44 protein-coding genes and 6 pseudogenes (1 of these 50 running past the window's edge) are annotated in these 49488 nt (G+C 43.8%); 26 read left to right on the top strand and 24 right to left on the bottom strand.

From position 1 onward, the window contains the following. Positions 1 to 290: 290 nt before the first annotated feature. The 4 genes and pseudogenes from B5D54_RS11060 to B5D54_RS11045 all read left to right on the top strand — a co-directional run. On the top strand, positions 291 to 1313 hold the full coding sequence (locus B5D54_RS11060) for a DUF4238 domain-containing protein (RefSeq protein WP_078926607.1): 1023 nt from the start codon (positions 291 to 293) through the stop codon (positions 1311 to 1313). Between the two features lie 205 nt (positions 1314 to 1518). Continuing rightward, positions 1519 to 1992, top strand: a complete 474-nt coding sequence (gene radC, locus B5D54_RS11055) for a RadC family protein (RefSeq protein WP_031852557.1) — start codon at positions 1519 to 1521, stop codon at positions 1990 to 1992. After that, on the top strand, positions 1989 to 2426 hold the full coding sequence (locus B5D54_RS11050) for a DUF2787 domain-containing protein (RefSeq protein WP_078926606.1): 438 nt from the start codon (positions 1989 to 1991) through the stop codon (positions 2424 to 2426). Before radC ends, B5D54_RS11050 begins: the two co-directional genes overlap by 4 nt. A 50-nt stretch (positions 2427 to 2476) precedes the next feature. After that, positions 2477 to 2710: pseudogene (locus tag B5D54_RS11045) on the top strand (DUF2787 family protein); the annotation flags it as partial. A gap of 41 nt (positions 2711 to 2751) precedes the next feature. Here the strand turns inward: B5D54_RS11045 and B5D54_RS11040 are convergent. Both B5D54_RS11040 and dsdC read right to left on the bottom strand, forming a co-directional pair. Next, positions 2752 to 3033 (bottom strand): annotated as a pseudogene (locus B5D54_RS11040) (recombinase family protein); the annotation flags it as partial. A gap of 365 nt (positions 3034 to 3398) precedes the next feature. Continuing rightward, positions 3399 to 4334: a DNA-binding transcriptional regulator DsdC gene (gene dsdC, locus B5D54_RS11035; RefSeq protein ID WP_078926604.1), complete on the bottom strand. Its 936-nt coding sequence runs from the start codon at positions 4332 to 4334 to the stop codon at positions 3399 to 3401. A 221-nt stretch (positions 4335 to 4555) separates the two neighbouring features. Here dsdC and dsdX point away from each other — a divergent pair, with 221 nt between their 5' ends. The 3 genes from dsdX (at position 4556) to B5D54_RS11020 (ending at position 7685) form a co-directional block, all read left to right on the top strand. Then, the gene (dsdX, locus tag B5D54_RS11030) at positions 4556 to 5893 is read left to right on the top strand and encodes a D-serine transporter DsdX (RefSeq protein ID WP_078926603.1); all 1338 of its coding nucleotides are present in this window, start codon (positions 4556 to 4558) and stop codon (positions 5891 to 5893) included. A 12-nt stretch (positions 5894 to 5905) separates the two neighbouring features. After that, the gene (gene dsdA / locus B5D54_RS11025; protein WP_078926602.1) at positions 5906 to 7237 is read left to right on the top strand and encodes a D-serine ammonia-lyase; all 1332 of its coding nucleotides are present in this window, start codon (positions 5906 to 5908) and stop codon (positions 7235 to 7237) included. A 61-nt stretch (positions 7238 to 7298) separates the two neighbouring features. Beyond that, positions 7299 to 7685 carry a RidA family protein gene (locus B5D54_RS11020; protein WP_078926601.1) on the top strand — a complete coding sequence of 129 codons (387 nt, stop codon included), beginning with the start codon at positions 7299 to 7301 and terminating at the stop codon, positions 7683 to 7685. Between the two features lie 238 nt (positions 7686 to 7923). Here B5D54_RS11020 and B5D54_RS11015 read toward each other — a convergent pair whose 3' ends face one another. After that, on the bottom strand, positions 7924 to 8817 hold the full coding sequence (locus B5D54_RS11015) for a LysR family transcriptional regulator (RefSeq protein ID WP_078926600.1): 894 nt from the start codon (positions 8815 to 8817) through the stop codon (positions 7924 to 7926). A gap of 149 nt (positions 8818 to 8966) precedes the next feature. On the opposite strand from B5D54_RS11015, the gene B5D54_RS11010 reads away from it, so the two are divergent. Both B5D54_RS11010 and B5D54_RS11005 read left to right on the top strand, forming a co-directional pair. Next, positions 8967 to 9272 (top strand): monooxygenase, encoded by a 306-nt coding sequence (locus B5D54_RS11010; RefSeq protein ID WP_078926599.1) that lies wholly within the window; start codon positions 8967 to 8969, stop codon positions 9270 to 9272. Between the two features lie 359 nt (positions 9273 to 9631). Beyond that, positions 9632 to 11155, top strand: a complete 1524-nt coding sequence (locus tag B5D54_RS11005; protein WP_078926598.1) for an ISNCY family transposase — start codon at positions 9632 to 9634, stop codon at positions 11153 to 11155. Between the two features lie 368 nt (positions 11156 to 11523). Here the strand turns inward: B5D54_RS11005 and B5D54_RS11000 are convergent, their stop codons facing one another. The 4 genes from B5D54_RS11000 to B5D54_RS10985 form a co-directional block, all read right to left on the bottom strand. Further along, entirely contained in the window at positions 11524 to 14625 is a 3102-nt protein-coding gene (locus tag B5D54_RS11000; protein ID WP_078926597.1) for an efflux RND transporter permease subunit, read from the bottom strand. After that, on the bottom strand, positions 14622 to 15938 hold the full coding sequence (locus B5D54_RS10995; RefSeq protein ID WP_078926596.1) for an efflux RND transporter periplasmic adaptor subunit: 1317 nt from the start codon (positions 15936 to 15938) through the stop codon (positions 14622 to 14624). Before B5D54_RS10995 ends, B5D54_RS11000 begins: the two co-directional genes overlap by 4 nt. Beyond that, positions 15935 to 16594 (bottom strand): TetR/AcrR family transcriptional regulator, encoded by a 660-nt coding sequence (locus tag B5D54_RS10990; RefSeq protein ID WP_078926595.1) that lies wholly within the window; start codon positions 16592 to 16594, stop codon positions 15935 to 15937. The genes B5D54_RS10995 and B5D54_RS10990 overlap by 4 nt, the downstream gene beginning before the upstream one ends. Before the next feature lie 504 nt (positions 16595 to 17098). Next, positions 17099 to 17734 carry a recombinase family protein gene (locus B5D54_RS10985; RefSeq protein ID WP_078926594.1) on the bottom strand — a complete coding sequence of 212 codons (636 nt, stop codon included), beginning with the start codon at positions 17732 to 17734 and terminating at the stop codon, positions 17099 to 17101. Between the two features lie 195 nt (positions 17735 to 17929). Between B5D54_RS10985 and B5D54_RS10980 the strand changes: the two genes are divergently transcribed. The 8 genes and pseudogenes from B5D54_RS10980 to B5D54_RS10950 all read left to right on the top strand — a co-directional run bounded on the left by B5D54_RS10980 (position 17930) and on the right by B5D54_RS10950 (position 23528). Continuing rightward, complete coding sequence (locus B5D54_RS10980) at positions 17930 to 18172, top strand: type II toxin-antitoxin system ParD family antitoxin (RefSeq protein WP_016151373.1); 243 nt, start codon at positions 17930 to 17932, stop codon at positions 18170 to 18172. Further along, positions 18165 to 18464 carry a type II toxin-antitoxin system RelE/ParE family toxin gene (locus B5D54_RS10975; protein WP_016151372.1) on the top strand — a complete coding sequence of 100 codons (300 nt, stop codon included), beginning with the start codon at positions 18165 to 18167 and terminating at the stop codon, positions 18462 to 18464. The genes B5D54_RS10980 and B5D54_RS10975 overlap by 8 nt, the downstream gene beginning before the upstream one ends. Positions 18465 to 18547: 83 nt before the next feature. Further along, positions 18548 to 21553, top strand: a complete 3006-nt coding sequence (locus tag B5D54_RS10970; RefSeq protein WP_078926593.1) for a Tn3 family transposase — start codon at positions 18548 to 18550, stop codon at positions 21551 to 21553. Between the two features lie 27 nt (positions 21554 to 21580). Next, positions 21581 to 21802: pseudogene (locus B5D54_RS10965) on the top strand (DUF2787 family protein); the annotation flags it as partial. Between the two features lie 3 nt (positions 21803 to 21805). Then, complete coding sequence (locus B5D54_RS16920) at positions 21806 to 21982, top strand: hypothetical protein (protein WP_115174025.1); 177 nt, start codon at positions 21806 to 21808, stop codon at positions 21980 to 21982. 138 nt (positions 21983 to 22120) lie between these two features. Further along, on the top strand, positions 22121 to 22855 hold the full coding sequence (locus B5D54_RS10960) for a transcriptional regulator (RefSeq protein ID WP_078926592.1): 735 nt from the start codon (positions 22121 to 22123) through the stop codon (positions 22853 to 22855). A gap of 29 nt (positions 22856 to 22884) precedes the next feature. Beyond that, positions 22885 to 23253, top strand: coding sequence for a hypothetical protein (locus B5D54_RS10955; protein WP_078926591.1), 369 nt, complete (start codon positions 22885 to 22887; stop codon positions 23251 to 23253). Between the two features lie 47 nt (positions 23254 to 23300). Beyond that, the gene (locus B5D54_RS10950) at positions 23301 to 23528 is read left to right on the top strand and encodes a hypothetical protein (RefSeq protein ID WP_078926590.1); all 228 of its coding nucleotides are present in this window, start codon (positions 23301 to 23303) and stop codon (positions 23526 to 23528) included. Between the two features lie 161 nt (positions 23529 to 23689). On the opposite strand, the gene B5D54_RS10945 is transcribed toward B5D54_RS10950, so the two are convergent. The 5 genes and pseudogenes from B5D54_RS10945 to B5D54_RS10925 form a co-directional block, all read right to left on the bottom strand. Beyond that, positions 23690 to 23911, bottom strand: a complete 222-nt coding sequence (locus B5D54_RS10945; RefSeq protein WP_000273139.1) for a DUF7683 domain-containing protein — start codon at positions 23909 to 23911, stop codon at positions 23690 to 23692. A 2-nt stretch (positions 23912 to 23913) separates the two neighbouring features. After that, positions 23914 to 24546, bottom strand: a pseudogene (locus B5D54_RS17225) (colicin E3/pyocin S6 family cytotoxin); the annotation flags it as partial. A gap of 149 nt (positions 24547 to 24695) precedes the next feature. Next, entirely contained in the window at positions 24696 to 25838 is a 1143-nt protein-coding gene (locus B5D54_RS10935) for a glycerate kinase (protein ID WP_078926589.1), read from the bottom strand. A 217-nt stretch (positions 25839 to 26055) separates the two neighbouring features. Continuing rightward, the gene (locus B5D54_RS10930; protein WP_078926588.1) at positions 26056 to 27381 is read right to left on the bottom strand and encodes a 6-phospho-alpha-glucosidase; all 1326 of its coding nucleotides are present in this window, start codon (positions 27379 to 27381) and stop codon (positions 26056 to 26058) included. Between the two features lie 65 nt (positions 27382 to 27446). Beyond that, positions 27447 to 29033: a PTS transporter subunit EIIC gene (locus B5D54_RS10925; protein ID WP_078926587.1), complete on the bottom strand. Its 1587-nt coding sequence runs from the start codon at positions 29031 to 29033 to the stop codon at positions 27447 to 27449. 234 nt (positions 29034 to 29267) lie between these two features. Here B5D54_RS10925 and B5D54_RS10920 point away from each other — a divergent pair, with 234 nt between their 5' ends. Together B5D54_RS10920 and B5D54_RS10915 are read left to right on the top strand one after the other, a co-directional pair. Next, positions 29268 to 30002 (top strand): GntR family transcriptional regulator, encoded by a 735-nt coding sequence (locus B5D54_RS10920; RefSeq protein ID WP_078926586.1) that lies wholly within the window; start codon positions 29268 to 29270, stop codon positions 30000 to 30002. Between the two features lie 71 nt (positions 30003 to 30073). Then, positions 30074 to 30870 (top strand): IS5 family transposase gene (locus B5D54_RS10915; protein WP_115174026.1). Its coding sequence is split into 2 segments (ribosomal slippage): positions 30074 to 30412 and positions 30415 to 30870, totalling 795 coding nucleotides; the frame shifts between segments, so codons are not numbered across the junction. Between the two features lie 312 nt (positions 30871 to 31182). Here B5D54_RS10915 and B5D54_RS10910 read toward each other — a convergent pair. The 5 genes from B5D54_RS10910 to B5D54_RS10890 all read right to left on the bottom strand — a co-directional run bounded on the left by B5D54_RS10910 (position 31183) and on the right by B5D54_RS10890 (position 33985). Next, the gene (locus B5D54_RS10910) at positions 31183 to 31629 is read right to left on the bottom strand and encodes a ribonuclease HI (protein WP_078926585.1); all 447 of its coding nucleotides are present in this window, start codon (positions 31627 to 31629) and stop codon (positions 31183 to 31185) included. A 66-nt stretch (positions 31630 to 31695) separates the two neighbouring features. Beyond that, positions 31696 to 31896: an AlpA family transcriptional regulator gene (locus B5D54_RS10905; RefSeq protein WP_078926584.1), complete on the bottom strand. Its 201-nt coding sequence runs from the start codon at positions 31894 to 31896 to the stop codon at positions 31696 to 31698. Between the two features lie 64 nt (positions 31897 to 31960). Then, positions 31961 to 32557, bottom strand: a complete 597-nt coding sequence (locus B5D54_RS10900; RefSeq protein ID WP_078926583.1) for a YagK/YfjJ domain-containing protein — start codon at positions 32555 to 32557, stop codon at positions 31961 to 31963. 59 nt (positions 32558 to 32616) lie between these two features. Then, positions 32617 to 33285, bottom strand: coding sequence for an inovirus Gp2 family protein (locus B5D54_RS10895; protein ID WP_078926582.1), 669 nt, complete (start codon positions 33283 to 33285; stop codon positions 32617 to 32619). A gap of 64 nt (positions 33286 to 33349) precedes the next feature. Then, positions 33350 to 33985 (bottom strand): inovirus Gp2 family protein, encoded by a 636-nt coding sequence (locus B5D54_RS10890; protein ID WP_078926581.1) that lies wholly within the window; start codon positions 33983 to 33985, stop codon positions 33350 to 33352. Between the two features lie 508 nt (positions 33986 to 34493). Between B5D54_RS10890 and B5D54_RS10885 the strand changes: the two genes are divergently transcribed. From B5D54_RS10885 to B5D54_RS10875, 3 genes and pseudogenes are all read left to right on the top strand, one after another. After that, on the top strand, positions 34494 to 35747 hold the full coding sequence (locus tag B5D54_RS10885) for a hypothetical protein (protein ID WP_078926580.1): 1254 nt from the start codon (positions 34494 to 34496) through the stop codon (positions 35745 to 35747). A 558-nt stretch (positions 35748 to 36305) separates the two neighbouring features. After that, positions 36306 to 36630 (top strand): annotated as a pseudogene (locus tag B5D54_RS10880) (helix-turn-helix domain-containing protein). After that, positions 36623 to 36868: pseudogene (locus B5D54_RS10875) on the top strand (HipA N-terminal domain-containing protein); the annotation flags it as partial. The pseudogenes B5D54_RS10880 and B5D54_RS10875, both read left to right, overlap by 8 nt. A 19-nt stretch (positions 36869 to 36887) precedes the next feature. Here the strand turns inward: B5D54_RS10875 and B5D54_RS10870 are convergent. Beyond that, positions 36888 to 37757, bottom strand: coding sequence for an AraC family transcriptional regulator (locus tag B5D54_RS10870; protein ID WP_078926578.1), 870 nt, complete (start codon positions 37755 to 37757; stop codon positions 36888 to 36890). Positions 37758 to 37863: 106 nt separating this feature from the next. Between B5D54_RS10870 and B5D54_RS10865 the strand changes: the two genes are divergently transcribed. The 3 genes from B5D54_RS10865 to B5D54_RS10855 all read left to right on the top strand — a co-directional run bounded on the left by B5D54_RS10865 (position 37864) and on the right by B5D54_RS10855 (position 42040). Further along, positions 37864 to 39012 (top strand): aminotransferase-like domain-containing protein, encoded by a 1149-nt coding sequence (locus B5D54_RS10865; RefSeq protein WP_078926576.1) that lies wholly within the window; start codon positions 37864 to 37866, stop codon positions 39010 to 39012. A gap of 520 nt (positions 39013 to 39532) precedes the next feature. Further along, positions 39533 to 40174, top strand: coding sequence for a leucine efflux protein LeuE (gene leuE / locus B5D54_RS10860; protein WP_078926574.1), 642 nt, complete (start codon positions 39533 to 39535; stop codon positions 40172 to 40174). A 96-nt stretch (positions 40175 to 40270) separates the two neighbouring features. Then, positions 40271 to 42040, top strand: coding sequence for a bifunctional lysophospholipid acyltransferase family protein/GNAT family N-acetyltransferase (locus B5D54_RS10855; protein ID WP_078926572.1), 1770 nt, complete (start codon positions 40271 to 40273; stop codon positions 42038 to 42040). Here B5D54_RS10855 and B5D54_RS10850 read toward each other — a convergent pair. The 6 genes from B5D54_RS10850 to B5D54_RS10825 all read right to left on the bottom strand — a co-directional run bounded on the left by B5D54_RS10850 (position 42013) and on the right by B5D54_RS10825 (position 48552). Beyond that, a complete protein-coding gene (locus B5D54_RS10850) occupies positions 42013 to 42603 on the bottom strand; it encodes a molecular chaperone TorD family protein (RefSeq protein WP_078926570.1) in 591 nt (196 codons plus the stop codon). The genes B5D54_RS10855 and B5D54_RS10850 overlap by 28 nt on opposite strands. 129 nt (positions 42604 to 42732) lie before the next feature. Next, the gene (locus tag B5D54_RS10845) at positions 42733 to 43545 is read right to left on the bottom strand and encodes a dimethyl sulfoxide reductase anchor subunit family protein (protein WP_078926569.1); all 813 of its coding nucleotides are present in this window, start codon (positions 43543 to 43545) and stop codon (positions 42733 to 42735) included. A 3-nt stretch (positions 43546 to 43548) separates the two neighbouring features. Next, positions 43549 to 44166, bottom strand: coding sequence for a DMSO/selenate family reductase complex B subunit (locus B5D54_RS10840; protein ID WP_078926568.1), 618 nt, complete (start codon positions 44164 to 44166; stop codon positions 43549 to 43551). Between the two features lie 10 nt (positions 44167 to 44176). Then, a complete protein-coding gene (locus tag B5D54_RS10835) occupies positions 44177 to 46612 on the bottom strand; it encodes a DMSO/selenate family reductase complex A subunit (RefSeq protein ID WP_078926567.1) in 2436 nt (811 codons plus the stop codon). Positions 46613 to 46754: 142 nt separating this feature from the next. Continuing rightward, a complete protein-coding gene (locus B5D54_RS10830) occupies positions 46755 to 47267 on the bottom strand; it encodes a 4Fe-4S binding protein (protein WP_078926566.1) in 513 nt (170 codons plus the stop codon). 190 nt (positions 47268 to 47457) lie between these two features. After that, a complete protein-coding gene (locus B5D54_RS10825) occupies positions 47458 to 48552 on the bottom strand; it encodes an NADH:flavin oxidoreductase/NADH oxidase (protein WP_078926565.1) in 1095 nt (364 codons plus the stop codon). A gap of 108 nt (positions 48553 to 48660) precedes the next feature. Between B5D54_RS10825 and B5D54_RS10820 the strand changes: the two genes are divergently transcribed. Beyond that, positions 48661 to 49488: the 5' portion of a LysR family transcriptional regulator gene (locus tag B5D54_RS10820; protein ID WP_078926564.1), read on the top strand. The gene runs 105 nt beyond the window's last position; 828 of the gene's 933 nt are visible here — the first part of the coding sequence; the start codon lies at positions 48661 to 48663; its stop codon lies beyond the right edge, outside the window.

Here is a 49488-nt window from a genome sequence, read left to right as displayed (position 1 = left end):
GTGTTTTAACAAATTGAAAGGGGTTTTATAACTGACTTATAGCTGAAAGCTTTACGGAACCCCCAGCCTAGCTGGGGGTTTTCTCTATACAAAAAGAGAGGCGAATTGATCGCCTCTCAATCTAGATGGTATTTTTTTACCGTAATCAGCCAAGTAGTTAATACGTGTCGTCAAAAACAAGTGCTGTAACAAACCTTTGTACGGAGCTCATACATTAAAAGTTAAAATGAAGTAAAATACACCATGCATCTAAACCACAAGATGGAAACTGATAAATAAGGTAGAGAAAGTTGCAAGTAAGTTTACCTAAGCACCTACAAATCAAGAAAGAACATCACTATGTTTGGGCTCATTACCTTAGGAACTGGTCAAACTCCAAAAAAGTATGGTTTGTTACTGCAAAAGGCAAAGTTATACATGAAAGCACCAAATTGGTCGCAAAAGAGAAATTCTTTTACAAAGTCCAGCATTTGACCAACGACCATATAGCTTGTCTTAAAGCTGTAGCGGCTCTTAGCTCACCAGAAACAGAACAAGAACACCTGCGATTGCTGCAGGAGTTCCTAACTCTTCAGCGTCTTGAACAATTTGTCGAAGAGTACGGTAAAACTTCAATTGAAGTTCAACAGGAGATAAAGGCTGCCAAAGAAAATTGGCTAGAGAATAAGTATACCGCACTCGAGGAACGAGCTAAGCCTGTAATATCAAAACTAGCTAAAGGTCGATTATCAGTATTAGACAATGAAAATCACTTTATCCATTTTTGTCATTTTCTTGGACATCAATTCGCTAGAACCAAATCATTCAGATCCACCGCTAATGTAATAACTAACCGCCTCCCAAAGAAGCACGACAACCAACAGTATTTAGCAAAAATCTCAACGGAATGTAGATGGTTCAGTAACTACCTAATTGGTGAGAATTTTGGTGCATCCCTTTACCAAAGCAATCATTTTGACAACTACTGCATGTTAACTAACCATACTGAAGAACCATTTATCACCAGTGATCAACCAGTTATAAACGTGCATGAATCACTTACTGATGAAATAAAACAAGTTTCAATTAATGAGTGTGACCTTTATTACCCATTATCACCTAAATATGCATTGATAATCAGCAGCTCGAACAAATACCCAAATGGAACACTTAAAGTGAACTTAACAATGGTACAAAAACTAAATACTAAGTTGGCTAAGAAGGCACATATCCATATTTTCAGTTCTCAAGAGTCTGTTGTTAAGAGATACGCTAAGTTTGTTGGGGAAAGAGACCAACAGTCACAAAATCAAGAACTTCCTGACTTTGGCTAACAATAAAAACTAACAAACATTCGGACTGTAGTTATGTCAGCAATAGCTGTTCCAGAATTGCAACAAATGTGTACATTTAATCACCAAACGACTCTATCATACTGCCTTACCCCTTACGTCACCTTCTTTCCTCATTAAATCCAAAAATATTCAGGCATATGTCATCAATGTGAAACCCCATCATTGATTCCGACAGGAGCTTGAAATGAATCCCAAAACTTCCGATTACCAAAAGCAGCAACGCTATCAGGAAAATGAAATCCTAGAGCATGCCGCTGAGATACTGGCTACGCGCTACGTGCGTGGTGACGCCCTAACCAATCCTGATGCCACCAAAGAGTATGTGCGCTGTAAGCTCGGCAGCTATGAGCGTGAAGTGTTTGCCTTATTACTACTGGATAACCAAAACCGACTGATTGAGTTTAAAGAGCTGTTTCAGGGAACGGTGGACGCGGCCAGCGTCTACCCGCGAGAAGTGGTGAAAGCGGTATTAGAAGTGAATGCCGCAGCGGTAATCTTTGCCCATAATCATCCATCCGGTGACTCAACGCCGTCTCAAGCCGATAGACGCATAACAGAAAGACTCAAAGATGCATTAGCGCTGGTGGATGTTCGCGTTCTCGACCATATCGTGACAGGCGATACCTGCACCTCATTTGCTGAAAGAGGTTGGTTATGATTGAGCAACATTATGGTGAGCTTTCTATTGATGATGCTTTACATTCGTCACTGGAAGCACTTTTGAATCGATACACTCTCCCAGAGAACGCTGAACGACTCGTACTGAACTGCCGCCAAATGAGTTACTACCGACATCGACAAGGTTTGCATCCGATAGAGGTACAGTTTAAACGTGAGTCAGCTTCAAGCCCTTGGCTGGTGGTGTTCTTTGCCAGCTTCTCTTATCCCGATGACAGCCGCACAACCGTTGAGCCTGAGTTGTACTTTCATCTGGCTAATCGCTGGTGCTATCAACCCGATGTGGGAAGCACTGATTTATCCCATCCTGAAGTACAAGAGCTACTCTCGGTATGGATGAAAGCCTTTGCTCGCCACCTTTCTCGCAATGTCTTTGATGACGTGCAACTGACGATAGTCGGCACGTTCCAATAACTCTCACTCTGTTATTTCTTATTTGAATCCTGAAACAAGGAGGACCCACTATGTCCAAATTAAACTTCACAGCATCATTATTACCTGTGTCTAAGAAACTGCATAAGCTGTTAAGTGAGCAACTGACCACTTATTTACTGACTAATGAAGCACTGACCACCAGCCGTTATCTGGTGTTTAACTTTCGTGATAAAACATACAGCGCGGAAGAAGGCGGCTTCCATCCGGTTGAGATGGCAATTTGCCAAACTTCAACAGGAGAATGGAGCATTGAGTACATCACGGGGTCTGAAGCCCAATGGAACGAAAACGTACGCTAAGCTTCTTACCCCGCTGAACGCTCACTTGCCAACTTTTTAGCAACCCGTATTACTGTACGACCTGAAACATTGGTAAGTTTGGCGGTATCACTGATACTCAGCTTGTTGACTACTCGTAGCTGATAGATTTTTTCGTGTAGTTCTGAATCGGCTTGCCGCCCTCTGTATTTCCCTTCCTCTTTGGCTTTCTTTATTCCTTCAGCCTGACGGCGGCGGCGATCTTGGTAATCTTTTCTCGCGATAGCAGCTAGCATATCCATCATCATGCTATTTATAGATTTGATCATGGGGTTTTGCGCCCATTTCAGCGAAAAGTCCAATGTGAGCCCTCAGCCTTTTATTTATAAGGGCTGAGGGCTACGGCATATTTTCTTTCTTAGCCCTATAAAATACGAACATATGACAAAATCGCTTGGTGTTCACAAGATTTCTGAACCATTTTTGAGAAGGTTTTGGACAGAACCTTCTTACAAGCTTCGCGCGGTTTCTACCCTTCAGATTACTTTTGGTATCCTAAAATGACAAATGGCACCTCGCTATGAGATGCCGATAATGAAAGGTTCTGGACAATTTCGTTCATTCATCAACAAACCTATCACGCCATCCGTACGCATAATACTTCACTTTAGACGGTGTAATATGCATTCCTTAATTATTGCGTTTGCGCCCCCAACCACTCTATGAAAAGCTTAACCTTTTGAGTGTGCTTATTTGGCAATGTGGCTACGTAGTACTTCTGCTTGCAAAGCACTTCGGTTCCGGGAAATGGAGTAATTAGTTCGCCTGACAAAAGTCGCTTATTTACTAGGCTAAATCGCCCCATAGCAACACCAGCATTGTTAATTGCTGCTATCACAGCTAGGTCTGAACGGTCAAATCCAATACTAGATATATCTTCTACACCTTCAAGGTGGTTGGCTTTTGCCCATGTCTTCCATTCGTCCTCATTTGAATCATAATCCCATGCCTGATTGTCGTGGAGTAACGTGGCATTGCGTAAATTTTGAATAGTTCTAGTTAGATCATGTTGCTTGGCATATTCACTTGTGCAGACGGGTATAATCGTTTCGGAGAATATCTCTTGGCAAAATAGTTTATCTGGCATGTGATCATCAAAATATATAGCCGCATCAATACCATACCCCTGAAAGTTAATGTTTTCGTTTCCTGTTAGAAGTTTTAAATCTATTGACGGGTAACGCTCCTTAAAAGAGTGAATGCGGGGAACCAGCCAGCACTGCGCGAAAGATGGACGAGAATATACGGTAAGTGGCCCTGATACATCACCACTTTTAACATCGAAAATTTCTTGATTAAGATCATTCAATGTTCTTTTTAGAGATTGATAGATTCGCTCTCCTTCCTCGGTAAGCGTTATTTTTCTGTGAGTTCGCTCAAAAAGTTTAATTCCAATCTCTTCTTCAAGCTTGGTGATCCTATGGGATATTGCACTCGGTGTTAGTGACAGTTCATTCGCAGCTAAGGAAAAAGAACTATGCCTAGCGGCAACTTCAAATGTGTGTAGCTTTGAAAGCTGGAAGCTATTGAGACAGCTCTGCTTAATAAAAATATTGTCTTTCGTGTACATATTGAAACTCTAGCTGGATACTCAGGCGTGTTACCTACAGTCCATACTAGAGTATACTTGTGAAGAAATTACACGTATTGGGGGGGTATTTTTTCTTTAAGCGACTTAGATCACGCAGTTGTTTAAATCTAGTTCATGTGAAGGTGATTATTCATCGTTTGTCACATCCGACACCGCTCTGTTTAATGTGCAGGAAATTAAACAAACATAAAGGTCTGAACATGGATTCTAACATCTGGATCATCGGTACCCTCATCCTCAGTATAATCATGATCGTTTTTTCGATTGTACGTTTCAAATTACACCCTTTTCTTGCATTGCTATTAGCTAGCTTTTTCGTTGGCACATCGATGGGCATGCAACCTTTAGAGATGGTAAATGCCATTGAAAGCGGAATTGGTGGAACTCTTGGCTTCTTGGCTACAGTTATTGGTCTCGGAACCATACTTGGCAAAATGATGGAAGTGTCTGGTGCTGCTGAACGCATTGGTATTACTTTGCAGAAAATACGCTGGCTATCTCCAGAAGTAATCATGGTACTTATTGGCTTGGTCTGTGGTATTACTCTTTTTGTTGAAGTAGGTGTTGTACTCCTCATCCCACTAGCATTCTCTATCGCAAAGAAGACCAACACATCCCTACTGAACTTGGCAATACCTCTATGTACGGCATTGATGGCTGTCCACTGTATTGTTCCACCACACCCGGCAGCACTGTATGTGACTAATGAACTTGGTGCAGATATTGGTTCAGTTATTGTTTATGGTCTGGCAATAGGTTTGGTTGCTTCGCTCATTGGTGGGCCACTTTTCTTAAAGGTGCTGGGTTCCCGATTACCATTTAAAAATGTACCAGAAGAGTTCACTTCTCTTCATGTGAAAGAAGAATCGGAATTACCTTCGCTTGGTGCAACCCTGTTTACTGTACTTCTGCCAATCTTCTTAATGCTGATGAAAACCGCAGCAGAGCTGAATATGGAGCATGGAACAGCGCTTTACACAACATTGGAGTTTATCGGAAACCCTATCACTGCAATGTTTATCGCCGCGTTTGTGGCGTACTACACGTTTGGTATCAAGCAAAATATGGGTATGGAAAGGTTACTCAGTGAAACTGAAGGCGCATTTTCATCCATTGCTAATATCTTGCTCATTATAGGTGCAGGTGGCGCATTTAATGGCATTCTGAAAGGTAGTGGTCTGGCGGATGTGCTTGCTCAAATACTGTCGAACCTAGACATGCATCCAATTCTACTTGCTTGGTTGGTTGCTATCATTCTTCACGCCGCCGTGGGCTCTGCTACTGTAGCGATGCTTGGCGCGACAGGCATTGTGGCACCACTACTACCGCTTTACCCCGACATTAGTCCAGAAATCATTACGCTTGCCATTGGTTCAGGCGCAATCGGCTGTACCATTGTAACCGATTCTCTTTTCTGGCTTGTAAAACAATACTGCGGTGCTTCTATCACCGAGATTTTCAAATACTATACGTCAGCTACCTTTATTGCATCATTCGTAGCTCTGGCTGGCACATTCCTACTATCTTATATCGTATAACAACAAGGTATTATGATGACTACTAATATCAATCAACTTACCGAACAGTATCCGCTAGTAAAAGAGCTTATCGAGCTTAAAGAGATATCTTGGTTTAATCCATCCATCACTAGTCTTGAAGAAGGGCTGCCCTACGTTGGGCTTGGTGTAGAGAACATTAAGGACGCAAGTGACAGGCTCAAAAGGTTTGCTCCTTATCTTGTCAAAGCGTTCCCGGAGACAGCGGAAACGAGTGGCATCATTGAATCTGAAGTGGTTGCTATCTCAGAAATGCAAAAAGTGCTTGAACATGAGTATGACACTCAAATACAAGGTCGAGTACTACTTAAAAAAGACAGCCACCTACCGATTTCTGGCTCCATTAAGGCTCGCGGTGGCATCTATGAAGTCCTGACCCACGCTGAAAAGCTTGCTATGGAAGCTGGATTGCTTACCGAGTCAGACGATTACAGCAAGTTATTTAGCGAAGAATTTCGTGATTTCTTTAAGCAATACAGTATTGCAGTAGGTTCAACCGGAAATCTCGGGATGTCTATTGGGATTATGAGCGCCAAATTAGGTTTTTCTGTTTCTGTGCATATGTCTGCTGATGCAAGAGAGTGGAAGAAAAACAAACTTCGTTCTCATGGCGTTAATGTTGTTGAGTATGAACAAGATTACGGTGTTGCGGTAGCGCAGGGCCGCAAAGAAGCTGAAAATGACCCAACTTGCTTTTTCATTGATGATGAAAACTCTCAAACTTTGTTCTTAGGTTACTCGGTTGCTGGAGAACGCCTAAAGAAGCAGTTTAACGAGCAAGGTATCATAGTAGACGCACAGCATCCTCTATTTGTTTATTTACCGTGTGGTGTTGGCGGTGGCCCCGGTGGTGTTGCATTTGGCCTTAAAATGGCTTTTGGAGACAATGTTCACTGTATTTTTGCTGAGCCAACACATTCTCCATGTATGTTGCTCGGTGTTCATACCGGACTCCACGATGAAATAAGTGTTCAGGATATTGGTATTGATAATATTACCGCTGCTGACGGTCTGGCTGTAGGTCGCGCTTCGGGTTTTGTCGGCAGAGCGATGGAAAGATTATTGGATGGTTATTTCACTGTCACTGATGAGCGTATGTATCGCTTACTGGGTCAACTGAGTAAGTCTGAGGATATCCAACTCGAGCCTTCAGCACTAGCAGGCATGATGGGGCCTGTAGTGGTAACGAATGACAGTGACTATAGAGAACGAATGCAATTCGACGATACAATTATGAGTAATGCCACCCATCTGGTTTGGGCAACAGGTGGCGGTATGGTTCCAGAAGTAGAAATGTCGTCTTACCTGAAAAAATCTGGCGTTTAATCAAAAGTGATTTATTGGCATTCTGCTTCGGTAGATTGCCAATAAGTATAAGGAGAAATTCATGAAGACTAAAATCCATACAGAGCAAGCTCCCGCAGCTATCGGCCCATATGTACAAGGCATTGCTCATAATGGTGTTATCTATACCTCTGGTCAACTTCCTTTAGATCCAGAAACAATGTCATTTGTATCTGGTGGTATCAAAAAGCAGACAAAGCAATCGTTACTAAACCTTAAAGCAATATTGGATGAAAGTGGTTCAAGTTTGGAGAACGTGATAAAAACAACGTGCTTCTTATCTGATATGAACAACTTTATGGCTTTCAATGAAGTGTACGAAGAAGTATTTGGTATTGATAACCCACCCGCTCGTTCATGTGTTGAAGTTGCACGACTGCCAAAAGATGCATTAGTAGAGATTGAAGCGATAGCAATAACAGATAAGTGATAGTAACAAAGGCTCGACCCTTCAATAAGTTGAGCTCTTTTTTCTTGAATTGTATAGCGATTCATTTCCTTCTGTTGATCAGCAACCAAACCTATAAGTACATTCCAGTCAGGTTTCATGTCTGTTGCTTTGGAATAAATATGCAAATGTGAGTTTGGACGAAAACTGTTACAAGATGAACGTTTCTGGGAGATTACGAGCATGGGTCTGTAGCCTTATGCTTAATACCGATGACTTATCAGCGCCCTAGTCGTTTTTTTGCATCTAGAAGCAACAAGTCATAAAGTTGCCTTGCAGCGAGACCTGTACGAGTGCCTTTGGGTGCGACTAGATGTAATGGAACCTGATAGCGCTCTCCTCCCACTAATGGCAGCCGCACAATTTGACTGGTATCGTATTGAGCTAAACGATGATCGGGAATTCGGCAAAATCCAAGGCCACTGACTACTGCCTGCCATGCATGGTCAAAGTTATCGACAGTGATGCGACGCTGGGCCTTGAGCCAACCAACGTTCTGCCCTTTGGTATTGTTACCTAAATCACGCGCTACGATCTGCGTTACGGCCTGTAAGTCTTCGTTACAAACGGAAGTTTTCTGTGCCAACGGGTGGGACTTATTCACTACAGGGATCATCGTAATTGTAGCGAAGGCTTCAGCTAGGTGATTTTCTACAGGCAAAGGAACTATGGATATATCAGCCCATTGCTGAGTAACGGCTTCGGTAGTAGATGATAGCGATGTTTCCTTAACCTGTACTGATGTAAAGCTGTTCTCTTCTAAAAACTGACGCATAGGCTGATACAGCCAATCCCTATTGCACAGGTGGTCTATCGCAATGGTTATTTCCGGCTCAATCCCTTCTGATAAATGCTTGCTGAGTATTTCAAGATCTCTAGCTTGCTCCACCATGGGAATCGCTCGGCGCAACAACACTTTAGCATTTTCAGTAAGCACCGTTCTTCGCCCCTTCAACTCGACCAGTGATACGCCTAATTGGGTCTCTAGTTTCTTAATTGAGTACAGCAAGGTTGTATGGCTCTTGTTCATACTTTGCGCTGCCGCCTGTATACTGCCACACCGTTCTACTTCTGCTAACGTATGCCATTGTTCAAGCGTAGACTTTGTTCTCATGGTCGAATTTTCCCACATTAAATGACGGAATTTTGAACTTTATTGTAGAATATTTTTATTTAAGATAACACTCACTGCTTGGTACTGACTCAGCATTTTTTGATGAGTTTACACCACAACATAAATACAGATACACATAGGTGAGAGTTATGAAAAAACTACTTCAGGTTGATTTCTCTTTTAATGGCCCTTTTGGTGAGGATATGTCTACAGGGTTAAAGGAGTTAGCCGAATCGATAAATCATGAGCCGGGATTTATATGGAAAATCTGGACTGAGAATGAAAAGGAGCAAGAAGCTGGCGGTATCTACCTCTTTGAAGATGAGTCCTCCGCAAAATCCTACCTCGAAATGCATACCGCTCGCCTTAAGCAATTTGGGATCGAGGAAGTGCATGCCAAAATCTTTGATGTAAATGCGCTGCTCACAGAAGTAAATAAAGGCTATCATGCTTAGCTGGCAATTTTGATACCAAAGTCCAAAAACGCATAGCTATGCGTTTTTGGGTTGTAACTTCAAGATTCTATTTTGATTACTTTTGGGAGTTCCCGCGCAGTGCCGTTATGGTATCTGCCATAACTTCATGTATTGCAAACTCAGCAGAGTAATCAGTTGCTGAGTAATCGCACTAAGGCGGAAAGGGGCACTTCTGAGTTACGAAGTGCCAACAGTGAACTGTGATCACCAAGCGATTCTGTCGTACCTTAACTACCAACCGATTTTGTCGGTGAACTAATTACCAAGGGAAAATGACGGATCCATTTCTATACCTAACCCTTTGAATAGGTCAAATCACCATTCAGGGGTTAGTAAGGATGATCATCATGGACTCTCGCTCCCAGCTTACTGTTGATGTGATCGCTAAAGTCACTCAAGGTAAGATCAGCATTCACAGTGCTTCCAAACTCCTCAATAAATCCCGTCGTACCATAGAGCGTTATCTCCATCGCTACCGCCGTGAAGGCATACGCTTTGTTGTCCATGGCAATAAAGGTCGTGAGCCTGTCAATAAAACCCCTGATTCACTGAAAAGACAGGTTCAGCAACTGATCCAAACTAAGTACTTCGATTTCAATTTGCAGCATCTGGCCGAGTTGCTCACGGTCAACGAAGGCTTGACCATCAAGCGTGAAACCTTGCGAAAGTGGGCGCACGCTATCCACCATGTGAAGCGAGCAAAGCGTCGTCGTAGCCGTGTAAGAAAACACAGAGAGCGGATGGAGCAGCCTGGACTGATGCTGCAAATGGACGGCAGTCCGCATCAATGGTTTGGTGAGCATCGCTCATGCTTGATTGCCATCATCGACGATGCGACCAGTGATATCCATGCCGAGTTCTTCCCTTCCGAAACCACGGAAGGTTGTATGAAAGTCATGAAGGCGTATATCGAAAAGCGAGGTCTGTTTAAGACGCTCTACGTCGATAGAGCGGGTATATTCGGTGGTCCAAAACGCAGTAACTTCTCTCAGATGCAACGCGCTTGTGAAGAGCTAGGGATCGAAATCATCTTTGCGAATTCGCCCCAAGGCAAAGGACGGGTCGAACGGGCATTCGATACGTTCCAAGACAGGCTGGTTCCAGAGCTTCGGCTGCATCATATTACCGATATTCAAAGCGCCAACGAGTATCTTCAAAACCAATTCATTCCACTGTACTGGCAACAGAAAATCGCGGTGCAGGCGAAGAACCCGAGGTCGGCGTTCAAGGTTGTACCTGAACACATCAACCTTGATACGGTCTGTGTTCACAAGGAATATCGCAAGGTTCGCCGAGATCATACCTTCAGTTATAACAATAAAATGTATCTCATCGACTCGCCCATACGGCACTCCATCGTCAATCAGAAACTGGAAATACGCTGCCAGTTCGATGGTGCATTCTCAGCCTATTTTGGTCACCGCAAACTGCATATTACCGAGTTAGAAGAGCCTCCAAGAGCGAGTGAGTATGGGATGGAAGTCCAGCGCAAGTTGGATGTCATCGAGCTTGCCGACCGCTTGGGTAATGCGACGGAAGCCGCTCGGATCAGCGGTTGCTCACGCCGAAGTATCTATAACTATCAAAAGGTCTTAGCCGAGGAAGGCATACTTGGCCTTAAGCGCATTAACAAACCGCTGCACCGCAGCAAAAAAAGCATACCTGAGGAAACCGAACACAAAATTATCGAGCTGACCTTAAACAATCCGTATCAAACCTCAGTACAGTTGAGAACCATGCTAAAGAAGGAGTACAACATCACCGTCAGCAGTTGCACGATACGAAATATCTGGAAGCGCGAGGCACTGAATACCAGAGAGCTGAGAATACAGCGCTCAACGGCATTAAATAAAGAAGTCTAGCCTTTAGGCTAGACTTAAAGATGAACGACAAAGTCGCTTGGGATTTATCCCGTCAGGCTCCCTTGGTAATCACAAAGTGCCAACAGTGAACTGCCTGAAACGAAGATGGACAAAATTTGTTTGAAGTTTTACTAATTTAGCAAAAATTGAACCACTTAAAGTTTTGAAAGCCCCAAAAGCGTTGGTTCCTATATTAAGGTAAAGAAATGTGGAACGGACTTCTCCTACTTAGAAATCTTCATGCTTACTTCAACTATCTTTATCTAGACCTATAAACTCAGACAATAGCGGTTTAACGGTCAGAAGCAAACGCAACAGAGAGATTTTAAACTAAAGCAAAGCGGGTCAATGTGACTCGCTTTGTTTAATCAGATGTCCTCGTGTTTATGCACCAAGCCGAAGTCTGCAAGAACCGAATAGGCTGCCGGGATCATAAATAACACCAGTAAGGTTGAGGCAAAGATGCCGAACACAATAGAGATGACCAAAGGCTGAATGACCTGTGCTTGCAAACTGGTTTCTGTCAGTAAAGGTAATAAACCGGCAGCCGTGGTCATTGAGGTCAAAAACACCGCTCTGAATCGTTCGCGACTCGCTTTAACCACCGAGTCATGAACGCTATCTCCTTCATCGACGTGATGGCGAATATACTGCACTAGCAATATCGAATCGTTGACCACGATGCCAGCTAGGGAGACAAAGCCCATCATACTTGGCATGCTAAGTGAGTAACCGAGCAATATGTGTCCCCAAACTACGCCAATGAAGGCAAGTGGGATCGCAAGCATTACTACTACGGGCTCCAGATAGCTGCGGAACTGATAACTGAGTATGGCAAACACGCCGAACAGACCAAGCAGGAAACCTTTGCCCATTGACGCGCCCGTTTCAGCGGCATCCTTGGCTTCACCTTCAAAATCGAAACGTAACCCTGGGTATTTCGCCATCAGTTTTGGCGCTTCATCACGTTGGAATTGAGCGATGATCGCTGTTGAGTTAGCTTTGGTATTGTCGACATCACCAAATACACTAATGGTTCTTAAACCATCAATACGCTGGATTCGAACATAGTTACGTTGAAAATCTAACGTCGCAATGGTTGCCAGTGGTATCTGACTGCCATCCGACATGATTATCGGGAAGTTTGCCAGTTGCTGTAAGTCGCCCGCTTGCACTTTATCGAGACGCACTTCAATCGAGATATTTTCTACGCCGACCTGAATTTCATCTGCGGTCTGACCAAAAAAGGCTGCACGCAGCTGGTTAGCAACCAATTGTCCGTTGATACCGTAAGTTTCTGCGCCCGGACGAAGTTTGACTAACACCTCTTCTTTACCCATTCGCATATCGTCAAGCACGCCATGTATGCCTTCGAATTCGTTGAGATATTGCTGTATATCGATTGAAGCGGATTTGAGTGCCTCTAGATCATCATGTTTGGCGCGGATTTCAATTGCACGTCCACCTGGCCCCATAGTTGGCTGTTTAAAGACCAATGAAATGGGATCGGCCAATTCACCAACATCTTGGCGCCAAACCGTGATGAAATCATCAATGACGGTATTGCGACTCTCTGCACCGAGTAGATCAAGTCGAACGGTGGCAATATGTGGCCCCGATTCATTGGCGTCAGCATTGGCATTAAACTGGCTGGTAATATGCTCAATAAGTGGCACACCGTTTTCGACATTTTGCGTCCATTCTTTGTCTAGCTTTTGAGCAGACGCAACGATCTTATCAACCACGGCCTCGGTTTGCGAAAGTGATGAGCCCGGAGGCAGAATGATACGCGCTTCGGCGATATCACCATCGAGATCTGGGAAGGGTTGAAACTTGAGTAAGCCTCCAGCCAACGTTGCTACTGAGATAAACAATAAGGCTAAGACACCACCGAGGAAGGCGTAACGAAATTCAACCACTTTCTCCACCGCGTTGACTAAGGTTGTATTGCGAAAGTTCTCAAAGCCATCGAGGAGTTTCTTTTTAAATTTCGCTGGAGGTTTTTCATTCTTCTCTTTATGCAGTGAATGCGATAAGTGGTTGGGAAGAATAAGAAAAGCCTCAACTAAACTCAGCGTCAGAACGAGAATCAGCACTTGTGGAACGGCTTTGAGCACGGCTCCCATTTCGCCTTGCAAAAACAACAAGCTACCAAAAATACATACCGTTGTAAGGAAAGAAGATACAACGCCGGGTAGAACTTTTTTCACCCCTTTGATGACGGCATTATCGACATCTTCTCCTCTATCTAGGTGAGCGGCGATGGATTCAGCAATAACAATCGCATCGTCCATCATAATACCGATCGCCATAAGCAGACCGACCAATGACATAATATTTATTGAAAGCCCGAGCTGCACCATCAGGAATAGTCCGCCAAGGAAAGCAACGGGTAAGCCCGCTGCAACCCAGAATGAATAGCGAAGGCTAAAGAACAACCACATGGTGGCGAACACAAGCACGATACCCTGCCAGCCATTGCGAACCATCATGGTTAAACGATCCCACAGTACAGACGAGAGATCATTGGTGAGTTCTAGTTTGACGCCGTCTGGGGCGATCGCTTGTTGATGCTCTACGAACTGAGCGACGTGCTCCTTGATTCTAAGCGCATCATCTTCTTTGTTCTTACTGACTTTGAGTAGGGCTGACGGGTGACCATCAAAGAGAACCTTCTGTTCATCTAATTCAAAGCGGTCTGTAATGGTTGCGATGTCTTTAAGTCGAATCAGTGAACCGTTTGGTCCAGAGCCAACGACGATCGATTCAAGTTGCTGCGGTGAAATACGTCTTTCATCGAAACGGATCAGAAAGTTCTTGTCTGGTGTTTCAACATTACCACTTGGCAATTTAATATTCTGGCGACCAATTTGAGTGGCAATATCACCGACACTCAAGCCAAGTTGACGCATGGCTTGCGAGTCCAATTCGACTCGAAACTGATGGTCAGAAAATCCCGCCACATCAACCAGAGATACGTTATAGTCGAGTTTTAATGTTTGCTTAAGCTGTTCTGCGTAGGCTTTCAGTTCCGGCCAGCTCGTGTCTGCGGTAATGGCTACGTCAACAACAGGTTCGTTCCAATCCAATTCCTGTACCACAGGGGACTCAATCTCCTGAGGAAAATCATTGATTGAGTTGATTTGAGTTTGCACATCGACCAACATTCGCCCGATATCAGCTTTCTCGTTAAGTTTGAGGATCAGTCTTGCCGACCCCTCAATGGCTTCACACCGGGTCTCTTCGATATTAGCAAGACCATCAACCGCATCTTCCATTCGAACACAGATACTCTCTTCCACTTCTTGCGGGGACGCGCCGGGGTAGACGACGCCTGCCATTATGTAGGGAGGGTCGAATTCTGGGAAGGTTTCCCGCTTAATGTTGGAGAGTGATGTGATACCCATTACCAGCAAGCTAAGCATAAGTAGGTTTGCGGCTGTCGGGTGTTTGGCAAAGAATCGAATCATTGTGAAGACTCCTCTTTACCACCGTCAGATTCTTTCAACAACATGCCGTTAATCGCTGGCAGCAAATCGTTAAGGATCAGTTTATTACCTTGTTCCAGTTGCCCATCGATAATGACTTGATTATCGCGACGATAGAGCACCGACACTGGCCTAATCTCCAATTTATTGTCCTCGCCCATGAGATAGATTTTATCGCCATGCAATGCGCGTTCAGGGATCACCCAGCTTGGATTTTGTTGCCCCTCAATAAAGGCTCTTACAAACATGCCATTGACAAGTGGTGGTTGCGAGCTTGGGTTCAGATGGCGGTAATCTTGTTGAATTTCCAGAATAACACCCGCAGTGGCCTGATTTGGGTCAACGGTTTCGCTGATACGGCTAACTTTCGCAGGCCAACTTGCCTTCATATTACCGCTGCTCAGTTCAATACTTGCGTCAATAAAGGTCATATCTGGCTGGGGAATACCTAATGCATCACGATTAAACTCACCAATACTTGAGGCGAGCGTGTGCATATCATAGATAGAAAGTTGTGCCTCGACTTCCATCACATCCATGCCGTGTGCGGTTACCATGGTTTGCTGCAGATTAACGACCTGATTTTGCTCTATATCAACTTGAGCAATACGCAGATCATTGGGTAAAGTAATGATGGTTTTTTCCACTGAACGTTGCGCTTCTTCCACTTTAGACAGGTCAACTTTGACCAAAGCTTCGGCGACTCGTTTTTCGGCGGGCATCAAACCGATTTGATTTTCAATATCGAGCACTAGCTTGCGTTGTGAAAGCGCACTTTGCTCTTGCTGATCCACATCCGATTGTGAGGTGAGCCCTTTTGTACGTAGATTTTGTTTACGTGCTAGCTCTTTGTTGGCGATCACTAAACGATTGAGCTCAATTTTTAGCGTCGCCTTTAAGTTTTGTTCTTCTTGGTATAGCTTGGCGAGAGAAGTTTGTGCAGATTTAAGATCCGCCTCAGCTTGGACCAATTTTAGTTCGTAATCGAGTGGGTCAATACGCAGTATTTCTGTTCCTGCTTGAAGAAATTGACCTTTTTCGAGTTTGGGATGGCGGTAGATGATTTTGCCCGTCACCTCAGCGATGGCTTTCCATTCGACTTTGGGCGTAATTTTACCATAGCCAATCGCTTGTGGCGCCATAGCTCGGAGTTGTAACGGGACAGTATCAACCAAACGTGCACGATCGCTTGCTGGCTTAATAGGCAAGTCGGGCTTGAGTTTTATGGCAAGCACTAACGTGATTACCCCTATGGCAAGCGCCGGAAAGAACAGTAATTTTTTATTGATTTTCATAGTTTTTGTTCCTGAAGATCGTTAGGTTGTAGCATGCCATTTATCATCAGTTTTATGTTGTGCTCTAACAATTGATTAAGGAATTCTTCAGAAAGTTCTATCCCGTGAATAGCAAGAAGCGACTGAGGGGCGATAAAAGGGAACACCATTAAACTGATAAAAGACACCTTGCATAGCTTAGGGTCGACATCAGGTTTCAAGATGTTGTTCTCGATAAGTCGATCAAACATCACCATTTGCATCGGTTGACTAATGTCGGTGAAGACCTTTTCAAGTAGCTTACGCTGTGCTTCAGAGCTCCCCATATGCATAACCTGAAATACCAAGCGAGGAAACTGGGGGGCTTTAAACATTTCACGGTAGTAGGTTCGCATAATGTCGAGAAAGTTTTTCTGCGAACTCTCTTTCACCATGAGTTCCATTTGTTTTTTCATCGGCTTGAGTGTTTCTCGCAGCATAGTTTCAAATAAGCCTTCCTTACTGCCAAAGTAATAGCGGATCATGGCGACATTGACATCCGCCTTGTTTGCTATCATGCGGGTTGACACCTTGTCGTAGGCCATAACAGTGAAGAGTTCACGGGCGTGGTCGATAAGTTTTTGTCTAGCGTCAATACTGTCGCTGGGACGACCTGCTTTTCTGCTGGTATCTGTCACAAGTTAACTCTCATTATTAAACGTATGATTAATTATAGAGAGTCCACTAACTAACCGATATGACATAAATTAATCAATATTTAAACAAGTGATTAATTTCTAAGACTTGATGAAGACTAAGGATATCTAGATAGATAAATGCTCGCGTAGCGGGCGACTTTACGGGCTAAAAAGATATAGAAATGTGAACGGACTTCTCCTACATAGAAATCTTCATGCTTATCTCAACTATCCTTATCCAGACCTAAAAAACCAGACAATAGATGTGCATGAAAATGCCAATTACTCCATAAAATCAGGAGGTGGCTTATCGTCGAAGAATTTACATTAGCCCTCTTTAAGATATATACACTCAGCACCGGATACTGAAACGCATTAATAGGATGAGGAAAAGTAAGGCAAATTTTTGACCAAGACGAACCACTACTTTTTAGTGCGAACTCGGAAAGGGGCATTTCTTGTTTAGGGGACTAAAGCCCATAAGGAACAGAAACGTTAAGCTTCTTATCCCAATGAACGCTCACTTGCTAACTTCTTAGCCACCCGAATTACCGTTCTAGTGGACACATTCGTCAATTTAGCGGTATCACTGATACTTAACCCATTGATAACTCTTAACTGATAGATTTTTTCATGAAGCTGGAGATCTGCTTGTCTTCCTCGATATTTTCCCTCTTCTCGAGCCTTCATGATCCCTTCAGCTTGCCGCCGCCGTCGATCTTGGTAATCTTTTCGTGCAATTGCAGCGAGCATATCCATCATCATCCCATTAATAGCCCTGATCATCGAACGAGTGAACTCGTCGGGAATGTGTGGCGCAAAAGCGATATGGCTAGTTGGTAAATCGATACTGATTACCTTAAGTTCCTTTTGGTTCAGCATTTCTTTTAATTTGAACCAACTTTCTTCATCAAGTCGAGAAAGACGATCAATTTGCTCTATTATGATCGCATCACCAATTTCAGCATCATCAAGTAATCGGAGTAATTCAGGTCTTTGTAATGAGGCTCCCGATTCATTCTCAATATACCAACCTGCTATTCGAAAGCCCTTTTGCTGTGCAAACTCCTGTAAAGCACCTTGAGCACGTTTTGCATTCTGATCAGAGGTTGATGCTCTTAAGTATCCAAAGATGTACATAAGCCCCTCAAAGTGACATTTAGATTATGATCTAAACAAGTGTGACAAATAGGTTATGACAAATCTACTTTTCGTGTCAATTTTTACGTGTGACTTATAAGTATACTTCATTGTCATACGAAGATCGTGATTTGATTTTGAATTTTAGTTGACCTATTATTGGTGTGTTAATTATTCACACATGTAGGTGGAAATATGTCACGCACAACTAGTGTTACGATTGGGTCTCAGCTAGATGAGTTTGTCGGCCAACTCATAGCGACTGGTCGCTATGGCTCAACAAGCGAAGTAGTTCGTTCTGCATTGCGGCTACTCGAAAGGCAAGAGAAACAAACCACGGCTCTAAAAATGGCGATTGAAGCCGGAGAGCAGAGTGGTCAATGCTCATTATCACTTCATGACATTGCGACTAAAGTAAAGCAGAGACACAATGTATAAACTTTCCAACCTCGCCGCAGAAGACTTTGAGCATATCTTTGAATACACCCTATTGAACTTTGGCATAGAGCAAGCGGATGCTTATACAGACAGTATGCATGACGTTTTGCTAACGCTTGCAGAACAACCTTTGATGGGTTACGAGTGCCCCGAAATTGCCGAAGGGCTTCGCCGCCACGATCACCATAAACATGCTATTTTTTATCGCCCACAACCTCATAGTATTTACATAATCCGTATTCTTCATCAGCAAATGGAACCATTGCGGCATTTCCATCCAGATATTTATTAAAATTCCTCATGGCTTACATGCCGGAAATGGGAAAACAATACGTCACTGATTTGAGTTTGTGTAACCAATAAGAGATTTTGGCTATGCCCGTAGATTTTTTAACCACTGAACAAAAAAATAGTTACGGGCAATTTAATGGGGAGCCGAATGATGTTCAATTGGCGCGGTACTTCCATTTGGACGAGGCTGACTTAGCTTTTATTACACAAAGACGTGGTGAACATAATCGATTTGGAGTTGCGCTGCAATTAGGTTGTGTTCGCTTTCTTGGTACTTTCTTGATCGATTTAAATCAAATCCCAACGAATACCCAATGGTTTGTCGCAAGGCAACTGAATATAACCAATATTGGTATTTTGTCTGACTATTCTCAGCGCGAAACCACACGCCGCGAGCATACCGCTCTGATCCGCAATCAGTATGGTTATCGTGAGTTTGTTTGGCCGTGGTCATTCCGGTTATCCCGCCTTCTCTATAGCCGGAGTTGGATCAGTAATGAACGCCCGAGTTTACTGTTTGATTTAGCGACCGGATGGCTGATCCAACATAAAATCCTTTTACCAGGCGCATCAACTTTAACCCGTTTAATTTCACAAATCAGAGACCGAGCAGAAAACCGATTGTGGCAGCAACTATCCAGTCTCCCAAATTCGGATCAGCAAGCTAGGTTGGATTCCTTACTACAAATTCCTGAAGCAGCCAGAACAACACACTTCGACCGTTTTCGTAAGGGGCCGGTCAATGTCAGTGGCCCTGCATTTAATGAGGCTATTGAACGTTACAAAGCACTTCAAACCTATGGAATAACTGAACTGGATTTTACTGGTATTCCTCCCGTCCGGTTTAAACATATTGCCCGTCATGCTGGAATGATCTCGGCATACAAAATAGGCCGTATGCCGGAGACTAAGCGTACTGCGATACTCGTGGCTTTTGTGAAAGCCTATGAAATTATTGCATTAGATGAAGCGTTGGATGTACTGGATCTTTTGATTACAAATATCGCTGGCGAAGCGAAGAAATTAGGACAGAAAAAGCGTCTTCGTACTCTAAAAGATTTGGATAAATCTGCACTGGCTTTAGCTAAAGTTTGTGCTCTGCTGCTAGACGACAACTTAGATGATGAGTCGCTACGTCCGTCAATCTTTGCTAAATTTTCACGGGAAAAGCTAGCGCAATCTATTTCTAGCGTACACGAGTTAGCCCGACCTTATGATGACAATTTTCATGAAGAGATGGTTGAACAGTACGGGCGAGTTCGGCGTTTTCTACCAAAACTGCTCCGTGATATCGAATTTTCCGCCGCTCCTGCGGGAGACAAAACGCTTGAAGTTCACCAGTACTTAGCGCAACTACTCGACTCAAAAAAACAAATTCTTGATGATGCGCCAGTGGATATCGTATCTAATCCATGGAAGCGATTGGTATTAGATAAAGGTGGTCGGGTGACTAAACGAGGCTACACACTGTGTTTTTTGGATAAATTACAGGATAGCTTGCGCCGACGAGATATCTATGTCGAAAACAGCGATCGCTGGGGCGATCCGAGAGCCAAACTTTTGCAGGGGCAAGAGTGGCAGTCCAACCGAATTCAGGTCTGTCGATCACTGGGACATCCGCTAAACGCAAAAGAAGCCATCGATGCGTTAGTCAGGCAACTGGATACAACCTATCATCAGGTTGCCGCAAATTTTGACGATAATGGTTCGGTGGATATTGATATCTCGGGGAAACGACCAGCTCTGACCATCACAAATATTGATAGACTAGATAACCCTCCGAGCTTACAGGGATTATCCAAACAAGTTGAGGCGTTACTTCCTGCCGTAGACCTCACAGAACTACTACTTGAAGTCAATGCTCATACTGGCTTTGCCGATGAATTCACTCATATTAGCGAATCTAACGCACGTGCCAATGATTTAACGGTAAGTATCTGCGCCGTGTTACTGTCCGAAGCTTGCAATATCGGCCTTGAGCCACTGATAAAGTCTCATATCCCTGCTTTAACCAGACACCGACTCAGTTGGGTTAAACAAAATTATTTACGTGCTGAAACGTTAGTAAAAGCCAACGCGAAACTGGTCGATTTTCAGTCTACTCTTGCACTAGCTAAGCATTGGGGCGGAGGTGAAGTTGCCTCTGCTGATGGGATGCGATTTATCACACCAATAAGAACCGTCAATTCAGGTGCGAACCGAAAATACTTTGGCTCCAGCCGTGGTATCACATGGTATAACTTCGTCTCCGATCAGTTTTCTGGATTTCACGGAATCGTTATACCAGGAACACTACGAGATTCCATATTCGTACTCGAAGGGTTATTGGAACAGCAAACCGGATTAAACCCTACTGAAATCATGACAGATACAGCAGGAGCCAGTGACATGGTCTTCGGCTTATTCTGGTTATTGGGATATCAGTTCTCGCCAAGGTTAGCCGATGCAGGCGAATCGGTATTTTGGCGCGTAGATAAAGAAGCGGATTACGGTGTACTCGATGAGCTAGCACGAAACTGCGTAAATCCACAAAAAATAGAGCTTCACTGGGATGACATGATGCGTATAGCAGGCTCTCTTAAACTGGGAAAAGTGCAGGCATCAGAACTGATTCGGTCGTTGCTCAAAAGTGACCGACCATCGAGTCTTGCTCAGGCCATTATCGAAGCTGGTCGTATCAATAAGACATTATATTTACTGAATTACATCGATGATGAAGACTATCGACGCAGAATACTAACCCAATTAAACCGAGGCGAAAGTCGTCATGCCGTTGCCAGAGCCATTTGTCACGGTCAACGCGGTGAAATCCGCAAACGTTACCGAGAAGGGCAAGAAGATCAATTGGGTTCGCTTGGCTTAGTCACTAATGCCGTTGTGCTGTGGAATACCATCTATATGCAAGCTGCATTAGAGCACGTAGAACGACAAGGTGAAACACTAAAAGATGAAGACATTGCAAGACTATCACCACTCAGCCATAAACATGTGAATATGTTGGGGCATTACTCATTTACATTGACCGAACAGGTTTTAAATGGTGAGTTAAGACCGCTTAAACAGCCGTCAGAACAGGAAGATTTTGCTTAGCGTACGTTTTCGTTCCATTGGGCTTCAGACCCCATCACTGACTTTGCTTATATGGGCAACTACTACCCAGAGCTAGAGCGCAACTTGGATTTTGATTTTCGGGTTGGACAGTTCTTTGTGGCCTATCGTGGCTGGCTACCGATGCAAGGTAGCCGTGATGCCAAAGAGCTGTATCGACTATGGGAGAATAACTTTCTTGCCTATGTCGATATGGACTCCTACAACGAGATAGCCGTCACCCCGCAATAACTCATGACTTCCTTTCTTCTACAAATCATCAAACTTGTCACTGCCCTCATTACGTTGTTCTCCCTTTCTCCGTTCTTCGGTGCCATTGGAGCCTTATCCACTTTAGGGTTTCTGGTGGTACTGTTGATTGGGTTACTGGCAGCGATTGCCGAGCTCAGTGATAAGCATAAACCTCGTTAATGTTAATTAATTCACACTTTTATGAAACGAATTGATTGCATTTTAACCGTTGGACATTATGTGTCTGACCCACCTCTATTCTCCCGACATTAAATGTCCGACTCCGGTGTGGAGCTTTGATGTATTGAGAGCGTAGTCATGAGCAATAAAACCAGCATTGAAGGGTTATCCGCTTTGCTGCACACGCTGATGCTTATTCCTCAACATCGATGGATCACCGTTAGGGAGTTGCAGCAGCAGTTAGCCCTACTCGATATCCACCGCACCACGCGTAGCATTAAACGCTACCTCGATGAAGTCATTGTGGAGGTGTTTAACGTGGAGTGTGATTCGATGAGCATGCCCCATGTTTATCGGAAAACTTCAGAGCAATTACTAAAACTCAACAAGCAGGAAATGCTCTATTGGCAACTGACCAACAAGTACTTACTGCCGCTGGTTCCTGATGCACTGAATTATGGACAAGGGTCCTCCTCGGAGAGAGACAAACCCTTGTCCCGTATAGCTTCAGCACATTCAAAAGAGCAAGCATGGTTAGCCAAGGTACATGTTGCTTTGCCCACGATTCGCGAGTGGAGTGACGAGCAACGGCACGTGTTGAATGCGGTACACACGGCATTACTGCACAACCGTATGCTCAAGATATCTAGCCAAGTATTGCAGCAAGAGAAGGCGCTCATTGAGCCACTGGGACTCTCGGTTCAGTGTGACGCGCTCTTGCTGCTCTTTCGATTATCCGGCCAACACACGATACGAACCCTAGCCTTGCCTTTGATTGATGAGGCCAATGTATCGACGTTTTCTTTTACCTATCCGACTGATTTCAATCTTGAGTGGTTCATGCGTGAACACGATGGAATCAGTGCGTCCTGAATTCCACTCACCGATAAGGAGAGCCCGTTATGACATTAATCAACACCCTACTCCGATACGCCGCTATGAGCATCCTGTTTATCGGGCTCACCGCTTGTGACGACCAAGAAGAGACTCAAGCAGCAACGGCTGATATTGAAGTGTCTATATCAACTAACCCTCACTGGGGAACATTGGTCTTTGACCTGCAAGCCATCACCGACAGCACCGTAATTAGCGATGTGGTGATTAACCGAGGCAACTGCCGATTACCCGCAGGCACAACCTCAGAGCTATCAAGAAACGTTTCATTGCAGTTCGGCCAAACCTACACCGGATACAGCAACAACTGCACTGTGGACAGCGTGAAAGAAATCGAAGTCACCTCCAGTGCTGGCACCTTTGTCTACACCTTCTAACTTTCAACTCCCAAAGAACACACTCAATCAACTCGTAAGGATAAACTATGAACAAGTCAACTCTACTCATTGCTACAACGTTAGTTTTCTCTACCTCTTCCGCCTTTGCTGGTGGAACACTGGGCGGTAACCCATCCGCAGATTCGGGAGCCGTCAACGTCAGTGTTGGCAAGTGCACTCAATACAAAATGGATGTAAAAGCGGCAAAACAAGCAGGTAAGGATACATCTACCATCACCGTTCCTGAAGGCTGTGAAGCCATCACAGAAAAGTAATACCACTAGCAACGGTAAAAACGACAATGGGGAGCAATCACGCTCCCCATTCTTTTTTGTCTCAATACACCAGTTTGAAGGTATATGTTATCTGTTAAAAAGCGGCATAACTCTTAAAAACAAGCAATCCAAAATATCCAATTCATGCGTCAAACACAAACCTAATCAATGACTTCACATATTGAGATGTCACTTTCAACCTTTTGAAAGGTATAGCCTACACAAGCTTCTATTTCAGATAATTGAGCGGGAGATACATCTGCACAATTCCCCTCTAAAGCAAACCCAAAAATCCTCAATACATCATCACCGGATAAACCTTTCAGCTCAATCTCCATTACAAGTTCTTCAGTGTCCTTATTGTAGAAATTCAATTCATACATAACTATTTCTCCACTTTTCTCTTCGGATCTTTAGGTTTAGTCTGCTCTCCTGTCTCATGGTCAAACTCACCTATATGGTTACCATTCTTATCATATACTTCCACTTTACCGTGTTGGGAATCCCATTCATAAATTCGCTTTTTATCTTTCCATCTCGGCCTTTTTTTGCCACCACCTTGCACATATGTTTTCTCTTTGGCTTTTCTAGCTTCAGGGAATGCAGGTAATGGAGGATTACCTCTTGGTGCTGGTACATACTTAAGATTCGTAGCTGAACCTGAACTAGGCTTGTTGAAAACAATATAGAGAGGAAGCAAGCCAGCATCAGCAGGGAAGGTAACAATATATTCGGCAAGCTCTTCCTCGGGATAGAGAGCCGTGCCTATCTCTTGTTCATGCTCTTCAATAGGACGAACCCAGATATTGTGAACATCCAGCTGATCATTTTCGGGCAATACAGTATCAGGTGTTAGTACATCCGTTGAGCCATCCGGTGTCCATGTAATGGTAATCCCATTCTCTAGCTCAGCAACAAAGTGCTGCCCTTGTCGCACAGCTTCACGCTTCGCAACTCGCTCACCATAGACACTACCCTCTCCCGTTTTGATGCCGACAACTTGCTGTTTACCATTTTCGGCAAGCCCACTAGAGCCTTATCTCTTTGTAGACAGCCAAAGTGGAATAAGGATTTTATTCTGAATTTAGGCTACTACTCTTCGTGAATTCACTATTACGCATCAAAGCCACACGAATCAATACTGCCTCTTGAACTACGACATAACCCTTAATCCAATATTTGAGCGCCAAGCTTAAGCGTGGCGGCGATATTGCGAGCGGTACGAATCAGATTGTTACTCGCCTCGTTCAATACTTGTTCTAGAGACTGTGGTGATCGAACGGTTCCGAATGTGCTTGTAATGGTGCTGTATAAGTCTTCGATTTCATGACCAAGGGAACCTGCAATACCAATAGTTGGAATACCTTTGCTTTGTGCAAGCTTAGCAATACCAAAAGGTGTTTTACCTTGTAAAGTTTGGTTATCCATCTGCCCTTCGCCAGTGATCACAAGATCTGCACCTTCTAGTACTTTGTCTGCCTCTAACACATCCAATATCATTTCAATGCCTCGTTTGATTTGAATATCAAACACCAGAGATAATCCCAACGGCGAACCTCCAGCCGCACCAAAACCTTGGGTATCTGAGTGATTAACCTGAGTATGACTAGCGCTCACAGAGGCAAAATGACAAATTGCACTATCGAGTGATTGAACCAACTCCAGCGTAGCGCCTTTCTGCGGACCGAAGACATAACTGGCACCATTCTCGCCTACTAGCGGGTTTGCCACATCACACGCCACGATAAACTCAACGTCCTTGCTACGTGGGTGGATATCGGATAAATCAATAGTCGCGATTTCTGCTAGCGCTGCGCCACCAGGATTAACTTCATTTCCTTGATTATCAAGCAGTTTAGCTCCAAGTGCTTGTGCGATACCCGCACCTGCATCATTGGTTGCACTGCCACCTAAACCCAAGAGAACCTTAGTCACACCGAGATTTAAAGCCTCTTTAATCAGCTCACCGGTACCAAAACTGGTGGCAATAGCAGGGTTACGATCCTCTGAAGTGATCAAATCTAGACCGGATGCGGCTGCAAACTCAATCAATGCCGTTTGTCCATTGTCCAAAAGCGCCCAACTAGCCATAGTAGAATCACCCAATGGCCCCATCACTTGTGATTGGCGTACTTCGCCTTCAAGCCCTTGCAGTAGCACTTCTACGGTACCTTCACCGCCGTCTGCCAGTGGCAGATGAACATACTCAGCATCAGGTAGTACCTGAGCAAAACCAGCCTCAATGCTTTCACATACCTGCTTGGCCGTTAGGGACTCTTTAAATGAATCAGGAGCTATAACAATCTTCATTATTGTTCACCTTGTCCGTCTTATTGCGAAGACGGAACTCAGAATAATTAAAACTTAGCCTGAAATGACGTCGCCAGACATAATTAATACTCGTTGCCTCGTATATAAAAATACCCAAACGAATAAAGTACGTTTGGGTATTCGGAGCGAGTCAATGCGCCAACCGTAAGGGGGGAAGTGAGCGCATTGAGAAACCAATTACTAATACCAGTTTGTCTTATGCAAGTTCTGGCCAGTAACCTTTGTTTGCTTCAATCAGTGCATCGAGTACTTTACGTGCTTTTTTCGCATCGCCAACCGTGCGGTTTAGCGTTAGAGCTTGTAGTGCTTTGGTGTAAGAACCTTCAAACCAAGCTTCTACCGTTAGACGCTCGTAAGCGAATTGGTTTTCAATCATACCTTTGTAGAACGTAGGGATCTTACCCACACCGTATGGGCGAGGGCCGTTAATGCCAAGCTCAGCAGTCACTTCAACCATAACATCGTTGTCTAGGTTTGCTACTAAACCGTTGTTCTCAAGGATCACCACGAACTTACGCTTTTGGTTGAATGCGATTGACTCTGCGATTTCCACGATCATATCGCCGTGCGCATCGTTATGTACCACACTAGAATTTTTGGTTGTACCATCAAGCACAGCTTGGCGACACTCTTCAAATACACGCTTTTCACGACCATTCATTACTTCGTTTGCTCGAGTAAATTCAGGATCCAGTTTAGATAGTTTGTACTCTGGGTATAGGTAGTACTGTAAGTATGTATTCGGCAGATAATCTGGGAAATCACGTAGCATGTCAGCAACTGCTGCATAAGTGTCTAGCCAAGATTGATCGCGCTGCTCTGCATCAACAGGAATGAAGCCATTCTCTGCGATGTAGGCTTTTAGTTTAGGCGCAAGATCTTCACCTTGTTGATTGTATAGGTGAGTAAACCAACCAAAGTGGTTCAGGCCAAAGTACACTGGATCAAATTCATTTGGATCAACATTGAGTAGGCGACCGTATGAGCGCAGCAAGTTTACTGGTTGGTCACAGATGTTTAGAATGCGATCATCATGTGGGAAACGTTTTTTCAGTGCATCTGCAACGATAGCCGCTGGGTTGGTGTAGTTTAAGATCCAAGCCTGTGGTGAACGCTCACGTACATCTTCAACCATTTGGATCATGTCGCCAATCGAACGCATACCGTAAGCAAAGCCACCAGGACCACACGTTTCTTGACCGATAATACCCATTGATAGTGGAATTTTTTCATCTTTCTCGCGCATTTCGTAGCCGCCTGTACGCATTTGGCAAAGTACGAAGTCAACATCTTTATACGCCACGTTAACATCAGTTGTGTATTCAAACTCTAACTCTGGGTAATCCTCAGAGAAAAGTAGTTTCGCATATTCACCAATCGTTTCTTGACGTTCTGCGTTTACATCAAACATGACTAGACGGTTTAATGGGAAGGTGTCTTTACGTTTACATAGTGCTTTTAATAGACCCGGAGTCCAAGTTGAACCACCACCGACAAGAACAATATTGAATGCTTTTTTCATCTTACTTCTACCTATATCAAATCTGGGAAATGGCCCCTGCCATCAGGGGCGATAATTAAAATGGATTAAATTGCGAGCGCTTTTTTCACATCGTTAGCGATACTTTCCACTTGTGGGCCGTAGATAACTTGCACATCCACATCGCTTGCTCGCTTAACGCCTGATGCGCCGGTTGTTTTTAAAAAGTCCTCTTGCACTTTGCTGATATCGTTCACTTTGACGCGTAGGCGAGTGAAGCAGTTATCAACCAGTTGGATGTTGCTTGAACCACCTAGACCTTCGATGATACGTGTCGCTTGTTCTGATGCATTACCCACTACTTCCGTGCTGCTTTCTTCTTTTTCACGACCTGGTGTCGCGACATTGAAGCGCGTGATCACCATGCGGAACACGAAGTAGTAAATTGGGAAATAACAAGCGCCTACAAGTACTGCAAACCACCATTGAGTTTGCGCACCACCAAGAACACCGAATACAAATAGGTCAATCACACCACCTTGCACATTACCTATCATCACGCCAAAGAGATGCATCAGGGCGAAAGATAAACCCGTCATGATGGCGTGAAAAACAAACAGTAGTGGGCTAACAAAGATAAAGCTGAACTCTAGTGGCTCAGTGATACCTGTTGTAAAAGAAGCTAGTGCGCCTGCAATCACTAGGGCTTTAACACGAGTTTTGTGTTCATCACGTGCGCAGTGGTACATCGCAAGCGCCGCACCCGGTAGAGCGAACATCATCACTGGGATCTTACCTTGTGCAAGGAAACGAGTTGCTTCTTTAACAATCTCATTGTCAATACTGCCTGGATGAGTTAGGGCATAGTTAAAGATACTCAATGCACCTACTACGCTTTCACCGTCTACGTTAGCAATACCACCGATAGGCGTAAAGCGTACCGTTTCATTTAGAATGTGGTGTAAGCCTGTCGGGATCAGTAAGCGCTCAGCAAAGGCAAATAAGAAAGTACCAAAGCTGCCTGCTTGACCAATGAACTCACCAATTTTTGCAATTGCCGCACCAATGGTTGGCCAAATTAACGACATTGCAACACCGACAAGAGGTAGAACAACGACGGTAATGATCGGTACAAAGCGGCGACCACCAAAGAAGTTAATCGCAGTTGGTAACACAATGGTGTAGAAACGGTTATGCAGAGCGACAGTAACGAGACCTGCAATCACACCACCAAGAACGCTCATGTGGTAAGAAAAGATACCTAGTGTGTTACCAAATTCAGCGGCAAACATCATCGCTGCCGTCTTATCCATGCCTTGCGAGACAAGATAAGCAACCGATGTGGTTTGTGGTGTTAATCCCTGAGCCAATAGTGAGTAGTTCACCCCTACGTGCATTGAGATAAAACCAATAATTGCTGCAAATGCTGCGGTTGGTTTCTCTTGTTTCGCTAAGCCGATAGCAGCGGCTACAGCAAAGAAGAGTGGAAGATTGCCGAACAGTGAGCCGGCAACCTTACGGATAAACCCCAGTATCAATTGAACAACTTCAAGTTGGTTGAATGATTGTCCAGTGATGTTTGGGTTCTGTAAGGCGGCGGCTAAACCAAGGAAAATACCTGCGGCGGCGATAACCGAAATCGGCATCATCAACGCTTTCCCTAAGTCTTGTAGCTTAGAACCTAAGTGTTTCATCGTGTGATATCTCCATATCAACATTTTTATTATGGTGTTGATTAGACGCCCTCTTAGGTATAGTTGTCTATACAACTATACCATTTATGTGAGGTTAATCACTAACCATCTTTCAAGTGTCAATAATCACGAAATGATTTAACTGTAATTAACATTATCATTAATAGTAATTGTATAGTTGTGTATTCAAGTACAGCAAGATAGGATAAGCCGTCTTCAAACAAGGGGTAACGCATGATAGACAAAGAATCTCATGTTCCTATCTATCTGCAAATAGAGCGCATTCTCACGCAGCAGATTGAACAAGGCATCTTACATACCGGAGATTCCATTCCATCGGAAACGGTACTCGCTGAGCAATACAAAGTATCACGAATGACAGCACGTAAAGCGGTCGACTATTTGGTTCGCCAGGGCGTGGTTGAAAGGCAGCGTGGACGTGGCACATTTATTTGTCAGCCAACCCAAGAGCTTAAGATGGCTTTGCCACTAGATAGACACTTAACCTCTAGTGAAGTTGCTACCTCGCTTAACTTACCGATTAGTAACAAACTGCTGCATCTCGAGAAGATTGAAGCGCCTAATCATATTGCCCAAGAGCTTGGTTTAGAGCCTGGTAGTTTGGTTTGGTATATGAAACGGTTGCGTTTGGTGGGGGAGATCCCATTTGTATTTGAATCATCTTATATGCTCGCAGAACCCATGTTTGCCGATCTAGAGTCGCGTCATTTAAATAGCTCTAAATACAGCTATCTTGCAGAGAAAGGGCAAAAGGTCGGCGGTAGCCAAAAACGTATTCGAGCCGAGTTGCCATCTGAAGAAGTGCGCATGCTATTGGGATTGAAACGAGATGAGCCAGTGCTGTGCGCTCATAGTATCGCGCGCCTAGAATCAGGCCAAGTGTTTGAAGCTTCCGATATCTATTATAATCAAGAGCATTATACGTTTACTTTAGAAGCAAAAAGATAACGAATAGCACTTAGAACCTATCTCAATAGGTGTTGTCTGAGTTAAATCAACACCTATTGAAAATACTGTAAATGAGTTCAACACAATACTTAACCTCCGATGCGCTCTGGGAAAAAATAGAGCCATTGTTGCCCGTTCACAAGACCAACCATCCTCTCGGTACGCATCGAAAACGTGTCGATAACCGTGATGCGATGAACGGCATTCTTTTTGTTCTCAGAACTGGTTGTCAGTGGAATGCACTTAACGCGACAGGTATTTGCACCTCTAGCTCTGCACATCGTCGTTTTCAAGAGTGGCGAGATGCAGGTGTCTTTGAACGATTTTGGCAGAATGGCCTGATTTACGAGGGTGTTGATTGGCGTGCGATATCATTGGATGGTTGCCAAACAAAAGCGCCTTTAGCGGACTCAAAAAAGCAGGCAAGAACCCAACAGATAGAGCGAAACAAGGCGTAAAACGCAGTTTATTGACGGATGCGAATGGATTGCCACTTGCCGTTGTCAGCGATGGTGCGAACGTCCACGACATCAAGTTGGTACTGCAAACTTTAGATGCATTAGAGTGCTATCGTCCACCATTGAAAGTGCCATTGTATCTAGACAAAGGGTATACAGGGCAGTTGTTACACGATGAGTTGGTCGCTTTGAACTACATTCCCCATGTTCAATCACGTGCTGAAGAGGCCGCGAGCTTAAAACAATCGGATGATTTTAAGGCTCATCGTTGGGTTGTGGAGCGAACTCATAGCTGGCTAAACCGTTATCGTAGATTGCTTGTTCGTTGGGAAAAGAAAATTGAAAACTACGAGGCCATGCTGCATTTTTCTTGTGGCCTCATTGTTTGGAATAAATCCCTTTTGGGATAGATTCTTAAAACATTCTGTCAAAAATAAATCGCGAGATGAGGCTGACCTATCCTCAAAATACTATTAGCCTACGAGGGCATAACATAACTCAAAGGTGATCAATTTAGCCTTCCATGGATCGCAGCGAGTTGCCTGAGAGGCTGTTCATGATCTTCTTAACAAGAGTGCTAGAAAGCCAAATGTGTAAATTGAAGTCTAATGCCCACTCTCGCTTCCTCATCGCATCCACCTTCAGATATATGTTATCTAGAAAAACGCAAATCACAGCCAATAGCGGCTTGTTAGATTGAGCCTACAAACCGCATTGTTACATCAATCGATATCACTCCTAGCAGCATCAACTGCTAACGAATCCGCTATCTCATTCCCTCTAACACCAGAATGAGCTTTGACTTTAATTACCTCGACATACTTTCTAGAACGCAGTTCATCGACTTGTTTCCAGAGTTGCCGATGCTTAACCGGCTTCTTATTCGCTTTACGCCACCCTCGGTCTTTCCAGTCATCAAGCCAAATGTTGAAACCTTTAACACAGTAATCATTATCTGAATAGATAACATCACCATCTTCGGCATACTCCAGCCCTTCGATAAATGCCAGTAACTCCAGTTCCGCACAATCCGTCTCTCGGTCAATGGTGATGCTCTCTTCATGGACTATCTCATTGTCTTCATCCATGACCACCAGCCCTATACCACCTCGCATACAGACGTGTTGATTGTTTGGTGCTGCGCCGTCTACGTAAATTGAATAGCTCATTTTTTATCTCTCTAATTGAAAAAGAGCGCATGACTTTGCTTAGCCAGCGCCCTGTTGATGTTTGTGTTACTGAAAGGATTCTTGGTTGTCTCGCAGTGCTAGACGTTGCTCCATCCATTCCTCGATTTCACTTTCGACCCAAGCTACCGCTCGTCCGCCGAGTGGGACACTTTTAGGAAAATCGGTGTCATCAGCCATGAACTTGTAGATAGTTGAACGGCCTAGTCCTGTTAGTGACATCACTTCTTTTAGTCGTAGAAATCTCATGGGAATTGTCTCCTCTTGTATATACCCATGTGATAAGCCGCAACTGTAAAAAAATGCAGTCGGTCTACTCCAAGCTAGAGCCAAAGAAATAACGCTTTTCTTGCCACGCTTCAGCAAGACTGCTCATCCGTTTATAGACGCAGTTCTTTATGTCAGTGTCTGTGCTCTTACAGCGTGTGCCCAAGCTATAATTCCCTCGGTCGTTCAGTTGGACCATTGAACGCTCATTACCTTTGTAGTGCTTTTTCATCGTTTCTCCCCAAGCTGTTTTCAGATGCCCCACAATTTCATTACGCTTGTCCATGGAAATAACATCACCAAAATGCTGTTTATAATCAGTAAACAACATCACTTGATAATGGTGCGAACGGCTATCCGCTCGCTTACGCCACACGTAATGCAACGAATCGGTGTTCAGCTTCTCTTTTAAGATTTCAAAGTAGTCCTTAAGGGTACTGAGATCAGTGTCTTGATGATCTTTAGGCAGGTATAAGTCCAGACGTGTAGCGAGAGCGATGTCAAACTGACTGAGTGCCTGTTCAAAGACATCGACCATTGAGGTCAGTGCTGATTCGTATAACCCCTTGTCGCTGTAATACAGCGGGTAATCTTCAAACGTTCTATCCAGGGTAATGCTTGGAAGGTAGGTTCTATTCGCCATGAGTAATACCTTTTGTGTGTTAATGACATAGGCATTACTCGCGTTGTATTTTTTTAAGGTCAGTCGTGACTGCAACCAAAGCCCTTGTTCCGGTGATCGTTCAAGTTGGTAATGGGCTTCGCGAGACGACTGATTCGATAGAAGAATTCGTTTAACTGCAACGGAAACGATTCTGTATCGGAGAATAGTTCAAAGCCCTCATTAGTCGGGGAATACGCTAATCCAGAGCATGGGTGGCTGTAATTAGCTTCAACCACCCTATCCCATGTCTTCCTCACTTTTTTGTAGATAAAACGCCCCCATCCCTCTCGTCCAGTGCCTAAGTTTTGAAAGATATCCCTATCAAAGAGCAAGATAAGATGATGATGCTGGCTGGCGGACTCACTCGCCTTCGTCCAGATATAGCGAATGACCGTTTGCTGGTATTGATAAGTTCTGTCGGTGTATTTGTCTCTACAGAGCTCATTAGTCTCCGATTCTAAAATACGAAAGAAATGAGCAAACACCGCTAGGTAATCACCCTCAAAGTCACTCGGTAGATTTAGGTTGATGTGAACAGCATAGATTCTTGGATATTGATTTAGTGCTTCAGTCAGTACTCGGTCGGTCTTCTCTAGGTATTCGAGAACGAGACCATCTTCAAAGTAGTAGAGTGGTTTCCCATTGAATGTTCTATCATGAGTGATGATGTGGGCTCGTTGATGAGCCACGTTGAGTTGATGAGTCATGATTGGTTCCTGTGGTTTGTTGTGATTCCCACAGGAACTGTTTCCAACGTAATTTTTAAGGGGATTAAGAGCTAGTTGCGAAGTTTCTCATAGTCCCTTCGTATACCTTTGAGTTAGGTTTCGCGAAATAGCACACCCTTTTGAATAGCTCATTCTTCGATTGTTCAATATCTGATGCTTTCAGGTTTAAGCGATACACACCATTTTTGCAGAAATGAACTAGTGCTGGTTTCTCCTGTTTGATAGCACTGCACCAAGCTCGCTTAATCAAGTCGGCTAGAGAGCCGTCTGACGCTCCTACATCCCCGAGTTGATAATAGATATCTTTGTTCAGGAAGAGTGCAACGTGGTAGTGGTACTGCTCAGAGGTATTCTTCTCTTTTGCCCAGATGTAACTGGTCTTGTTCTTTAACCCCCTTCCCCAGCTTTTCTCTTTACGTTTTATATCTACGTCCAGTTTGGCATTTAGAGATTTGAAGAATCGAGTGATGACTTTCGAATCTGCATCATCGAAATCTTCGGGTAAGTGTAGGTCTATCCGAAAGACGGATAGCCTAGGATGATACTTCAATGCTTTCTCTATCAATTGAGAAATCTTGTAGAGGTAAAACTTACGATAGAAGAATCGTTGCTTTCGTTTTGTTGGTTGAGGTAGGTCGTAGTTATTGAACTTGTCTTCAGATGTGTACTGGTGATTCATGGTGTTGTTATCCCTATTCGTGTGTCTCTCATACACACAGGGAGTAACGTTAATTTTAGTAGTTGGTGGGTTTATGTATATTACCTATACCAACAAGTTGAAAATAACTTCCACACCAAAACCATAGCATAAATTCAGATCCAATTGCCAATAATAATATCAAACTCAACTTACACCATCTATTTCACCACCCATATATTACTTTCATCATAAATCACAAACTCGAAACTTAAAAATTAATATTACATTAAATTTCAATCATGCTAATATAATGATTGACATAGCAGTAAGAATTCAAGTAAATAAAATTAACATTTGAAAGGTCAATCTCACTCACTAATTTTTTTCCAAAAAAAGTTGACTAATTAAGAAAACACAGAAACGGCAAAAACCAACATAAAAACAACATCAATCCCACACTAAAAAACAAAAAAACCACTGTAAATCTGTAAAAAAACCTGTATATTTCTTACAACATTCCCACAAAAGTCTTACGTAAGGATTCAGGATGAGTTCATATCGCTATTTAGAATTAATAAAAAAATCAACTGAAAACGAATTAAAACGATATATTAGAATCATTGAAACAGAACTTGGATATAGCGAAACAATTACTAGTCTTAATAATCACAAGAAGGCTAACCTTGAATTAACATTAAGTGAGTTGATTAGTAATAAATTAAGAATCGCGAGAGAAAAACTAGATAGCGGACACTTATCCGAGAGGGAAGAATATAAACTAGGCGATTGTATTGACGAGCTTTTTGCTCAATCAAGAGAGATTAGTTATGAATTTAGCAATCACATCGGATGGCTAGATAGAGAGCCAAGGGCCCTTTACTTTTTTGTTGTTATCGCTCGTGCCATAGTTGACACAGGCAACACAGAGCTTAGCTACCCTGTAACTGAATTTTCTTTCGAAGCCAAGTCAGAGTCAAAAGATCAATCCAAATCACAAAGTTTTTCAGCAGTAAAATACTTACTTAAAGACACCGACTACCTAGAACCGCTAAGCAAAATCTGTCCAAACAAAAACCTCTCGACCTACGAGAATCTTGTTAGTGCACTAGAAGTCATCATCACCTCAAGATCACCAAGGGAACAGAAAAGCACATACCGCTTACTTGAGGATATAGAAAACCTATATGAGACTGTTTTCGTTAACAGAAATGCAGATAGAAAAGCCTTTAAAACAGATGACGCTGAGTTAATCAATCGGTATTACCGATATTTAACAAAAAAATACCCATACACCGGGTTATCCATGACAGAGGATATCGATAAGCAAAAGCAAACAATCATGTGTATTTTCGATGTACTTTGTGCGACGAACGATCCAGACACGTTTAAACAGTTAGAAAACAAATTGGTTGAGAAATTCAATAGAAGTAAAAGGGACAAAGCAAAAGGTAAAGTACCAAAGACGACTAAAGAAGAAAAAACACTAACATTCAGTGAGGTGGATTGGGCTAAGTTGATCGAGCTTACTGGCAGCGATGGAAAAAATGAGATTAAGGCCAAGCTTAAAAAGTTGATCGATAGAGAATTGGAAAATCGAAAAAATGCTAAAGAGGGCAATGTAGATCAAGATTCCAACGACAATCTTCAAGCAACTCAAACTCACCAAGAACAGCAAGAACAGCAAGAACAGCAAGGACAGCAAGGACAGCAAGGACAGCAAGGACAGCAAGGACAGCAAGATGATCGTTTAAGACGTTTTTTATCTAAAGAAAGAATATATGCTGATCTGTTAAGTCAATGAAGCGGCAGAACAACATAGTTACGCTTTCATCCAAAACAGTGGAGCGATTAGGTTCAGGCTAATTGCAATGTGATCTAGCCAAGATTTTTCGTAAATCACTCTGATTTTGAAAGAACGATGCTGTTGGTTTCTTCGTGATGTACCACCAAATGTACCAATGAATAAAATGAAAACCAGTAAAACTTTTATTTAACAATAAGTTAAAATACAAAATTGAGTCTGGGAGGGCCACCAAATTTTAGAAGGTTAGTAAGCGTAGTGTTTACTAACCTTTTTTGTACCTGACGATTTTGGGTCAGACAAGCATTCCGATCACGTACTCTTCTCTGCCTTCTTCCAATACTAATCCGAATACTACGCTGTTGCCAAATGTGTCCTTCTGGCTGATAAAACTCTCTCATAGAGAACAAAGAGAGGTATTAAACTCGCAAACCAACCATAAGTAACTTAAATTGCACTTATAGATAATTTCTTATACAGCCACTACAAAAGTGAGTTATAGTGAACTTATATGTTAAGACGAACCCAACAGTGACAAAAGTACATTAAAAGACACTTATGAGAAAAGGTAAGATGGTAAAGACACAACCTATGCCTGATTTGAATACCGAGTTCAGTATGGAAACGCTGGGGAGCGCCATTCGCTCAAAGCGCACCGATAGATGATGATCTCGCTTCAAAAGCCAACCTATCTCGTAGAACAGTCATGAAAGTAGAAAAAGGCGATACCAGTGTCACCTTTGCCAATGTACTCGTCCTCATGGACATCTTAGGGCTATCTTTACGCCTTATCGATTTAAACCTATTTGTTCGTCCACATAGCCAAATAACCTCCCAAGTTGAAAACAGCGTGAGAAGCAATGAAGACGGTTGGTATGAGTAAGTTACAACAGTTAGACGTGTTTATCGGTACGAATACCAAAATTGGTCGTTTGATTCTTCCTGTCGGGACAGAAACCGAGTTCTCATTCATCTATGAAGATGAATGGAAACACACTGGTTTCCCAATTTCGCCACACATCCCTTTCGATGATCGGGCTTCGCCACGTAGTATCGAGAACTATCTCAGAAATCTTCTTCCTGAAAAAAAAGCCTTTGAGGAGATGATACAAAATACCACTAGGTACTTGAATTCTCTTATCAAAAAATGCTGATCGGCAGATAGAAGTCAATTTCAAATCGTTCATCAAGGCTGAGAAAATGATTTTTATGATAGTGAACATAAGCAGGAGTTGAGCGCAATTTATAACGTGATTGAGGCAACCACTTTTCAAAAATCTGGCTCACTTGAGGTAATAATTCGCCATAACGACCTTGCAGCCGAAATACCGCATGTAAGCCGCCGGGGATCGTTAACTGGTTCACCACCCCTCTCAATTTTACTGGTTTATGAATTTCCAAGCAGGCGACATAACGACATTTATCTAATTCAACCCAAGCGGGGTTTGAATGGTGGAGTCCAAACTGCTGAGTCATATCTCGCTGTTCTTCCTTCGCCCAATGAATTAATGCATTCCAAGAGTCACGAATCGAACGATTATAACCTTGATGCCGGATATAAGCCGTCAAGCGAGGCTGAGTTTCTATGATTTTTGGCCTTGGTAAAATAAGATTGGCCACTCGTCGATAGCCTTCCGCCACATCGCTATCCTGGATAGGTGCTCGTGTTGACGAAATCCCTTCTCCATGCCGCCATTGGCCCGGAGCGACCTGAAACTCTGCTTTAAATGCTTTAGAAAAAGAAGAAAGTGAGCTAAATCCGCATTTGTTTGCAATATCAATAACCGGAGTTTGTGCATCAAACATTAATTGGTTGGCAGCATACTCCATTCGTGTTCGGCGGATATATTGGTGTACGGCTTCCCCCACAACACGTTTAAAAACACGGTGAAAATGTTGTTCTGAATATGCGGCTAAGTCGGCTAATTTCTTTGCTGACAAGTCATTCGCAATATCTTGATGAATGTAATAAAGAACATCATTGATACGCGAAACATGCTGTGAATTCATCGGTTAAATAATACCCATAAAGATGCACTTGAGCATAAATGGACAAACAATTTTATGCTACCAATCGTACTATGCGAGGCATAAAAATAGAATACAGGAATCAAACATGGACATCGCAGAGTCGTTACAACAAGTGAAATCATCCTATATCCGTGAAATCCTCGCGGCGGCCAGTGATAGCAAGGTGATCTCTTTAGCGGGAGGGTTACCGGATGAAGCAACCTTTCCCATTGAGCTAATGCGATCCACACTCGTGGGGCTAGCCGAGCATCCTCACGTTTTTCAGTATGGCGCAACCGCAGGTTATAGCCCACTCATCGACTTTCTAAAAAATGCGTTTGCTCTGCCCGCAAGCCATGAGGTCATGATAACAACAGGATCACAGCAAGGGTTAGATCTCATTGCTCGGGCTTATATTAACCCTGCGGATAAAGTTGTTATGGAAGCACCTAGCTACTTAGGTGCAATGCAAGTGTTTGGGTTAGCTCAAGCTCACATTGTCACGGTTACGCAAACACCTGAAGGACCAAACCTTGAAGAGTTAGCACAGTGCTTCCAATCTCAACAGCCTAAAATGTTTTATGCTGTCCCGGATTTTCATAACCCCACAGGTATCAGCTGGAGTTTGAATACACGTAAAAAAGTAGCTGAACTCTGTAAAACATTTAATGTCGTTTTAGTGGAAGATGTCCCTTACCGTGAATTACGTTTTGCCGGTGAAGTCTACCCATTGGTCTCTGATTTCTGTCCAGATCAATCCATTGTTTTGCGCTCTTTTTCTAAAATTGCCTCTCCGGGGTTAAGATTAGGGGCCGTTTCAGGCTTGCCCTCCTATTTAGCGCCAATGATTAAAGTTAAACAAGGGGCCGACCTTCATTCCAGTGTTCCCATGCAAGCCTTGCTACATGGCTTACTCGCCAACCCTAAATTTCCGGAACACCTAGAGCAGATTCGTACACTATACCGCGCACGTTATGAAGTGTTATTTAATGCTCTGAAAAGCGAATTACCTGAAGGCTGTGAACTGAACCCTATAGATGGCGGCATGTTTATCTGGCTCTCCATTCCTGAGTGTGACACTTTTGAACTGGCTAAACAGCTACTGGCTGAAGGGGTTGCGGTTGTTCCTAGCCCTGTTTTTTACCCTGATCCAGATGAAGCCCCTGCGGCGTTGCGGCTTAATTTCACCAATTCAACTGAGCAAGAACTAATGAAAGCCGCTCACTGTTTAGCTTCCGTATTAAAACAGCATTAACTGATGGTTTAGGGGAGAACACCTCCCCTTTCATCTACTCAATCAGCCAATTCAAAATCAAAACAACTATAAACTCAGTAAAATACAGAAAAAACCACCAATAACAATCGAAAAACTGGATGATTTATCCAAATCATGAACAAAAACAGCACCCATCCAAACCCAAAAGAAAAATCAAAATATAACTTCAATTTAAAACTAGAAATCAGACATTAAAACCACAATTAAAGCAATTATCTAGATATAAGAACCATAATATAGAAAATAATTAAACAGATATTTCAAAAATAATAAAGAACGTTATCATACGCACAAGCTCACTCCATTGAGACGACATTCCGTTTGAATGCCACCCCATCGAGTAACTCGACATCTGTGCACTGGCCTCCCCTTTTCAATGGCCATGACAAGATGGATTACCGATGTTGTTCACATCATTGATCATCGAACAATGGAAAACATGAGCTCATCGCACGCTGGTGTGCATTGACTTTATCGATGTTGTTTTTGCGAGAGTGGTATGTTGGAAAATATCGGAATTATTAATCTTTGGGCTTATTTAGTCGGCGTCTTTTTGATTGTGATCGTCCCCGGCCCTAACTCTATCTTTGTATTAACGGCCAGTGCTAAACATGGGGTGAAAGGCGGGTATAAAGCGGCTCTTGGCGTGTTTACTGGGGATGCTTTACTGATCTTTTTCGCTTTTTTAGGGGTGGCGACTCTCGTTAAAAATTCCCCCCTGCTCTTCCATGTTATCCAATATATGGGGGCGGCATACCTCTTCTATCTTGGAGCGAAAACCATTATTCACAGTTTCCGTCAACGTGATCAAGCCATAGAACGTAATAACGTAGGCAAAAAGCACCAAGGTCTTTACCTAAAAGCCTTGGGGCTGAGTGTATTGAATCCGAAAATGATCATTTTCTACGTCTCTTTCTTTATTCAATTCATCGATTTTAATGCTGAAAGCACTGGGCTCTCTTTTTTGGTTTTGGGTTCGATACTGGAACTATGCAGCATGCTCTACCTTTCCGTGCTGATTTTTGCTGGGTTTGGCATCACCAATAAAGTGAAACAAAATCAAAAATTAGCCAAAATGTCCAATACCTTCATTGGTTCGCTGTTTGTCCTCTTTGCTTTAAGGCTGGCACTGACTGCTTAATGCTTAACAGCGACACAAAAGTTTCATCGCTATGCAGCGTTACTGACATTAACCACTTTTAGCATAACGTCACAAGCACAAGTTTGTGAGGACGTTATGCTACCCACTAGCCCGTTTAAGCTACCCAGAAAAACCCCTTTTGGCCTTGCCGAACACTTTGCAGAGTGGGCAACCGGCCTGAGCAAACTGGATGAATTTTATGCTCAACGACCAGCGCTCTGTACTACGGAACAATTTTTACGCTTTACACTTGATGTTTTAGGGATTGATTATCAAGTCCGTAAAGGGGCACTTTCCCATCTCCCAGAAACCGGGGCTACGGTGGTGGTTGCCAACCATCCATTAGGCTGTGTAGAAGGCATTATCTTAGCGAAGTTATTGCTGGCAAGACGCAGCGATGTGAAAATTTTGGCAAATCACTATTTAAAAACCGTGCCAGAACTTGATGCCCTGTTTATCGGCGTGGATGTCTTTACCGAGGGAGCCACCAATAACACCAATGTGATCGCCTTACGTCAAGCGCACAAGCACCTTGCTCAAGGTGGCGTACTGCTTATCTTTCCGGCAGGAGAGGTTTCCCACTGGGTTGACCACAAACAGAAGCGGCTGGAAGACCGAGAATGGAGCCACTCCGTCAGTCGTCTAATCAAAAAGCATCAGGCTAACGTTGTTCCTATTTATATTGATGGTCAAAATTCTAAACGCTTTTATATGGCAGGAAAGATACACCCACTACTGCGGACACTGCTGCTGGGGCGTGAATTGCTCAATAAGAAGCAGCAATGTATTGAACTGTTTATCGGAGAAGTGATTACGTTTAAAGAGATTCATCAGTTAGAAGACCACACCCTCATCAATTATTTACGCTTAAATACCTATTTACTGCAAAACACGAATACCCTCTCTCGTAATAAAACGCAACAAGATCGAACCTTGCCTCCTGTCGTTGACGCCATCCCCAGCTCGTTCCTACAGCAAGATATCACGCGGCTTCCCGATGAATGTCATTTATTAGATCATCAAGATTTTAGCGTCTACTGCGCCAATGCAGAGCAGATTCCAGCGATCTTGCATGAGATAGGTAGAATACGAGAAATTAATTTTCGCCATGTCGGTGAAGGAACGGGGCTCGCGCTGGACTTGGATCATTTTGATCGAGACTACCTTCATCTGTTTATTTGGGATCACGCTAAGCAGGCTGTGGTTGGGGCTTATCGCCTCGGATTGGTGGATACGATCCTACCGAGAAAGGGAATAAATGGGCTCTACACCAGCACGTTGTTTCATTATGATTCACGTTTTTTACAACCGATGGGTAAATCCATTGAAATGGGGCGTTCTGTTATTGATATCACCTATCAAAAAAGTGTCGCTCCCCTATTGCTATTGTGGAAAGGAATTGCAACCTATGTGTATAGAAACCCACAATATACTCATCTATTTGGCCCAGTGAGTATCAGTAGCGACTACAGTGAACTCACTCGTCAGCTATTAGCCGACACCATGACGTTGCACTATTATGATCAAGCACAAGCCGAGTTGGTCCGAGCTAGTCACCCTCTCAGCTCAACGACACCGATGCCATGGAATGCAAGCTTACTCTCAGCCTTAGCCGATTTACAATTGCTGACACGTGTCATTGCACGCATTGATGAAGGAAAAGGGATCCCTGTTTTACTGCGTCAATATCTCGGGCTCAATGGCAAGCTTGCCTGTTTTAATGTTGACCCAGATTTTAATGACTCTCTAGACGGCCTCATCGTGGTCGATTTACGGCAAGTGCCATGGCAAACGCTCGCACGTTATATGGGAAAAGAACAAGCCATGGCATACTTCAGTCAGCATTCGGTTACGATACCTTCATGAGAAAATGAAGACTTATCGCTTGCATGAGCTTTTAACTGCGTTAAAAAACATTCTGCAATGATGGCCAAACCATAATAAAAATCCGTCTCTGAGCAAGCGGACTTTAATTGCTGTAAATATTGGTCAGCCCATGGCAATAGGTGATCGGTTAGCAAGGCTAATGCTGCACTATCTTGCTCTTGCTCAAGAAAATGTGCCAATGCCAATAGCATCAACCCAAACTGATCTTCAGGCTCATGATTGGCGAGTTGCACTTCAATACTGTGTTGTTGCAAAAATTGGCGATAAGCGAGGGTGCTCTCTCCCATGACAATCTGTTCTGGATCTAAATACACCGATCCCCAGGGCGGAGCTGGCATCTCCCCGATCCCTTCAAATAACAGGCTAAATTGCTCTAACTGAGGCTCCGGTAATGCTTGGCACAAAGTATGAATTTGTACTGGATTTGCCCAAGAAAAGTACTCAGCTAAAGACGGCAAATCTTGCTGAGCAGACAAAGCCGGCACGCTGTGTGGTGGGTAGTAAAATAAGCTACCTAAAACTCGAGGAACCACCGCTAACATAAGCTCTCCTTTCTATTCGAAAAAATCAGCCTGTTACTCCTCAATTTTCATGACTAAGCACAGGCTGAATGTTCATATTTCACTCATTGAACAATAGGTTATTTATTGAAAAATAGCCCTATCATGCGATTACATGGTTATCCACCATAGGTTATAAAAGGTGATCCTAGCGGCAAATTCACCCACAAGTACCAGCATAGCGCTGCCCAATAGCACAGGTTTGACTTGCTGTTTTTTCAAACCGCCTAATACGGCGGCCAGCAGCGCCAGAATGACCGCGGCAAGGTAAATAAACCAGAATGGTTCTTGTGCACTCACTAAATGGGGAACGCGTTCATTCAAAAAGCCCATGTAGCCAGAACGCGTAGCAATAGCGGTTATCGTTCCCACAATGACCGCTAAGCTGCCAAGCCGATAAACCCCTAACGCTAAAGCGCCCATTCCACCCGAAATCAGCACCGTCAACCATAAATGTAATGAGGTATAGTAACTATTCCACGCAGGAACGGTCTCTAATTGGTAAACCTGAGTAATTGACCAAGCAAACACTAAACCCAGTAATACCGCTAAACCATTTAAACCTTGATGCAGTGAGTCGGAAATGGTGAGCCTAGCCTTTATTTTTACGATTTCACGTACGCGAGGAAAACTCAGTGCAACGGTTAACAAAGCACAGCCAAAATAGAGGCCACTGAGTACAATTTCATTACTCATGGGTGAACGTAATAAGCCAAATAGTAAGTTAAATGCCCGCTGTGGCTGCCCCATGTGTAAGCCACCAATCGCCATACCTATCGCAAATAAAATTAACCCAATCAGGTTAATTTTATGCCGTTGAGAGGGCGTAATTTGCCCGATTAAGCCAGCAATCCATGCTAGCAACATCATGCCAACCGCAGTCTGGCCTAAAACGGTAAAGAAAACTAAAGGTAATTCATGCATCGTTTAAACCTCTGATGGATTTTGAATAGCGCCGGTGGTATCGCCCGACATTCGCGCATCGGCATGGGCTTTAATCACTAAACTTGGCTTGGTTAATCGAGGATCAGGCAATGGTGCAACCGCATTGGTATTCCCATATTTAGCTCGTAGAATCTCAATCTCATCAAAATCGAGCGCCCGTTGCGGGCAAGATTCAACACAAACCGGTTTCAGCCCTTGTGCAACACGCTGATAGCAACCATCACATTTTGACATCACTTTCTTCTGCTCATCGAACTGAGGAGCCCCATAAGGACAGCGCATTTCACAGTAACGACAGCCGATACAAACCTCTTGATCCACCACCACTAACCCATCTTCTTGGCGTTTATGCATCGCTCCCGTTGGGCAGCCTTTTACACAAGCGGGATCCGCACAGTGGTTACAAGAAATAGACAAATAGTAATTGAAAGTATCTTGTTTCCACGCATTTCCTACTTTTTGCCAGTCACCCCCACCGTATTCATACACGCGGCGATATTTGGGGCCTACTTCGAGTGCCTTCTCATCTTTACAACTGATTTGGCAAGTTTTACAGCCAGTACATTTGGATGAGTCGACAAAAAAGCCGTATTGTTTCATTTAAAATCTCCTAGATGCGCTTAACGTCGACCAAGTTCGTGTGTTGTGGGTTACCTTTAGCTAAAGCCGTTGGTCGTAGAGAGGTCAAACGGTTAATACAACCACCAACATCCACGCCTTCTTTATTGGTCTGAGCCCATGCCCCTTCTGGCATCGCCGTTACCCCCGGCATAATGCGCGGTGAAACTTTGGCTTTAATTCTTAACCGTCCACGATCATTAAACACTTCGACAAAATCATCCGTGTGAATACCTCGGGCTTGTGCATCAATAGGATTCATCCATAACACATCGGGCGCAGCTTCTTTCAATTGCGCGACCGATGAATAGGTTGAGTGGCAATGACCTTTAGTATGAAAGCCTGTCAACTGTAAGGGGTACTTACTTAACATGGGCTTATCTTCAATACCTTCAACGGCGGGCCAATATTCCGGAATGGCGGAGATTTTATCACCCGGTAGTAATTCCCACTTCATCGCCAATTCAGCTAACTGCTCAGAGTAGATTTCAATTTTACCTGATGGCGTTTTTAATGGATGCTGCTGAGGGTTATCACGAAATGCTTTCAGCGCAATATGCTGACTGCTATCTGCCACTCGGCGATCAATCACTCCCATACCATCGGTTTCTGCAAATGGCGGAAGATGAGGCTCTTGCTTGCGAACTTGGTTATAAGCATGTTCGATCCACTCTTGATAACTCCGTCCCTCAGTAAAGGCCTCTTTAATGCCCATTTTTTCGGCAATGTCAGCTAACACATCATAAGTTGGACGGTTCTCCCACATCGGCTCAATGGCTTTTTGTAGACGTACTAAATAGTGATACGAGCCAGATTGGTATGAGTTATTGATCAACTCATCGGATTCTAAGGTTGAAACATCCGGTAGTAATAAATCGGCATACTTCGCTGAAGCGGTCATGTGGTTATCCCAAACCAGAATAAATTCACATAAAGATTCATCGCGCAGCACTTTATCGACTTGGTTGAGATCCGAATGCTGGTTAGCGGTTACGTTCGAGGCATAATTCCAAAGAAATTTCACATTGGTGGCTAATCGATCTCGGCCTTGAACATAATCTTTCTCTGCCGTCATTTCCGTGCCGCGAGTAATGGCATCTAGCCAACTGAAACAAGGAATGGAGACTTTGACGGGGTTTGGAATCGCCAGCCCTGCCAGCGGATAGTTAACACTGCCTCCCCAAGTACCAATATTGGTGCCAGGGCGACCAAACTGCCCAGTCATAATAGGTAGCATCATAATTGCACGAGAAGCATGTTCACCATTTTGAGTTCGCTGAACACCCCACCCTTGAGAGATCCAGGCCGCTTTGGCTCCTGCAATTTCACGTGCCAATTCACGAATACGTTGGGCCGGAATTTCGGTTAACGCTTCAGCCCATTCTGGTGTTTTTTCGATCTTATCTTCACCAAGCCCAAGAATATAAGCTTTATAGGATGAGTTCGCTGGCGCACTGGCAGGTAAGGTTTCTTCACTCCAACCGACGGTATATTGGTTAAGCATGGCCTCATCGAGCAGATTTTCTTTAATCAAGGTATGCCCAATGGCCGCCACCAATGCCGCATCCGTTCCGGGACGAATTGGTAACCATTCGGCATTAAATGCGGTCACACTGTCGGTACGACGAGGATCAATCAAAATAACCCTAGCGCCACTTTGCTCCAGTGCATGGTAAATTTCCGCAATCTGTCCACCGCCAGACATACGAGTTTCAGCCAAGTTTTGGCCAAACATCACCACTAAATCGGAATGTTTGATCTCAGCAAATAAGGTTTGTTGCTCAGTGCCATAGATATTCCCCGCTTGTCCAAAAACAAATGGTTGAATTCGGTTAAGCTGCGCTTCGGAATAGGTATTGTGCATATCCAAAAAGCCGCCGGCTAAATTCAGCAGGCGCTTACAGGTATTACGCCCTTGTAAGTTTGCCCCTGTTGTTCCACTGCCATATTGATAATAAATCGCTTCATTACCATAAGTGCTGATCACTCGTTGCAGTTCATTGGCCACAATAGTGGTTGCTTCATCCCAACTGATGCGTTTGAATTTACCTTCACCGCGTTGACCCACTCTCTTCATTGGGTACTTCAAACGATCGGGGTTATAGGTACGAAAACGGGCAGAGCGCCCACGCAAGCAAGGACGAATTTGGTGTTGACCAAAAATGGCCTCATTTACCCCATCTTCTGGGGAAATTTTGACCGCCACGCCCTCACGAACATGTACTTTAAATGGACAACGACTACCACAGTTCACCAAGCAAGCACTGTAACGGATCTGCTCTTCACTCGAAGGCATTTCACTTTTAGCCGCCAAGGCATTAAATGGCAAACTGATTGAACTGGCCGCAACGGCGGCACCAGAAGCCACGACAGAGCTCTGAATGAATTCACGGCGTGTAAATAGTTTTTTTATTATTGATGTGGACATAGACCCTCCAATGTATGGGTCTATTATCAATAATAGCAATGATGTTCCCCCATGATCATCATCAATTAAAGATGAATTACCGGTAACATCAACAACAAAACAGAATTAACCGCTAACAAAAGCTGGTATTACTAGCCATTCATTAGGTTCTGATATTCCAAGTAATGGCATTTGCAGGGCAAACACTGCGACACTGTCCACACCCATGACACAAGCTAGGGTCTACGGTCGGTTTTTGATCCGGTAGGCATTGAATCGCCGCCGTTGGGCACTGTTCCACACACAGTTCACAGTAACCCAATAAGCGGCTATGGCACTGGTTAGCAAAGGTAGGTAGCAATTCTGTCTGTGAAGCAGGCTGAAGCGCTCCTGTCGGGCAGGCTTGAGCACACTGGCTACATAACTGACAGTGATTATAATCCACGCAAAGCTCTGGCCACGGTTCATTTAACTGAATGACTGAATTTGGGCAGGCCTTAACACATAAACCACAGCCATCACACAATTCACGAAAAAGCCCTTCCGCTAATGCTCCCGGAGGACGTGGAATGGTACGCTTTGGCAAGTTTTCCGCTTCTTGGTAAGCCGATTTACCACGGGCCAACATGCCTCGAAAAAGATCACGTCGACTAAAACTGCGAGGGATATCGCTCATAATGACCAGTGTAGAAATAGAAATGACACGCTAATCATAGCGCGAAAAAACAAAAATCAAAAAGTGAACTTCACAGCCCTCCGCGCTTTCATCCCTTCTGTTCAGCCCAATCAAACAAGGCCGCAGAGAATAAAATAAAGCCGCAATGCAAAATGCAGTGCGACTTATCAATCAAAAAAAGTATAAAAAATCACTCAGTAAGAGCATAACGCTCTAACCAATGTGCATAAGGTGCGGGTAAAGTCCAAGATGGCTTATCAACCCCCAGTTTTCGCGCCAGCGTATAAGTCCAGTGAGGGTCGGCTAAATAGGCTCGGCCAATCATCACTAAATCCATTTGACCGTCAGCTACCACTCGCTGTGCATCTTCGGCTTTATCAATCCCCCAAGAGGAAGCGACCGGAAGCCCCGTCTCTTTTTTCACACGTTCCGCTATCGGAGCCAAAAACGCTGGCCCCCAAGGAATGTTAGCCTCTTTCGTCGAAAAGCCGACACTGACGTTCACCATATCCAGCCCGACTTCCTTCATCTCATTGAGTAAGACAATGGCTTCTTGCAAGGTTTCTTCATCACGACCATCAAATTCTATCACGCCCAAACGAGCGGTTAACGGTAAGGTTTCTGGCCATACTTCACGTACTGCTTGCAACGTTTCTAACAAGAAACGTCCACGCGCCTTAGCATCACCACCGTAACCATCTTGTCTCTGATTAGCGTGAACAGAGAAAAAGCTTTGCGCAAGGTAACCGTGAGCAAAATGCAGTTCAAGCCATTCAAACCCCGCGGCTAAAGCCCGTTGCGCCGCTTGCACAAAATCGGCTTTGACGCGTTCAATATCTTCAAGAGTCATCGCTTTAGGTTCTTTTGCTAAATGCCCCCCAAAAGGAATGGCAGAAGGTGAAAGGGTTTCCCAGCCGCCTTCTCCTTCAATATGGTCATCACCTTGCCATGGAATGTTGGCGCTGGCTTTTCTACCAGCATGGCCAATTTGAATACCCGGTACACTGCCGTTGCTTTTAATGGTTTGTGCCAGTTTCGCTAACTCTTGTGCTTGAGCCTCATTCCAAATGCCTAAACATTTAGGCGTGATCCGCCCTTCAGGAGAAACGGCCGTAGCTTCAACAATCACCAAACCAGCACCACCACGAGCAAGGCCGGCATAGTGAACTTGGTGCCAATCATTCGCTACCCCATCCGTTGCACTGTATTGGCACATAGGAGGAATCGCAATACGGTTTTTTAACGTCACAGATTTTAACTGGAAAGATTCAAATAACGCGGACATAACTCTTCTCATCAGCAGATTTAACCATTTAGGAAACCTAGTCTAGCGCTTGCTAAGTTAAATAAAAAATTATTAAATGTTTTCAGGTTAATAATTTTTGGTTATCACATGATCAACCCAATTTGGTTAAAAACGTTTAAAACACTGGTCGATATCGGGCACTTCACCCAGACTGCCGAACAACTCAATATGACTCAACCCGGTGTCAGTCAACATATTGCCAAGCTCGAGGCGGCCTGCCATTACCCTCTTATCAAACGTTTTAATAAACAGTTTGAACTAACGATTCACGGAAAAAAAGTTTACCAATACGCACAGAAATGGCTGGAAGAAGAGCAACAATTGCTACAAGAACTGGGGCATGATGAACCCTTTAAAGGGAAATGTACCCTCGGTTGTTCAGGCACACTAGCGTGGTTACTCTACTCACCGTTACTTGAACTGCAAATGACTTACCCGGAACTGACCATTGAATTAGAGGCTACGCCTAATGAAAGAATTTATGAACAAGTTCATAAAGGTGCGATTGATATCGGTCTCGTCACTAAGCCACCCAGTACCAAATATTTTGATAGCCAAATCGTGGGCGTTGAGTCTTTAGTGTTTGTGGTACCCAGTACCTATGATCGCCACCTCCCCTTAACGGAACTCCTACCTCGCTTAGGTGTGGTACGTCATCCGGATTTAGAACACTATTTTCATGCTTATCTTTCACACAGCAACGATCCACAATTAGCCAAACTCGACCTCACTTCCATTCCCAGCAAAAGTTACATTAATCAGGTCCATCAAGTTTTGCTGCCCGTGGCGAAAGGAATCGGCTTTAGCGTGGTTCCGAAATGCTGCGTGAGTTTGTTTTCTGAGCAAGATAAACTGGCGGTATTACCCGTGACAGAAGAGATTCAAGAACCCCTTTATTTGGTCACAAAACGCCAC

It is taken from the genome of Vibrio cincinnatiensis DSM 19608, assembly GCF_900167345.1.
Classification (GTDB): domain Bacteria; phylum Pseudomonadota; class Gammaproteobacteria; order Enterobacterales; family Vibrionaceae; genus Vibrio; species Vibrio cincinnatiensis.
The sequence above is the reverse complement of the archived record's forward strand: the minus strand, read 5'-3'. Positions and strand labels throughout refer to the sequence as shown.

Excerpts from the sequence above, each read along its gene's own strand:
- B5D54_RS10905 (WP_078926584.1), bottom strand. The coding sequence starts at position 31,896 with ATGAGATTTCTACGACTAAAAGAAGTGATGTCACTAACAGGACTAGGC.
- B5D54_RS10895 (WP_078926582.1), bottom strand. The coding sequence starts at position 33,285 with ATGACTCATCAACTCAACGTGGCTCATCAACGAGCCCACATCATCACT.
- radC (WP_031852557.1), top strand. The coding sequence starts at position 1,519 with ATGAATCCCAAAACTTCCGATTACCAAAAGCAGCAACGCTATCAGGAA.
- B5D54_RS10870 (WP_078926578.1), bottom strand. The coding sequence starts at position 37,757 with ATGAATTCACAGCATGTTTCGCGTATCAATGATGTTCTTTATTACATT.
- B5D54_RS11005 (WP_078926598.1), top strand. The coding sequence starts at position 9,632 with ATGATCATCATGGACTCTCGCTCCCAGCTTACTGTTGATGTGATCGCT.
- B5D54_RS10970 (WP_078926593.1), top strand. The coding sequence starts at position 18,548 with ATGCCCGTAGATTTTTTAACCACTGAACAAAAAAATAGTTACGGGCAA.
- B5D54_RS10920 (WP_078926586.1), top strand. The coding sequence starts at position 29,268 with ATGATAGACAAAGAATCTCATGTTCCTATCTATCTGCAAATAGAGCGC.
- B5D54_RS10950 (WP_078926590.1), top strand. The coding sequence starts at position 23,301 with ATGAACAAGTCAACTCTACTCATTGCTACAACGTTAGTTTTCTCTACC.
- B5D54_RS10900 (WP_078926583.1), bottom strand. The coding sequence starts at position 32,557 with ATGGCGAATAGAACCTACCTTCCAAGCATTACCCTGGATAGAACGTTT.
- B5D54_RS11015 (WP_078926600.1), bottom strand. The coding sequence starts at position 8,817 with ATGAGAACAAAGTCTACGCTTGAACAATGGCATACGTTAGCAGAAGTA.
- B5D54_RS10890 (WP_078926581.1), bottom strand. The coding sequence starts at position 33,985 with ATGAATCACCAGTACACATCTGAAGACAAGTTCAATAACTACGACCTA.
- B5D54_RS10975 (WP_016151372.1), top strand. The coding sequence starts at position 18,165 with ATGTATAAACTTTCCAACCTCGCCGCAGAAGACTTTGAGCATATCTTT.
- B5D54_RS10930 (WP_078926588.1), bottom strand. The coding sequence starts at position 27,381 with ATGAAAAAAGCATTCAATATTGTTCTTGTCGGTGGTGGTTCAACTTGG.
- B5D54_RS10985 (WP_078926594.1), bottom strand. The coding sequence starts at position 17,734 with ATGTACATCTTTGGATACTTAAGAGCATCAACCTCTGATCAGAATGCA.
- B5D54_RS10835 (WP_078926567.1), bottom strand. The coding sequence starts at position 46,612 with ATGTCCACATCAATAATAAAAAAACTATTTACACGCCGTGAATTCATT.
- B5D54_RS10980 (WP_016151373.1), top strand. The coding sequence starts at position 17,930 with ATGTCACGCACAACTAGTGTTACGATTGGGTCTCAGCTAGATGAGTTT.
- B5D54_RS10855 (WP_078926572.1), top strand. The coding sequence starts at position 40,271 with ATGCTACCCACTAGCCCGTTTAAGCTACCCAGAAAAACCCCTTTTGGC.
- B5D54_RS10910 (WP_078926585.1), bottom strand. The coding sequence starts at position 31,629 with ATGAGCTATTCAATTTACGTAGACGGCGCAGCACCAAACAATCAACAC.
- B5D54_RS10850 (WP_078926570.1), bottom strand. The coding sequence starts at position 42,603 with ATGTTAGCGGTGGTTCCTCGAGTTTTAGGTAGCTTATTTTACTACCCA.
- B5D54_RS10825 (WP_078926565.1), bottom strand. The coding sequence starts at position 48,552 with ATGTCCGCGTTATTTGAATCTTTCCAGTTAAAATCTGTGACGTTAAAA.
- B5D54_RS11020 (WP_078926601.1), top strand. The coding sequence starts at position 7,299 with ATGAAGACTAAAATCCATACAGAGCAAGCTCCCGCAGCTATCGGCCCA.
- B5D54_RS10955 (WP_078926591.1), top strand. The coding sequence starts at position 22,885 with ATGACATTAATCAACACCCTACTCCGATACGCCGCTATGAGCATCCTG.
- leuE (WP_078926574.1), top strand. The coding sequence starts at position 39,533 with ATGTTGGAAAATATCGGAATTATTAATCTTTGGGCTTATTTAGTCGGC.
- B5D54_RS10960 (WP_078926592.1), top strand. The coding sequence starts at position 22,121 with ATGAGCAATAAAACCAGCATTGAAGGGTTATCCGCTTTGCTGCACACG.
- B5D54_RS10840 (WP_078926568.1), bottom strand. The coding sequence starts at position 44,166 with ATGAAACAATACGGCTTTTTTGTCGACTCATCCAAATGTACTGGCTGT.
- dsdX (WP_078926603.1), top strand. The coding sequence starts at position 4,556 with ATGGATTCTAACATCTGGATCATCGGTACCCTCATCCTCAGTATAATC.
- B5D54_RS10885 (WP_078926580.1), top strand. The coding sequence starts at position 34,494 with ATGAGTTCATATCGCTATTTAGAATTAATAAAAAAATCAACTGAAAAC.
- B5D54_RS10945 (WP_000273139.1), bottom strand. The coding sequence starts at position 23,911 with ATGTATGAATTGAATTTCTACAATAAGGACACTGAAGAACTTGTAATG.
- B5D54_RS10925 (WP_078926587.1), bottom strand. The coding sequence starts at position 29,033 with ATGAAACACTTAGGTTCTAAGCTACAAGACTTAGGGAAAGCGTTGATG.
- dsdC (WP_078926604.1), bottom strand. The coding sequence starts at position 4,334 with ATGTACACGAAAGACAATATTTTTATTAAGCAGAGCTGTCTCAATAGC.
- B5D54_RS11010 (WP_078926599.1), top strand. The coding sequence starts at position 8,967 with ATGAAAAAACTACTTCAGGTTGATTTCTCTTTTAATGGCCCTTTTGGT.
- B5D54_RS10935 (WP_078926589.1), bottom strand. The coding sequence starts at position 25,838 with ATGAAGATTGTTATAGCTCCTGATTCATTTAAAGAGTCCCTAACGGCC.
- B5D54_RS10865 (WP_078926576.1), top strand. The coding sequence starts at position 37,864 with ATGGACATCGCAGAGTCGTTACAACAAGTGAAATCATCCTATATCCGT.
- B5D54_RS11050 (WP_078926606.1), top strand. The coding sequence starts at position 1,989 with ATGATTGAGCAACATTATGGTGAGCTTTCTATTGATGATGCTTTACAT.
- B5D54_RS10845 (WP_078926569.1), bottom strand. The coding sequence starts at position 43,545 with ATGCATGAATTACCTTTAGTTTTCTTTACCGTTTTAGGCCAGACTGCG.
- B5D54_RS10830 (WP_078926566.1), bottom strand. The coding sequence starts at position 47,267 with ATGAGCGATATCCCTCGCAGTTTTAGTCGACGTGATCTTTTTCGAGGC.
- dsdA (WP_078926602.1), top strand. The coding sequence starts at position 5,906 with ATGATGACTACTAATATCAATCAACTTACCGAACAGTATCCGCTAGTA.
- B5D54_RS11000 (WP_078926597.1), bottom strand. The coding sequence starts at position 14,625 with ATGATTCGATTCTTTGCCAAACACCCGACAGCCGCAAACCTACTTATG.
- B5D54_RS16920 (WP_115174025.1), top strand. The coding sequence starts at position 21,806 with ATGACTTCCTTTCTTCTACAAATCATCAAACTTGTCACTGCCCTCATT.
- B5D54_RS10995 (WP_078926596.1), bottom strand. The coding sequence starts at position 15,938 with ATGAAAATCAATAAAAAATTACTGTTCTTTCCGGCGCTTGCCATAGGG.